At 46.6% G+C, this 55750-nt stretch carries 55 protein-coding genes; 26 read left to right on the plus strand and 29 right to left on the minus strand.

Annotated features, from left to right (window positions below):
- The 5 genes from QUB30_RS04375 to QUB30_RS04395 form a co-directional block, all read left to right on the plus strand.
- A partial coding sequence (locus QUB30_RS04375) for a GUN4 domain-containing protein (protein ID WP_333329606.1) occupies positions 1 to 406 on the plus strand: 406 nt, incomplete at its 5' end.
- A 195-nt stretch (positions 407 to 601) separates the two neighbouring features.
- Complete coding sequence (locus QUB30_RS04380; RefSeq protein ID WP_333036883.1) at positions 602 to 1285, plus strand: manganese catalase family protein; 684 nt, start codon at positions 602 to 604, stop codon at positions 1283 to 1285.
- A gap of 240 nt (positions 1286 to 1525) precedes the next feature.
- The gene (locus QUB30_RS04385; protein WP_333329609.1) at positions 1526 to 2269 is read left to right on the plus strand and encodes a sirohydrochlorin chelatase; all 744 of its coding nucleotides are present in this window, start codon (positions 1526 to 1528) and stop codon (positions 2267 to 2269) included.
- On the plus strand, positions 2266 to 3075 hold the full coding sequence (gene cobA, locus QUB30_RS04390; RefSeq protein WP_333329616.1) for a uroporphyrinogen-III C-methyltransferase: 810 nt from the start codon (positions 2266 to 2268) through the stop codon (positions 3073 to 3075). Before QUB30_RS04385 ends, cobA begins: the two co-directional genes overlap by 4 nt.
- 67 nt (positions 3076 to 3142) lie before the next feature.
- Positions 3143 to 3367: a hypothetical protein gene (locus QUB30_RS04395; RefSeq protein ID WP_333329619.1), complete on the plus strand. Its 225-nt coding sequence runs from the start codon at positions 3143 to 3145 to the stop codon at positions 3365 to 3367.
- Here the strand turns inward: QUB30_RS04395 and QUB30_RS04400 are convergent.
- Complete coding sequence (locus QUB30_RS04400) at positions 3364 to 3558, minus strand: hypothetical protein (protein ID WP_333329622.1); 195 nt, start codon at positions 3556 to 3558, stop codon at positions 3364 to 3366. The genes QUB30_RS04395 and QUB30_RS04400 overlap by 4 nt on opposite strands.
- 294 nt (positions 3559 to 3852) lie before the next feature.
- Between QUB30_RS04400 and QUB30_RS04405 the strand changes: the two genes are divergently transcribed.
- Positions 3853 to 4443 (plus strand): cytochrome b, encoded by a 591-nt coding sequence (locus tag QUB30_RS04405; RefSeq protein WP_333329625.1) that lies wholly within the window; start codon positions 3853 to 3855, stop codon positions 4441 to 4443.
- Between the two features lie 278 nt (positions 4444 to 4721).
- Here the strand turns inward: QUB30_RS04405 and QUB30_RS04410 are convergent, their stop codons facing one another.
- From QUB30_RS04410 to QUB30_RS04440, 7 genes are all read right to left on the minus strand, one after another.
- Entirely contained in the window at positions 4722 to 6974 is a 2253-nt protein-coding gene (locus tag QUB30_RS04410) for a transglycosylase domain-containing protein (RefSeq protein ID WP_333330144.1), read from the minus strand.
- Between the two features lie 334 nt (positions 6975 to 7308).
- Complete coding sequence (locus tag QUB30_RS04415; RefSeq protein WP_333329628.1) at positions 7309 to 7428, minus strand: photosystem II reaction center protein J; 120 nt, start codon at positions 7426 to 7428, stop codon at positions 7309 to 7311.
- A 69-nt stretch (positions 7429 to 7497) separates the two neighbouring features.
- A complete protein-coding gene (locus tag QUB30_RS04420) occupies positions 7498 to 7620 on the minus strand; it encodes a photosystem II reaction center protein L (protein WP_106146846.1) in 123 nt (40 codons plus the stop codon).
- 9 nt (positions 7621 to 7629) lie between these two features.
- On the minus strand, positions 7630 to 7767 hold the full coding sequence (psbF, locus tag QUB30_RS04425) for a cytochrome b559 subunit beta (RefSeq protein WP_006635504.1): 138 nt from the start codon (positions 7765 to 7767) through the stop codon (positions 7630 to 7632).
- Between the two features lie 20 nt (positions 7768 to 7787).
- Positions 7788 to 8036: a cytochrome b559 subunit alpha gene (gene psbE / locus QUB30_RS04430; protein ID WP_006635503.1), complete on the minus strand. Its 249-nt coding sequence runs from the start codon at positions 8034 to 8036 to the stop codon at positions 7788 to 7790.
- A 56-nt stretch (positions 8037 to 8092) separates the two neighbouring features.
- Positions 8093 to 9106 (minus strand): photosynthesis system II assembly factor Ycf48, encoded by a 1014-nt coding sequence (locus QUB30_RS04435; protein WP_333329631.1) that lies wholly within the window; start codon positions 9104 to 9106, stop codon positions 8093 to 8095.
- The gene (locus tag QUB30_RS04440; RefSeq protein WP_333329634.1) at positions 9093 to 9428 is read right to left on the minus strand and encodes a rubredoxin; all 336 of its coding nucleotides are present in this window, start codon (positions 9426 to 9428) and stop codon (positions 9093 to 9095) included. The genes QUB30_RS04435 and QUB30_RS04440 overlap by 14 nt, the downstream gene beginning before the upstream one ends.
- A 161-nt stretch (positions 9429 to 9589) precedes the next feature.
- Here QUB30_RS04440 and ndhC point away from each other — a divergent pair, with 161 nt between their 5' ends.
- The 6 genes from ndhC (at position 9590) to QUB30_RS04470 (ending at position 14844) form a co-directional block, all read left to right on the plus strand.
- Positions 9590 to 9952 (plus strand): photosynthetic/respiratory NAD(P)H-quinone oxidoreductase subunit C, encoded by a 363-nt coding sequence (ndhC, locus tag QUB30_RS04445; protein ID WP_006635500.1) that lies wholly within the window; start codon positions 9590 to 9592, stop codon positions 9950 to 9952.
- Positions 9943 to 10668 carry a photosynthetic/respiratory NAD(P)H-quinone oxidoreductase subunit K gene (gene ndhK / locus QUB30_RS04450; RefSeq protein ID WP_333329638.1) on the plus strand — a complete coding sequence of 242 codons (726 nt, stop codon included), beginning with the start codon at positions 9943 to 9945 and terminating at the stop codon, positions 10666 to 10668. The genes ndhC and ndhK overlap by 10 nt, the downstream gene beginning before the upstream one ends.
- Positions 10661 to 11164 (plus strand): NAD(P)H-quinone oxidoreductase subunit J, encoded by a 504-nt coding sequence (locus QUB30_RS04455; protein ID WP_333033861.1) that lies wholly within the window; start codon positions 10661 to 10663, stop codon positions 11162 to 11164. The genes ndhK and QUB30_RS04455 overlap by 8 nt, the downstream gene beginning before the upstream one ends.
- Positions 11165 to 11315: 151 nt before the next feature.
- Positions 11316 to 12686: a hypothetical protein gene (locus tag QUB30_RS04460; RefSeq protein WP_333329642.1), complete on the plus strand. Its 1371-nt coding sequence runs from the start codon at positions 11316 to 11318 to the stop codon at positions 12684 to 12686.
- 23 nt (positions 12687 to 12709) lie between these two features.
- Positions 12710 to 14173, plus strand: coding sequence for a class I SAM-dependent methyltransferase (locus tag QUB30_RS04465; RefSeq protein WP_333329647.1), 1464 nt, complete (start codon positions 12710 to 12712; stop codon positions 14171 to 14173).
- A 50-nt stretch (positions 14174 to 14223) separates the two neighbouring features.
- Positions 14224 to 14844: a Uma2 family endonuclease gene (locus QUB30_RS04470; protein WP_333329650.1), complete on the plus strand. Its 621-nt coding sequence runs from the start codon at positions 14224 to 14226 to the stop codon at positions 14842 to 14844.
- A gap of 100 nt (positions 14845 to 14944) precedes the next feature.
- On the opposite strand, the gene QUB30_RS04475 is transcribed toward QUB30_RS04470, so the two are convergent.
- The 3 genes from QUB30_RS04475 to QUB30_RS04485 all read right to left on the minus strand — a co-directional run bounded on the left by QUB30_RS04475 (position 14945) and on the right by QUB30_RS04485 (position 19283).
- Positions 14945 to 15772, minus strand: coding sequence for a methyltransferase domain-containing protein (locus QUB30_RS04475; RefSeq protein WP_333329653.1), 828 nt, complete (start codon positions 15770 to 15772; stop codon positions 14945 to 14947).
- A gap of 78 nt (positions 15773 to 15850) precedes the next feature.
- Positions 15851 to 17116, minus strand: a complete 1266-nt coding sequence (locus QUB30_RS04480; RefSeq protein ID WP_333329656.1) for an ABC transporter permease — start codon at positions 17114 to 17116, stop codon at positions 15851 to 15853.
- A 349-nt stretch (positions 17117 to 17465) separates the two neighbouring features.
- Positions 17466 to 19283: an efflux RND transporter periplasmic adaptor subunit gene (locus QUB30_RS04485; RefSeq protein WP_333329660.1), complete on the minus strand. Its 1818-nt coding sequence runs from the start codon at positions 19281 to 19283 to the stop codon at positions 17466 to 17468.
- A gap of 306 nt (positions 19284 to 19589) precedes the next feature.
- Between QUB30_RS04485 and QUB30_RS04490 the strand changes: the two genes are divergently transcribed.
- Positions 19590 to 19967: a DUF6632 domain-containing protein gene (locus QUB30_RS04490; RefSeq protein WP_333329663.1), complete on the plus strand. Its 378-nt coding sequence runs from the start codon at positions 19590 to 19592 to the stop codon at positions 19965 to 19967.
- A 494-nt stretch (positions 19968 to 20461) separates the two neighbouring features.
- Complete coding sequence (locus QUB30_RS04495; RefSeq protein WP_333329665.1) at positions 20462 to 20788, plus strand: DUF1330 domain-containing protein; 327 nt, start codon at positions 20462 to 20464, stop codon at positions 20786 to 20788.
- Between the two features lie 157 nt (positions 20789 to 20945).
- Here the strand turns inward: QUB30_RS04495 and QUB30_RS04500 are convergent, their stop codons facing one another.
- Positions 20946 to 22214 carry a pitrilysin family protein gene (locus tag QUB30_RS04500; RefSeq protein WP_333330147.1) on the minus strand — a complete coding sequence of 423 codons (1269 nt, stop codon included), beginning with the start codon at positions 22212 to 22214 and terminating at the stop codon, positions 20946 to 20948.
- A 262-nt stretch (positions 22215 to 22476) separates the two neighbouring features.
- Complete coding sequence (locus tag QUB30_RS04505) at positions 22477 to 23742, minus strand: pitrilysin family protein (protein WP_333329668.1); 1266 nt, start codon at positions 23740 to 23742, stop codon at positions 22477 to 22479.
- 444 nt (positions 23743 to 24186) lie between these two features.
- Here QUB30_RS04505 and QUB30_RS04510 point away from each other — a divergent pair, with 444 nt between their 5' ends.
- On the plus strand, positions 24187 to 25215 hold the full coding sequence (locus QUB30_RS04510) for a hemerythrin domain-containing protein (protein WP_333329671.1): 1029 nt from the start codon (positions 24187 to 24189) through the stop codon (positions 25213 to 25215).
- Between the two features lie 624 nt (positions 25216 to 25839).
- Here the strand turns inward: QUB30_RS04510 and QUB30_RS04515 are convergent.
- The 4 genes from QUB30_RS04515 to QUB30_RS04530 form a co-directional block, all read right to left on the minus strand.
- Positions 25840 to 26700: an SDR family oxidoreductase gene (locus tag QUB30_RS04515; RefSeq protein ID WP_333329674.1), complete on the minus strand. Its 861-nt coding sequence runs from the start codon at positions 26698 to 26700 to the stop codon at positions 25840 to 25842.
- A gap of 209 nt (positions 26701 to 26909) precedes the next feature.
- A complete protein-coding gene (locus QUB30_RS04520) occupies positions 26910 to 29438 on the minus strand; it encodes an SdrD B-like domain-containing protein (RefSeq protein ID WP_333329676.1) in 2529 nt (842 codons plus the stop codon).
- A gap of 276 nt (positions 29439 to 29714) precedes the next feature.
- Complete coding sequence (locus QUB30_RS04525) at positions 29715 to 29915, minus strand: hypothetical protein (RefSeq protein ID WP_333329679.1); 201 nt, start codon at positions 29913 to 29915, stop codon at positions 29715 to 29717.
- A gap of 181 nt (positions 29916 to 30096) precedes the next feature.
- The gene (locus tag QUB30_RS04530) at positions 30097 to 32100 is read right to left on the minus strand and encodes an SdrD B-like domain-containing protein (RefSeq protein WP_333329682.1); all 2004 of its coding nucleotides are present in this window, start codon (positions 32098 to 32100) and stop codon (positions 30097 to 30099) included.
- 197 nt (positions 32101 to 32297) lie between these two features.
- Here QUB30_RS04530 and QUB30_RS04535 point away from each other — a divergent pair, with 197 nt between their 5' ends.
- On the plus strand, positions 32298 to 32978 hold the full coding sequence (locus QUB30_RS04535; protein ID WP_333329685.1) for a peptidoglycan-binding protein: 681 nt from the start codon (positions 32298 to 32300) through the stop codon (positions 32976 to 32978).
- An 833-nt stretch (positions 32979 to 33811) separates the two neighbouring features.
- Here QUB30_RS04535 and QUB30_RS04540 read toward each other — a convergent pair.
- On the minus strand, positions 33812 to 35689 hold the full coding sequence (locus QUB30_RS04540) for a DUF1565 domain-containing protein (protein WP_333329688.1): 1878 nt from the start codon (positions 35687 to 35689) through the stop codon (positions 33812 to 33814).
- 222 nt (positions 35690 to 35911) lie between these two features.
- On the opposite strand from QUB30_RS04540, the gene QUB30_RS04545 reads away from it, so the two are divergent.
- Both QUB30_RS04545 and thiS read left to right on the plus strand, forming a co-directional pair.
- Entirely contained in the window at positions 35912 to 36994 is a 1083-nt protein-coding gene (locus tag QUB30_RS04545; RefSeq protein WP_333329691.1) for a thiamine phosphate synthase, read from the plus strand.
- Positions 36995 to 37091: 97 nt separating this feature from the next.
- Positions 37092 to 37304 (plus strand): sulfur carrier protein ThiS, encoded by a 213-nt coding sequence (thiS, locus tag QUB30_RS04550; RefSeq protein WP_015176890.1) that lies wholly within the window; start codon positions 37092 to 37094, stop codon positions 37302 to 37304.
- A gap of 301 nt (positions 37305 to 37605) precedes the next feature.
- On the opposite strand, the gene rpmA is transcribed toward thiS, so the two are convergent.
- Together rpmA and rplU are read right to left on the minus strand one after the other, a co-directional pair.
- Entirely contained in the window at positions 37606 to 37905 is a 300-nt protein-coding gene (gene rpmA / locus QUB30_RS04555; protein ID WP_333076164.1) for a 50S ribosomal protein L27, read from the minus strand.
- 27 nt (positions 37906 to 37932) lie between these two features.
- Positions 37933 to 38325 carry a 50S ribosomal protein L21 gene (gene rplU / locus QUB30_RS04560; RefSeq protein WP_333036112.1) on the minus strand — a complete coding sequence of 131 codons (393 nt, stop codon included), beginning with the start codon at positions 38323 to 38325 and terminating at the stop codon, positions 37933 to 37935.
- A 297-nt stretch (positions 38326 to 38622) separates the two neighbouring features.
- Between rplU and QUB30_RS04565 the strand changes: the two genes are divergently transcribed.
- Positions 38623 to 41676: a pentapeptide repeat-containing protein gene (locus tag QUB30_RS04565; protein WP_333329694.1), complete on the plus strand. Its 3054-nt coding sequence runs from the start codon at positions 38623 to 38625 to the stop codon at positions 41674 to 41676.
- A gap of 169 nt (positions 41677 to 41845) precedes the next feature.
- Here the strand turns inward: QUB30_RS04565 and QUB30_RS04570 are convergent, their stop codons facing one another.
- From QUB30_RS04570 to QUB30_RS04580, 3 genes are all read right to left on the minus strand, one after another.
- Positions 41846 to 42061 (minus strand): hypothetical protein, encoded by a 216-nt coding sequence (locus tag QUB30_RS04570; protein ID WP_333329697.1) that lies wholly within the window; start codon positions 42059 to 42061, stop codon positions 41846 to 41848.
- 324 nt (positions 42062 to 42385) lie between these two features.
- The gene (locus QUB30_RS04575) at positions 42386 to 42895 is read right to left on the minus strand and encodes a DUF3122 domain-containing protein (protein ID WP_333329700.1); all 510 of its coding nucleotides are present in this window, start codon (positions 42893 to 42895) and stop codon (positions 42386 to 42388) included.
- A 110-nt stretch (positions 42896 to 43005) separates the two neighbouring features.
- Positions 43006 to 44007, minus strand: coding sequence for a hypothetical protein (locus QUB30_RS04580; protein WP_333329703.1), 1002 nt, complete (start codon positions 44005 to 44007; stop codon positions 43006 to 43008).
- 521 nt (positions 44008 to 44528) lie between these two features.
- On the opposite strand from QUB30_RS04580, the gene QUB30_RS04585 reads away from it, so the two are divergent.
- Positions 44529 to 46055 (plus strand): NB-ARC domain-containing protein, encoded by a 1527-nt coding sequence (locus tag QUB30_RS04585; protein WP_333329706.1) that lies wholly within the window; start codon positions 44529 to 44531, stop codon positions 46053 to 46055.
- Between the two features lie 16 nt (positions 46056 to 46071).
- Here QUB30_RS04585 and QUB30_RS04590 read toward each other — a convergent pair whose 3' ends face one another.
- Both QUB30_RS04590 and glpK read right to left on the minus strand, forming a co-directional pair.
- Positions 46072 to 46443 carry a c-type cytochrome gene (locus tag QUB30_RS04590; RefSeq protein ID WP_333329709.1) on the minus strand — a complete coding sequence of 124 codons (372 nt, stop codon included), beginning with the start codon at positions 46441 to 46443 and terminating at the stop codon, positions 46072 to 46074.
- 74 nt (positions 46444 to 46517) lie between these two features.
- A complete protein-coding gene (gene glpK, locus QUB30_RS04595; protein WP_333329713.1) occupies positions 46518 to 48005 on the minus strand; it encodes a glycerol kinase GlpK in 1488 nt (495 codons plus the stop codon).
- Positions 48006 to 48103: 98 nt separating this feature from the next.
- Here glpK and QUB30_RS04600 point away from each other — a divergent pair, with 98 nt between their 5' ends.
- Positions 48104 to 48688 (plus strand): endonuclease dU, encoded by a 585-nt coding sequence (locus tag QUB30_RS04600; RefSeq protein WP_333329715.1) that lies wholly within the window; start codon positions 48104 to 48106, stop codon positions 48686 to 48688.
- Between the two features lie 193 nt (positions 48689 to 48881).
- Here the strand turns inward: QUB30_RS04600 and QUB30_RS04605 are convergent, their stop codons facing one another.
- Positions 48882 to 50084: a hypothetical protein gene (locus tag QUB30_RS04605; RefSeq protein WP_333329718.1), complete on the minus strand. Its 1203-nt coding sequence runs from the start codon at positions 50082 to 50084 to the stop codon at positions 48882 to 48884.
- Between the two features lie 830 nt (positions 50085 to 50914).
- Between QUB30_RS04605 and apcA the strand changes: the two genes are divergently transcribed.
- The 3 genes from apcA to QUB30_RS04620 all read left to right on the plus strand — a co-directional run bounded on the left by apcA (position 50915) and on the right by QUB30_RS04620 (position 52531).
- Entirely contained in the window at positions 50915 to 51400 is a 486-nt protein-coding gene (gene apcA, locus QUB30_RS04610) for an allophycocyanin subunit alpha (protein WP_015176901.1), read from the plus strand.
- Between the two features lie 176 nt (positions 51401 to 51576).
- Positions 51577 to 52062: an allophycocyanin subunit beta gene (gene apcB / locus QUB30_RS04615; RefSeq protein ID WP_006634930.1), complete on the plus strand. Its 486-nt coding sequence runs from the start codon at positions 51577 to 51579 to the stop codon at positions 52060 to 52062.
- Between the two features lie 265 nt (positions 52063 to 52327).
- Positions 52328 to 52531 carry a phycobilisome linker polypeptide gene (locus tag QUB30_RS04620; protein WP_006634929.1) on the plus strand — a complete coding sequence of 68 codons (204 nt, stop codon included), beginning with the start codon at positions 52328 to 52330 and terminating at the stop codon, positions 52529 to 52531.
- Between the two features lie 110 nt (positions 52532 to 52641).
- Here QUB30_RS04620 and QUB30_RS04625 read toward each other — a convergent pair whose 3' ends face one another.
- Entirely contained in the window at positions 52642 to 52911 is a 270-nt protein-coding gene (locus QUB30_RS04625) for an EamA family transporter (protein WP_333330150.1), read from the minus strand.
- Between the two features lie 193 nt (positions 52912 to 53104).
- Here QUB30_RS04625 and QUB30_RS04630 point away from each other — a divergent pair, with 193 nt between their 5' ends.
- Complete coding sequence (locus QUB30_RS04630) at positions 53105 to 54325, plus strand: FtsW/RodA/SpoVE family cell cycle protein (protein WP_333329721.1); 1221 nt, start codon at positions 53105 to 53107, stop codon at positions 54323 to 54325.
- A gap of 174 nt (positions 54326 to 54499) precedes the next feature.
- Here the strand turns inward: QUB30_RS04630 and QUB30_RS04635 are convergent, their stop codons facing one another.
- Together QUB30_RS04635 and QUB30_RS04640 are read right to left on the minus strand one after the other, a co-directional pair.
- Positions 54500 to 54649 (minus strand): hypothetical protein, encoded by a 150-nt coding sequence (locus QUB30_RS04635; RefSeq protein WP_333329724.1) that lies wholly within the window; start codon positions 54647 to 54649, stop codon positions 54500 to 54502.
- 130 nt (positions 54650 to 54779) lie between these two features.
- Positions 54780 to 54950 carry a hypothetical protein gene (locus tag QUB30_RS04640; RefSeq protein WP_333330152.1) on the minus strand — a complete coding sequence of 57 codons (171 nt, stop codon included), beginning with the start codon at positions 54948 to 54950 and terminating at the stop codon, positions 54780 to 54782.
- Positions 54951 to 55017: 67 nt separating this feature from the next.
- On the opposite strand from QUB30_RS04640, the gene QUB30_RS04645 reads away from it, so the two are divergent.
- Positions 55018 to 55750: tetratricopeptide repeat protein (locus QUB30_RS04645; RefSeq protein WP_333329726.1), on the plus strand; the 733-nt coding region annotated here is incomplete at its 3' end.

Genomic DNA, 55750 nt, shown 5'->3' on the forward strand with positions numbered 1-55750 from the left:
GGATTTAACAAGCTCCTCAATTTACCTATCATGCTCGCCCACTTTTGTCAAACCCCTCTACTGTACCGACGCCCTAGAAATTAGCCAAATTTACCAGCTCCCCTGCGAAGATTTGCAAACACTCGATCGCCTTTGGTTGCGATACAGTCAAGGTCGGTTTGGCTTCAGCGTCCAAAAGCAGATTTATGAAAGCGTTAAGGGAGACTATATCAGATTTTGCGATCGGGTCAACTGGCAAACCTACAATTCTGCTACTACTTTAAGGCAGATTAAATTTAGTCAGCAAGCACCAATCGGACACCTCCCCTCTCGCAGTTGGGTTGGCGGCATTCAGTGGCTGCGGCATCTCGATGCCCTGTCAGCAAAATTAACCGAGTGCGACAATAATGCAGCTTCTAAATTGTAATTTGGTCTACCGACTCACTAAGTAAAATTTCATATTTAAACTCTACCTGAAAGCAGAGAAATTTGTCTCGTTAGATGTAACTAGCGACCGAGGTTCGGTGCGATCGCTTGTCGCACAATGGATGCTGAAGGTGAACACAGCTACAAGTCTGCAATCCAGAGACTGTAACAACAGAATTAAAAGAGGTATCGATCCATGTTTTTTCACAAAAAACAATTAATGGCTGCGGTGACAGTAGACGAAGCCAACCCCCGTTTTGCCCAATTGCTGCTAGAACAATTTGGCGGAGCAACCGGAGAACTCACAGCAGCTCTGCAATACTGGGTGCAGTCCTTTCACTGTGAAGATGCAGGGATTAAGGATATGCTCCAAGATATTGCAATAGAAGAATTCAGCCACTTAGAAATGGTGGGCAAACTCATCGAAATGCACACCAAAAACGTTGACCAAACAGAAGCTTATAAAAGCACTTTGTTTGCGGTGCGCGGTGTAGGTCCGCACTTGCTGGATAGCCAAGGTCAAGCTTGGACGGGTGCTTATGTCAACGAAGGTGGCGATGTAGTGCGCGATTTACGCGCTAATATCGGTGCGGAAGCAGGAGCTCGCCAAACCTACGAAGAGTTGATTAAACTAGCACCGGATATGGGAACGAAAAAGACGCTGCACTTTCTGCTGACTCGCGAAATTTCTCACACTGAAATGTTCATGAAAGCTCTCGAAGCGTTGGGTAAACTCACCGATCCGCTGTTCGGCAATATTCCGCCAGATTCCACTGTGGATCTCTACTTTAACTTGTCCACAAATGGCAAGGATGAACGCGGCCCTTGGAACTCGGAACCTACTTTCCAATACATTGCCGATCCCGCTCCTAAAGGTTAATTAGAGAGTTGTGTAACCTGGGTGGCGAGTGAAGATTTAAGCCCAGTGTTAAGTAATTTTTAAGCCGCGCACCTTTTTTTGTAAGGTGTGCGGCTTAGAAGATTTAAGCGCAGTGTTGAGTAATTTTCAAGCCGCGCACCCTACGATATCAAACTTTTATGTTGAGTAATTTTTAAGTCACGCGCCCTACGGTGTTACAATTATTTGAAATCCCGATCGAACATTAACATCAAATCCATATTGAAATTGCGAGCATCGACCTATTTATTAGTTTCTCACGGCAGCCGCGACCCCAGACCCCAACTAGCTTTGGAAAACCTAGGTCAACTGCTGGCTCAAAATTTGGCTGACTCGTTCCCCGCAGTAGCAACCGCCACCTTAGAACTCGGGCCCGCACCGCTGCACGAACAAATTTGCAGTTTTGGCGAACGTACCCTGTCGCTGGGACTGAGAGAATTGCAAATACTGCCTGTATTTTTATTGCCGGGAGTTCACGTCGCCGAAGACATACCGGCAGAGGTGGAAATTGCCCAAAAAACTTTTGGTGACAAGCTAAAAATTGAATTGCGCCCGCATTTAGGTTCCCAGGAAGCAGGCTTAACACAATTGGTAAAAAGTCAGATGCAAGAGGTGACTTTTCTTCCCAATCTGCTATTGCCAAAATGGATTTTATTATCTCACGGCAGCCGTCGCCCCGGAGGTAACTCGACAGTTGAGGAAATCGCCAGCCAACTCGGTGCACAGACAGCTTATTGGTCGGTAAAGCCGAGTTTGGAAGAGCAAATTGAGAGTTTGGTTCGTGGTGGACAGCAGCAAATTGGAATTGTGCCATACTTCTTATTTAATGGAGGAATTACAGATGCGATCGCCAAAAATGTCGCACAGCTAAAGCAGCAATTTCCTGCGGCGGAACTTCATCTCGCAAATCCTCTAGGCGCAAGTGTACAATTAGCAGACTTAATTGGGAATTTAATTCAAAAATGAACCGCAGAGGCAAAGAAGAGGTAAAGGAACCAAGAAAAATGTCTTTAGGAAAAGTGTATTTAGTAGGTGCGGGGCCCGGAGATCCGGGTTTAATGACCTTGAAGGGAAAAGCTCTGTTAGAGTGTGCGGATGTGGTGATTTACGACGCTTTAGTCAGCCCTCAAATTTTGGCATCAATCAACCCCCAAGCAGAACGAATTGATGCCGGAAAACGCAAAGGCCGCCACTCGTTAATGCAAGATGAAACCACTCAGTTAATGATAGAAAAAGCTGGAGATAATGCGATCGTAGTTCGTCTCAAAGGCGGCGATCCGTTTATCTTCGGTCGCGGCGGCGAAGAAATGGAAGAGTTGGTAAAAGCAGGAGTGTCGGTAGAAGTAGTGCCCGGTGTCACTTCTGGAATTGCGGCCCCTGCTTATGCGGGAATTCCTTTAACACACCGATCGTACAGTTCCTCTGTCACCTTTGTCACCGGTCACGAATCAGCGGGAAAATATCGACCGGAGGTAAATTGGCAGGCGATCGCCCGCGGCTCGGAAACTATTGTAGTATACATGGGAATCCACAATTTGTCTTACATTATCGGTCAGTTGACCGCAGCAGAATTGAGTGCAGAAACGCCCGTAGCATTAGTGCGCTGGGGAACGCGGCCGGAACAAGAAGAATTGATCGGGACTTTGGGTACAATTGTAGAGCAAGTTGAGGCGGTCGGGTTTGCAGCACCTGCGATCGCGGTAATCGGAAATGTCGTCAATTTGCACTCGATCTTGTCTGGCTGTCGCCCCGTTTCTCAGACTGTAGAATAAGCGGGAGGATGGGGTCAGAAGCGCTATAATTTCGATCGCTTTGATTTCGGTGTTGCATAATTGCGGGATGATTTTGATTGTTTTGCGGGATGGGATCTCATACCCCGTCCGCTGTATTGTCACAGCAGACGGAACACCCGACAAGCATCATCCTCAAATTGTGCAACGCTTTGATTTCGCTCCCCTGATTTGGTTCGCCAGCGGGGACGATCGCGCGCTCGATGTCATTGCGATGTCAGTCCGCGATAGCATCAATGACAGATTTATGTCATTGCTCAGTCTTGAGCGTTAGCTTTCGCGCTCTGTTATGAAAGCAATCGCAGCATCTGCTGTTCCTGGGTTTTGCGTCCAGCACTGGATGTCACTTCCAGCGCGCGGAAAATCTCGCCGTTTGTTGGCAATCATCGCTTGTTGTTGGGCTATAATTTGATAATATTTTTTTAGGTCGTTTTTTGAGGCTTTTTTTCTAGAGTTCCGTTGCATAACTGTTTGTTTCGATTCCTGTACTGTATTGCAAAATAAACTATTTTCTCCTTTGCCTTTGTCGCCAGAAACATAAAAAAGTTTTAATCAACGGTTTATCTGTGATTTATAGAACTTGCATATATTGAATTGAATGATTCCGCCCAAAAACGGATACAAGATCCCGACTTAAATCGTGGAAATATAAAAATTTTAGACCATAGTTCAAGCTTCCAGATTCATCTTTGGAGTCAATCTAAAATCTAAAATCGACTGACACATAGCAAACACGATTCAATGTTTAGGAGGCATTAGATGAGTTCCCAATTAGTTCCGCAAGAAACAAAGCCCCAGCCTAGAGCAAATTCAGCCTTCAAGGAATTATGGTTAATGCACGCGGTGATGGCAACCTGTTATTTGCTGCTGTTTGTTGGGGGATTTGGGATGGTAAAAATGCCAGACAATACACCATTACAAGGCAACGCTTATACTTTGCATAAATCCATTGGAGCCTTGACAATGGCATTGCTAACTTGGCGGATTTTCATTTTGCAGCGGGTTTGGTGGCGTAAGTATACGCGCCGCCTTCCCAAGTTTACAGGTGAGTGGATTCGCAAGTTTTTACTGCACGCGGCAATTTATCTGTTCATGGTAGCGCTTCCTCTGAGCGGATTTTTCCTCTCTAATTCCTATAAAAGCGGGAATGTCCCTTTCTTCTGGGTTGCAACGCTGCCAGACATCTTTCCTCAAAATGCAGCGGTTGTAGATTTTGCAGGAGATTTACATTTCTGGATTGCTTATACTTTCCTGGCCTTTATTGTACTGCACGCGATCGACCAACGAAAATATGTGCGATCGCTTTGGAGACGAACAACTCAAGCGCTGAAAAAATCATCGCTCAGTTAACTTTAATCAGCCTGGAAATCAATAACGTATTGATGTCATTGCTCGCGGGGAGCGTTAGCTTTCGCTTAGTTTCTCAGACAGTAGAATAAATTTAAATATTGCATCTGTAGTCATCAGTCATTGGTAAAATGACTAAGCTAATCCGCATTTAAATTGCATGGTAAAATAAACTTTTACTCTTGTGGGGTGGGCAGGAAAGCCCGCCCTCAACATACAATTTAAATGCAGTACAGCTTACTAACTACTAACTAATGACTAATGACTAATGACTGATGATTTCAACGCGCCACCTGCCGCATATACTCCCCCCACAACTGAGCGGCATTTGCACTGCCTCCCCCAGTGGCAGAATTATCATCATTTCCCAACCAAACTCCTGTCACCATTTGCTGACTCGGAATATAACCGACAAACCACAAATCTTTATTATCATTAGTCGTGCCTGTTTTTCCAGCTTCTCCTAACCCCAAAGCAGCACTGCTGCCCGTACCTCCCCGCACAACACCTTGCAGCATATCTGTCATCGTATCCGCTACGGCTTCAGAAACTAACTGCCGATTGGCAATGCCATCTTTTTGATAGTCATAAATCACCCGACAACTGTTAAAATTATTTCGATCTTTGCAATCGCTGCTGTCAATAATTCGCTTGATTACGTGGGGGCGATTCCCCAAACCCCGGTTCGCCAAAACCCCGAATGCACCAGTTAATTGCAATACGTTAACTTCACTTTCACCTAATACTAAACCTGGGTTAGAACGCAGTTCAGATGTAATCCCTAAACGTCTGGCCATTTGCACTACATTGTCTAAACCGACATCCTGTGCTACTCTCAAAGCAATTGCATTTTCCGACTGTGCTAAACCCCGATACATATCCGCACTGCCGCTGGTTCTTTCGCAGCCGCTGTAACTTTGTCCCCCCCAAGAAAGGGGGGCACAAGAATAAGTTTTGCTGGTCGGTATTCCGCCTTCTAAGGCGGCTGCATAGCTGAAAATCTTAAATGTAGAACCGGGCTGTCTAAAAGCTTGGGTAGCCCGATTAAACTGACTTTTCAAATAATCTACACCCCCAACTAAAGCTAATACTTCCCCGGTTGCAGTATTGAGAGTTACCACTGCTCCTTGAGAAAAACCTGCATTGGCTCCCGCATTTTCTACAGCATTTCTGAGGGAAGCTTCAGCCACCTTTTGCAGGCCGGGATTCAAACCTGTTTCTACAATAAAATTGCCTTCTCTGGCTAACTGCTCCCCCAGCAAAAACTCCAATTCGTCAAATACATAATTATAGAAATAAGGAGCGATCGTACTTTGCAGAAATTCGCGAGCTTTGGGATTAATTTCAATTCGCGATCGCCTCGCGCGATCGGCTTCTTCCTGAGAAACCGTCCCCAGTGCCCGCATCCGTTCGATTACCCGATCGCGGTACTGTACCGCCAACTGATAATTTTGAATCGGATTAAAACTGTTTGGCGCTGGCAAAATGCCCGCCAAAGTTGCCGCCTCTGACAAAGTTAAATCCTTCGCCGACTTCCCAAAATAAAACCGAGCCGCATCCTCAAAACCGTAAAGGTCAATTCCCAAAAACACGCGATTTAAATAAGTCAGCAACAGCTCGTCTTTGCTGTAATAATTCTCAAGTTTCAAAGCAACTACAGCTTCCCGCAACTTGCGTCCCGCCGAATCTTGAGTTCCCACATAATCTCGAAACAAACTCCTCGCTAACTGCTGCGTCACAGTGCTGCCGCCTTCGCGAATTCCTCCCCCGCGAACATTGGTCAAAAGCGCCCGCAAAACCCCCAGCGGATCTACCCCCAAATGCCAATTGTAGCGGCTGTCTTCCGAAGCAAGTACCGCCTTGGATAAATAAGGCGAAAAATCCTGCAATTGTTTTAGTTCTAAGTGAGCGTTATTCTGAGGAGGACGCAGCGGAGTTTGCCCGTCGCGGGCGTAAACAATCACGGGGCCATTGATACTTCTCGGCAGAGGCCGCACTCGAAACTTGGTCGATTCCATACCTACCAACACCGCAATCAAAGCGGTGATTCCGCTGATGCCGTAAAAGCTGTAACGCAAAAGTTCCAAATACCAAGGCGGCGGATCTACATACTGAATTCTGACAGCGGCGGCTAGTTCCGGCGGGCCTAAAGTGAATACGTCTCCGTGACGCAGGGACATATTTTTAACTCGCCTTTTGCCGCTGTAAATACCGTTGGTGGAGTCTTCATCTTTGATGACAAAAGGAGTCCGCCGCCGAGTATCCCGCGACAGGGATAAGTGCACGTGACTGACAACAGGATTGCGAACCACAATATCAGAAGATTTGGACGATCGACCTAACAAATATCGATCGCCCAACAGCGGATAAACCTCAGCTTTAGCTGCACCCGCATCCTGCACCCACAGTTCGGGTACTTTGGCATTAGGTTTCAGCGCTAGCTGGTTAAAATTAACCTTAGCAATAGTCTGGACTGCTTGGGTAATCGCACCCAAGACGGTTTGAGGTTTGCGGGGCGGCTGCGGTGGGGTCATATTTCGCTGTGCACTACGATCGAGCGATCGGCTCTTGCACCATTCTACTCGCAACTTTTGGCTAATTTCAGGATCTGCCCACACTCTCTTAGCGATCGTCGGCCAGTGGCGATCGATTTTCTGGTTATTGGTCAACCCGCCCCGGAACAGTTTATCGAGCAAATCTCCACCCAACCACAAAAAATCTCGCTATCACCAGACTGTTAAAATATCATAAACTTGGCATAAAATCAACACTTTCGATCTAATTTATCCCTGATTTACCAACAATTCGCATAATTAAAACCCCCCTTTTTCAAGGGGGGTTAAAAGCCGAAAATCAGCTTGATTCTCCTTACATCGAAGAACCCAAACCGGCATAAGCACCGTAGAAGAAAAGAGCCACAATGCTCAGAACACCGAGGCCTGCAACAGTAGCTACCAGCCACAAAGGAATTCTTCCACCACTAGACATAGCCATCACCTCATTAATTCACAGCTAAACAAATTCGATCGAACTATCGAAAGCAAACTCAGCTACCAGTTAATTAAAGAAATAACTGGAAAACAAAATACCCAGAGTAAAAATCATCAACAGACCCAAATAAAGAGAAGTCCGATTTAACTCAACAGGCTGCTCGTTGGGATTAGGAACGCGCTCAGGCATTGTAAACTCCTATCGTTGAATAAATTGCATTGCTGCGATCGCGCCCAAAAAGAAAATTGTTGGGACACCTAAAGTATGAACTGCCAACCACCGCACCGTAAAAATCGGATACGAAATTGGCTCATTGTTTGGGGTTCTGCTCGTCATTTTTCCAAATCCTTGTTAAATTACTTGGCAATGAACTGATCTACTTGTTTTTTAGCTTCAAAGCGATCCGAGATAATCGGCACTTCTTCCCGCTGCGGTGTGAAATACTGGTTAGGGCGAGGAGTTCCGAAAGCATCGTAAGCCAAACCCGTTTGCACAAACAGCCATCCAGCAATAAACAAAGCCGGAATGGTGATGCTGTGAATTACCCAATAACGGATACTTGTAATAATGTCCCCAAACGGACGTTCTCCAGTTGTACCAGCCATTTAGAATCCTCCTTTCAACAACAAATCGACAGACAATCTCTATTACTATTCTACTATCAAGCAGCTTGCGCTGAACCTTGATATTTAAGTAGAGTACCGCTCGCGCCGAGCACAAATCCGCGATCGGGGCCCATAAAGACAATCCTGTAAAAATTAGCGGGAACATCTTCAACTTCGCGGTCTTTTTGCCAAGTTTTCCCGCCGTCGAAACTGCACACCAAATTGCCGCCGCCGCCGGCTACCCAAACTTCATTGTCAGTCCGGTAAGCCATGTCCAGCAAACCCCAACTCGCCTTGCGATCGGGAAAAAACGGTTTTCCCCAACCTTCAGCACTTTCCGGGTCGCTAAACTGAATCTGACCGCCGCGGGCGAGCATCCACAAACGCCCGTCCTTGGTAAAACCCATATTTTGCAGGCGGCGAGAACTGTTGCGGTTGTGAGGTTCCCAAGCTTCTTGTCCGGGTTTCCACACCGAATAGAAATTGCCCTTCGAGGAAACCGCAACATACTGCCCGTCTTCAGAACGGTTGATATTGCGAACTACCCCAAAAGAATCCTGCACGACAGCTTTCCAATTTTTGCCGCCGTCAGAAGTCCGGTAAATTGCCCCGACATCGGTGGTCATCTCGGCGGAATTCGGGCCCAAAGCCGCGATCGTACTCGGAGAACCGGGCAACTGAGAGCTCAAAGCAATCCGCGTCCAAGACTTGCCCTCATCGTTCGTGTGGAGTAAAACAGAAGGCTGGCCGACAATCCAGCCTTCTGAACCAGAAAAACTCACCGACGCAAAACGCGACCTCGGCTCGTCGATATCGAGTGCTATGGACTTCCAGCTAGTACCGCCGTCAAGCGTTTCGAGCAGAGTCGCCTCAGAACCCACAACCCAGCCGTGCTGAGGATTGCCCGTAAAGGCAATATCCTGCAAATTAGCTTCCGTCGGCAGGGAAATCACTTGCCAGGGGTTGTAACTCACAGAACCGATCGTGCTGCAACTCGTACAGATGAGCGCAGCGACCAATAACATTACAATTCGTTGCCAAAATCTCACAATCGTCTTACTGCAAACCATACATACTAAGTAACAACAAGAAACCAACGACCAAGCCGCCAAAAATCAGCAAACTTTTTTGACCTTCGGTCATGCCGTTGACACCGACACCGTAACGCTGATTTGCCTTAAATCCCGATACCCCTTCCATCTGACCGAGATTTTGAAACATGGATTTGCGCGCCCCGCAAACGGGACAGACCCAAGTTTGGGGCAAATCTTCAAAAGCCGTGCCCGGGGCAATGTCAATTTTAGGATCGCCCTTTTTCGGATCGTAGACGTAGCCGCAGGCGCGGCACTCGTGCCGATCGAGGGTTTTAGTTTCAGTGGCTCGATCGCTCATAGCTCCAAAAGAGTAGGTAAGCTAATCTTAAAATATACATTAAAAATTATTGCAGAAGATGGACGATTAATCTCAACCAACTCGTAATTTTAGCTACCCAAAATCTATATAATGTAAAGACAAGTTACAGAACCCTTTCACCTAGGCAGTAATTATTCACCGTGTTTGCACTCAGCGGCTACGAGTATTTCTTAGGCTTCCTGTTAATTTCCAGCCTAGTCCCTATCCTCGCCCTCACGGCGTCTAAGGTACTGCGCCCGAAAAGTCGTCCCTACGACCGACGCACTACCTACGAATCCGGCGTCGAGCCGATCGGCGGAGCCTGGATTCAGTTCAACATCCGATATTATATGTTCGCCCTAGTCTTCGTCATCTTCGACGTAGAGACCGTCTTCCTCTATCCTTGGGCGGTTGCATTCAACCAGCTAGGACTGTTGGCTTTCATCGAAGCCTTGTTTTTTATCACGATCCTCGTTATTGCTCTTGTCTATGCATGGCGCAAAGGAGCCTTGGAATGGTCTTAAGTTCTGACAAATCACAAAAACCTCTAATTGTCAACCCCGCTATTCGCCCTGAAGTCACATCCGAATTATCAGAGAACGTCATCCTGACCACAGTGGATGACCTCTATAATTGGGCGAGACTTTCGAGCCTGTGGCCGCTGCTTTACGGCACAGCTTGCTGCTTCATCGAATTTGCAGCTTTGATCGGGTCGCGCTTTGACTTCGACAGATTCGGCTTAGTACCCCGATCGAGTCCCCGACAAGCCGACCTGATCATCACCGCCGGCACAATTACCATGAAGTACGCCCCCATCTTGGTGCGGCTGTACGAACAAATGCCCGAACCAAAATACGTGATCGCGATGGGTGCTTGCACCATCACCGGCGGAATGTTCAGCGTAGACTCCACCACAGCAGTCAGAGGCGTTGACAAACTGATTCCCGTAGATGTGTACATCCCCGGCTGTCCTCCCCGTCCAGAAGCGATTATTGACGCAATTATCAAACTGCGGAAAAAAATCGCCAACGATTCTATGCAAGAACGGGCCAATTTGCTGCCAACCCACCGCTACTACACCAGACCCCACAAAATGAAAGTAGTAGACGACATTTTGGACGGCAAATACTTGTCAGTTCCAGGCCGGATGTCGCCACCGAAAGAATTGACTGAAGCAATGGGAATGCCAGTACCACCGGCTTTGCTTGCAGGACAAAAACAGGAGGTAAACCGTGGCTGAGCAAGAATCGGCAATTGTTGAAGCCGGGAAGGTTTCCCAGTGGCTGACTCAGAATGGCTTTGAACACGAAGCTTTAGCGGCGGATAATTTGGGCGTGGAGATATTAAAGGTCGATCGAGACTTCTTAATTCCGATGTCAACAGCACTGTATGCCTACGGGTTTAATTATATGCAGTGCCAGTGCGCCTACGACCAAGGGCCGGGAGAAGATTTAGTCAGCGTCTACCACTTGGCTAAGCTGACAGATAATGCTTCCCACCCCGAAGAAGTGCGAGTCAAAGTATTCATCCCCCGCGAAGATCCCAGAGTGCCATCAGTCTACTGGATTTGGAAAGCGGCCGACTTTCAAGAGCGGGAATCCTACGATATGTACGGCATTGTCTATGAAGGACATCCGAATCTGAAACGGATTTTGATGAACGAAGATTGGGTAGGCTGGCCACTGCGGAAAGATTACATTTCCCCTGATTTTTACGAATTGCAAGACGCTTATTAAGGGAGTTTTGCGAGGGCGGGTTTAGTGCATAAAATTGGACTTTTGCGGTTAAGTTTTATGTGAAACTCGCCCTCTGTTTTTTTATTCACTGCTTCCTAGCCTCTGCCTGGGAACCGATGTCCAAAAACGCAATTTTCAAAAAATTATTCGTATGGTTTACGAAACTGCGGGTTTAATAGCATTACTAAGTATCGTAATAATTTACCTGCAACTTCGCAGGGGTAAGAACAAACCGGATGATAACAGGCTCGAAGCACAGACAGTTGAGCTTAGGCAAATAAACCAGCAGTTACAACAAGGAAATAACCTATTTACCGCTTTTATAGTTCAAATCCTTGCAAGATTTAAGCAAACAGAGGCAGAACTCAAGGCAGCTAATACTGAGAACAATTCTTTGAAGCAGACGGTTCAAAGGCTACAACAACAGTTAGCAAGCGTTGAAAGCGAAAGAGATGCAGTAAGGAAAATTTCAACAAATCTTCGTATTGAAAATGTTTACTTTGAACAAAAAATTGAAGAACTAGAAGCTCATAAAAAAGTTCTTATTCAAGAATTGGGTGGTTCTCTCAGTAGTCAAGATCTAGAGTTTATAACGTGGGAATTTTTAATCGAGAAAGTTAAAGAGGTTACTAGACAGCTTAATGAAGTCATAGCCCAAAATCAATCACTCATTAAAACAAATACGGATTTACAGCAAGAAAGAGACGTTCTGAGAAGAGAGTTAAATCAAGTTAAAGATAATAATACTAGATTGACGCAAGATAATCTACAACTCCGAGCTAGCAAAAATTCTTTAGACTCAGAACTAAGACGATCACTAGACCGAATTCAACCTTTAGAGATAGATAATAACCAGCTAGAGCAAGAAAAAAACCAATTAGAAATAAAACTTTATGAGTTAAATTCATTAAACTCCAATTCACGTCAATTAGAAACAAAAGTTAAGCAACTAGAAGAGAATGCCAGAGAGCTAGAAAAAACCAAAATAAGTTTCGAGCTACAGCTTAAGGACGAGAAAAATAGAGTTGCACTTCTTCAGCAAGAAATTGAGAGTAGGAAAATTACAACTCCGGATGAGGAAATTAATCGGCTGCTTGCAAAAATAGCTCAACAAAAGGAGTTCATAAAAGAGCTACGAGAAGAAATTGAGAGTTTGAGGATTATAAATCCGGATGATGAGGGAATAATCTTCTTAGAAGATTATAATGATTTAAGTTTATTAGAATATTATAATGATTTAGTTTATTTCGTTCAAACATCTTTAGGGACTTCAGGTATAGAGGAACTAGATGATTGGGGAAAAACAGAAGAGTTTTACATAGAACTTATCAGTAGACTTTGTTTTATCGATACTATACTCATAACTAAAATAAAATCCTTGGAATATAAATTCCATCCCGTTGATAAGGAATATATTGCTGCGAGTTTAGATATTAGCTTTAGCTATCCCGGTGATTTTTTGTTTTGGAGTAATGGCGAAATGTGGTGGGAACTAAGTTATTTCTTCAATAATAAGTTGTAATTAAGAGTTTATCAATCTAACCGATGAGTTACACCCATCGCAAAACAAAACTAGAATACGGGGATTTTCAGACACCGCTGGCATTAGCTGAGATGGTGTGTCGGAAATTGATAGAACTTGATGTTAACCCCAAAGTCATCATTGAGCCAACTTGCGGGATAGGTAATTTCATTAAAGCTGCTGCAAATTCGTTTCCATCCGCCAGCAAGATTATCGGGGTTGAAATAAATCAAAGTTATTTAAGAGAATTAAGAGCTAAGCATGAATTGTTACAGGATGAAAGATGTGAGGTTAAGCACGGAGATTTTTTTGAGTTTGACTGGACATCATTAATCAACCAGTTTAATCATAGGGTACTGGTACTTGGCAACTTTCCTTGGGTAACAAACTCACAACAAGGAACTCTGGGCAGTGAAAACTTGCCGAAAAAAAGTAATTTTCAAAAGCACACTGGCTTAGATGCTCTCACAGGTAAGAGTAACTTCGATATCTCAGAATGGATGCTAATTCAGGTGGTGCAATGGCTGCAAAATCGCGATGCGGATCTGGCAATGCTTTGCAAAACTTCCACTGCTAGAAAGTTATTGAGTTACATTTATTCAAAAAAACTTAATCTCGCTAGCTGTGCAACTTACACAATAGATGCTAAAAAGTATTTTGGTGCAAATGTTGATGCCTGTCTGTTATACTGCAAGTTTGACTCAAGCTCACAAAACTACTTCTGCGATGTATTTAGCAGTTTACACAGTTCAGAATGCCACAGAATCGGATATCAAAAAAATCTCCTGATTAAGGATATAGACTCTTTCAATAAATTGAGTAATTTATATGCTGTCAATTCAGGAACGAAATGGCGATCGGGTGTAAAGCACGACTGTTCTGGCGTTATGGAGTTTCGGAAAATTGATAATTTGTTTGTCAATGGATTTGGGGAAGCTGTCGAGCTTGAGGAAACTTATCTATTTCCGCTATTTAAAGGATCTGATGTTGCTCAAAATCGCATTAATGCTACCGATCGATATATCCTAGTTACTCAAAGATTCATCGGTGAATCAACCGAAAATATCAAAAGTCTAGCTCCTAAAACCGGACGTTATCTAGAGAAGTGCGGGCAATATCTAGATAATCGCAAAAGCAAAATTTATCAAAATAACCCTCGATTTTCGATTTTTGGAGTAGGCGATTATAGCTTCCAACCTTGGAAAATTGCGATTTGCGGGCTTTATAAAAAATTGGATTTTAGGTTAATCGGTGAAATAGCTAATAAACCTGCAATCTTCGATGATACTGTTTACTTTCTCAGCTTTGACAGCGAGAGAGTTGCACGTCAAACTTTTGAGCTTTTGAATTCAGCGGCGGCAATTAACTTTTATTCAGCGATCGTATTTTGGGATGAAAAGCGCCCGATTAAATCCAGCATTTTAAATTGTCTGAATCTAGCAAGGCTGGCAGATTCGGAATTTGTAACCGCAGATGCACGCAGATAAACGCAGATAGATAGAGATATAATTGATATTATCGGTATTTCTGAAAACCTATGACTCAAGCTTTACCCAAACTCGTAAACTTCGAGGAATTTGTGGAGTGGCTGCCTGAAAATTCCGCGGTACGCTACGAACTGCATAATGGAGATATTGTTGAGATGGCACAACCACTAGGCGAACACGAGGAAGTTATAAGCTTTCTTGCAGTCGAAATTCCTGTTGAAATCAAACGTCTGGGATTGCCCTACGGTATCCCCCGCCAAGTGATAGTTAGACCTCCTGAAAAAGATTCTGGTTATTTCCCTGATGTGTTGGTGCTGAATCGGGGAAATCTGGTGAACGAAACATTGTGGCAAAAACAATCTGTCCTCAGTTTGGGTGCGTCGATACCTTTGGTAATTGAGGTTGTGTCAACCAATTGGCGCGATGATTACTATTTGAAATATGCTGATTATGAGGAGATGGGTATCCCTGAATATTGGATTGTGGATTATGCTGCTTTGGGTGGACGTAATTTTATTGGCAATCCTAAAAAACCGACAATTTCTGTCTGTAACTTGGTTGATGGTGAATATCAAGTCCTCAAGTTTCGAGAGAACGATCGGATTGTGTCGCAAACTTTTTCTGATTTGAACCTGACTGCAAATCAGATTTTTCAAGCTGGTTTAGTGTAAGGTGATATCTGGTAGATTTGGATTTTTTAACCGCAGATGCACGCAGATAAACGCAGATGAGTACAGTTAGATGTTAACTTTGCAGGGAGATTGTAGGCTGCTATTTTTGACCGAATACGTAAAAAGTGGTGATATCGTTCCAAATACCTTGTTCGGTTTGCAATGCTTCTAATTCAGCCTCAAATTCAGCCTTGGCTTGTGCTAATTGCTCGTTTGAAAGTGTTGATAACGGGGGTGGATATTGTCCGGGGGCGGGATGGGAATTTCCGGCCCACATTGCTTTTGCTTTTTCCAAACTTATATAGCTGCCGTCTTGCTCAATTTTAATTTCTATTTCCTCAAATCCTGCTTGTTCGAGCAATCTGTGGCACTTTTCAACGGTGCCTGTGGGTTTGCTCATATTGAATGAAATGCCGTATTTTTCGGCTACTTTCTGCGTGACAACTCCGCCTACAAAAGCGGTGTCGGCGAAGGCATGAATGCCGATGATTCCCCCTGGTTTGAGAAATGTGTGCCAGTGAGTGAGTGCTGCGTGCAGATCCGACATCCAAATGAAGGCCGAAGAGCAAAAAATGCGATCGCAACTATTACCTGGAAAGTCGAGATTTTCGGCATCCGCCAGCAAAAATTCTGTATTGTTGAGATTTAATTCTAGAGCTTTGTTTCTGGCTACATCGAGCATTCCAGCCGAAATATCTATGCCAATAACCCGACCCTCAGAACCCACAATTTGAGCGGCTGCGATCGCCACATGACCCGTTCCCGTTGCAATGTCTAAAACCTGCTGACCGGAACTAACTTGCCCGTATTCTACCAGACGGCGAGCAATTTGTAAATGCCAATCGCTATTGTCATAGGTTTGACTTCTGCGGGTGTACAAATCTGCGATTTCTTGCTTGTATTTGTCTAACCTAGGTTGGTTGTTCATCAATGTTTTATCCGTAAAAATTCACAGGCGAGACGCCTGTACTACCTCTAGGGTGCTTGTGGCGCACAGAGAGGCTTTTCAATCATTCCGCAAGGCTGCGATCGGATCTAAGCGAGCGGCATTACGAGCCGGCAATACTCCAGCTAACAACCCGACGGTAAAAGACAGCCCAAAACCTGCTGCGATCGACCATACAGAAACCACAAACGGAAATTTGAACGCTGTCGAGGCCCCAAAGGCGATCGCAATTCCCAACCCAATACCCGCCGTTCCCCCCACCGTGGAAACTAAAATAGATTCCGCCATAAATTGAATGAGTATTGCTGCATTAGTAGCGCCTACCGCTTTGCGAATTCCTATTTCCTTAGTCCGTTCCACAACAGACACCAACATAATATTAGCAATACCGATGCCGCCAACCACCAAAGAAATTCCGGCGATCGCTCCCACCATAACCGTAAACAAACCGATCACATTGCTGAAAGTATTAACTATCTCAGCTTGATTGACAACTCGAAAATCATCCGGTTGTGGCGGATAAATATTGTGGCGCAAGCGCATGATATTTTCTACTTGAAATTGAGCATCCGCTAAATCCGCTTCGCCCGCAGTTTCCAACCAAAAACCCGAGATCGCAATCCCCGCTAAAGAATTTCTCCCCACAATCCGCGAAGACATATTTTTGAGGGGAATATACACTCGATCGTCCTGATCTGTTCCCCCTACAGACCCCTTGGTTTCCATCACTCCAATAACCTTGTAGCGGTTTCCCTGAATGCGAATATCGGAGGATAGCGCATTAGCTCCGGCTCCAAAAAGTTCGTCCCGCACCTTAGAACCGAGGACAACTACTGGCTCAGCAGCATTCAATTCATCCTCGTTAAAAAACCGTCCTTCTTGGGGTTGAATGTTCTTAACATCTGGATAGTTTAAATCCGTTCCCAAAATCGAAGTAAATGAATTTTGTCCGCCGTAAACGACTTGCACTTGGCGCTGCAAATAAGCCGAAATAGCCTTAACTGCAGGAGCTTGTTTGCCGATCGCCCTAGCGTCATCCCAAGTAAGGGTAGTAGCAGAACCGCTTCCCTGACTGACACCGCCCGATCGCGAAGCGCCGGATAAAACCAACAGCACATTTGTACCCAAAGCCTTTAACTGTTCTTCAGTTGATTTTTGTACTCCCTGTCCCACTGAAGTAATGGCAATTACCGAAGATATCCCAATAATTACGCCCAGCATAGTTAAACTGGTACGCAACTTATTATTCCACAGCGCCTCTGTCGCCATGAACGCGATTTGAACGTTAGAGATTTTCTTAATAACTGGGCGAGTCTTTAATTTCATTTGGGAATAGGTAATAGGTAATTGGTAATTGGTAATTGTCAAGCACTAATACCAGGCACGATCCGGCGGGTTGAAACCCCCGTCTCATAGCTAAAGTCGGTTGAAACCGACTGAAAATTCGTCTGATGATGTAGCCGGAAACGATATGATTTGTGGCACGATCCGCCGGGAGTTGAAACCCCCGTCTCATAGCTAAAGTCGGTTGAAACCGCCTGAAAATTCGTCTGAAACTGATGTAGATCAACTAACTCTTCAGTCCTCTTTCAGAGGACTTTCGCTATGAGACAGGGATTTCAATCCCTGTCGGACTGTCGGACTCACTCGCGGACTAACTAAGAACTACTGACTACTAACGCAAGCGCGTTCCCCCACCCGGTTGCAAACCCGGAATTCCACCCGATGGATTTTGGGATCTAGGCCGCAATCCCGGGGGGAAACTCATCAGCACTTTTTCATTTCCTTTCAAACCCGATCGCACTTCCGTCTTGTCATCCACCGTCACACCAGTCTTAATCGGCATAAAAGCAGGTTTACCATCTTCTCCACCGGGAACATAAACCCCCGATTCCCTTTGTTGGCGGACAATTGCCGCAGTCGGGACTACCAAAACATTTTTGAGTTCACCGGCCTTAAACTCAACATTCACATTCATTCCCGATCGCAGCATTTGTTTATCATCATTAATAATTGCCGCTTTTACCTCAAAACTTGTCACATTTTGGAGGACGATCGACTGAGGCGAAATTTGAGTGATTTTACCTGCAAAAGTCTTTCCCGCAAAAGCATCGGCTTGAATAGACGCAGCCTGGCCGATCTTAATCTGAGAAATATTAGTTTCTGCTACGTTTGCTACTAATTGATTTTTTGAAGCTAAGGACAAAATAGAAGAAGAAGTCGCCGAAGAAACCGCACTACCTGCCGTCGTGGGAGTCACAAAAGCGCCCGGATCGGCGTACTTGCGGGTGACAGTGCCGGTGAAAGGAGCCCGCAGCACAGTGTCGTCGATCTGCGCTTGAACGCTTTGCAGGCTGCCTCTAGCGGCGAGAACTTGAGCGCGGGCTTGGGCGATGTCTTCGGGGCGAGAACCAGCTTCTAGCAGCGCCAAAGCTTGCTGTTTTTGCTCGACGGCGGCCTGGGCTGCTGCGATGTCTTCGGGGCGTGCGCCCGATCGCGCCAGGGCCAAAGCTTGCCGTTTTTGCTCGACTGCGGCCCGCCCTGCTGCGATGTCTTCCGGGCGTGCCCCCGATCGCGCCAGGGTCAAAGCTTGCCGTTTTTGCTCCACAGCAGCCCGCGCCGAAGCGATTTCTTCGGGGCGAGTACCCGCTTGCAGCAAAGCTACAGCTTGTTCGGCTTGCCTGACTTGCGTTTGAGATCGATCGCGCGCGGTGCGGGAGTTGTTGACAACTTGCAAAGCAATGGCTCCGGCATTATAGAGTTCCTGATTTCTCTGAAAGTCTTCCTCAGCTTGGTTTTTGGCGTATTCGGCATCTCTGAGTTTGGCGATCGCTTGGGCGATGTCTTCAGGGCGATTGCCCTTGAGCAATTTTTGTAAATTTGCCTGTTGTTCAGCTAGTTGTGCCTCAGCGACAGCAATATCCTGGCTTCGATTGCCGTTGAGCAATTTTTGTAAATTTGCCTGTTGTTCAGCTACTTGTGCCTCAGCGACAGCAATGTCTTGGCTTCGATTGCCGTTGAGCAATTTTTCCAGACTTGCCTGTTGTTCTGCTAACACTGCCTTAGCCACAGCAATATCCTGGGTTCGAGTGCCGTTGACCAATTTTTCCAGGTTTGCTTCTGCGGCTGCGAGTTGTCCGCGAGTTTGGGTAAGTTGCCCTTGGAGGTTGGAGTCGTCCATGTAGGCGAGAATTTGCCCTTTTTCAACCTTATCTCCTTCCTTGACAAGCAAACTTTTGAGCATTCCTGAAGTTTTGGGGCTGACGTTAACGGAACGTTCAGGCACAATTGTGCCGTTTGCCGAAATTGTAATCGGCAGGTTCACCCTTTCGACAGCAACGGTTTTTTCCTTGCGTCTGGTTTCGCGGCTGGATTTGACTGTGAGTTGGCTGTAAGCTGTGTAGCCGACTCCTGCAAGCAGGGAAGCGGCGAGGAGTCCGCTAACCCACGGAGTCAGCTCTTTTTTAATCTGAAAGTGCTTTACTAAGTACATATAAATTAGACATATCGGGCGTCTGTTCAATTTAGACCGATCGGGAACAGAAAACGTTCAATTATGATATTTTTAGTTAGGAGCGATCGTTTCCCTCTCAAATCAACTGTTATGCCACAAGTCCTCTCTGGGGGTGTGGCGGCAAGCTTATCTTTATAAGCACCTTCTTTCTGGTTGATTCAGAAGCGTTTAGGACTGCACCACAATCGTGGGAGGTATGATTTTGATCGAGCTCAAGATATTTACTGCGCAAATACGAATCTAGTTGGTAGAGACTATACTGGAAAATAATAGGAGGTTAGAGCAATGGATCAGCATCATCGATACTTGCGAATCGCCCTTGTTGTTGTCGGAATTGCCTTTCTGCTTGTCTATCCACTGATGAAGATTTGGTCATCTGGCTGGTCATGGCAACCAGCCCAATACGAATACGAACAGATGATCGTCGGCATTTATGCGACGCTTGGTGTCTTTTTGCTGTGGGCTTCTCGAAAACCAGAAACGCATCTCAGCTTAATCTGGTTCACCGTCTGGTCGAGTGTTGTCCACGGCCTGATCATGGCGGTACACGCAGTGATTGATCCTGCGGAACGCGGACACCTCCTCGGCGATGTTCCAGCATTGATTTTGGTGGCAATTGTCCTTGGTTTCCTAGCGTCACGCGAAGTGGTGCCAAGTGAATGAATGGGCGCGGCAGAACACATCAAATGCCGGAGAAAAACGAAAGCCCGGGGTGCTGAGTTAAGGACTCTACTGCCGCTGATTTGAGCCGTTCGATCGCTCTGGGGTGCATTTTCTCGATTCGTACTAATCGCTGCTAAGTCAGCAAGATGTATCTCACCCCACTCGTAATATCAATTCCGGTTGCACCGGAATTATGGTTGACTGTTGACTGTTGACTGTTAACGGGCGGGTCGGAAAACTGAATGATAGTTGAGTATTGACTGTTGATTCGATTTTACGCCCGACTCCGGAAGCGCGGATTTGATATAAAGCGTGGCGATCGGCTCAAGAAAATTTTAGCTAATGATGTTAGTGAATATAGCAATTCTTGCAGGAGTCGTAAATTTTTTACCCCCCCCCCAACCCTCCCCGAACCCGCGGTCCGGGAGTAAGAGATTCACAAATGATTTAGGATTGCTATAGTCAACTAACCAATTAGCTACAGGAGAAACCTCATGGCTGTATATTTAATCGCAGACGTTAAAGTTACCGATGATGCCTGGATTCCAGACTACGCAGCAAATGTTCACGATATCGTACACAATCATGGGGGGAAATACCTTTCCCGCAGTGGCAATATTACGACTATTGAAGGCGAGGAACTAGAAACAACGCTGGTTGCCTTGGTGGAATTTCCTTCTAGGGAGGCAGTGCAAGCGTTTGTTAACGATCCAGCCTATGCAAAATATCGTCAAGCTCGGCAGGCTGGTACTATCAGCCGGCTCCATGTAATCGATGATACTGATGTCGCAGGAACCATACCCTATTTACCAAAAGGTTAATATCGTCAATTCTATGGTGTATTGCGAAGACCCATTTGGCAATATTGTCGAGATTTATAGCCACAGCTACGAATTGACATATTCTGCTGGAGCTTATATGATGTTCGGGCGATCGCATCGATCGAACTTTTCAAAAGTTCGATCGCCAATTTCCTACTCAACAAACAGCCGCCACTCCCAACTCTGTAATCGCCGCCTCCGGGCCCACCAAAGAAATATACGGTTCTACAAAATATTTCTTAGCAGCATCCCGCGCTTCTGAAGCTGTCACCTGTGCAATTTCTTCTTGAAATTGCTGGTCAAATTGAATTCCCAACCCCAAAATTTCATACCAGCCTAAAACTTGGGCAATTTGCGAATTAGTTTGTTTTCCTAAAGCATATTGACCGAGCATTTTATTCTTGCAAGCTTGCAATTCTTCCTCGCTTAGTTGGATGCTGGTGAGTCGATCGACTTCTGCGCGCAATCCTTCAAAAGCAGTCGCCGTATTTTCCGGCGCCGTACCCATGTACACGACAAACTGAGCCGTGTCCAAGCGCGTCGCGTAGACCGCAGAAACGTCGTAAGCCAAGCCCCGCTTTTCCCGCAATTCCACAAACAATCGGCTCGACAAACCGTTACCCAAATAAGTATTCAGCAACTTAATCGCTGCATAGTCGGGATTTTTGACAGAGGGTGCGAGGTAGCCCAGCATAATCACTGATTGCTGCGTATCTTGCGCCGTAACGACCGATTGAGGGGAGGGGTAGAGAGGGGGGACGTTTAAAGTTGGCAGGGGTGTTAAAGGCGCTTTCCAGTCCCCAAAAGTTCGCTCGATCAGCGCGATCGCATCTTCGGTGGATATTCTGCCGGCGACAGAAATAACTACATTATCGGGACGGAAATAGGTTTTGTGGAACTCTTCGAGCTCGTTTCTGGTGAGCTTGGACATAGTAGCTTCCGTGCCCAAGGGAGAGAAAGCATAGGGGTGTTCCTGGTACATCGAGTGCCGCAATTGCTCGAAGGCGATCGCAAATGGCTGTTCTTGTTGCGATCGAATTGCCGATATGGCAATTCGGCGTTCAAGTTCGACTTCAGCTTCCGGGAAATTGGGCGATCGGGTCAATTGCGCCGCCAACTCCAAAATCTCCTCAAAATCTGCAGAAACCGTCTTCAAACTCACTAAAAAATAGTCTGTAGTAGAGTCGGCACTCAACCTCGCTCCCACCGATTCTACACGCTCGGCAATTTCCAGCGAAGACAGCCGATCGGTTCCCTTAGTCATTACCGCCGACAGCAAGTGACACAATCCTGCTTGTTCCGGCTGCACGTAGCGACTGCCGGCCCGCAGGAATATCCTAGCTGCAATAATATCTGCTGCTGGATTTTCTGCTGCTAAGACAACAATACCGTTGTCTAAAACCGTGCGCTGAATTTCATTTTTCATTGAATTCTTTGTTAACTGTTGACTGTTGACTGTTGGCTGTTCGCTATTGGCTGTTGACTGTTCGCTGTTGATTGTTGACCACAGTAACAGATACATTTAACCCGGTAAATCTAGGAATCCACCTAAATCTACTTTGTATGACATATGCTTAATATGCTTAAAACAATGATGACTTAATGTAACCATCGCTCTTGCTATTTTAGCTGCAAGTCTTCTCTTACCTTTTTTCAATTAACCGTCAACCGTCAACCGTCAACCGTTATTAGATTGGTTTGAGTACCACGGCCGTATAGCGTCGAGGAGAGAGATATTGTTGAGCTAGGCGCTGGATGTCTAATGGCCCAAATGCTTTAATCCTGGTGGGATAGCTAAGCGCTAATTCCGCAGTGGCGATCGTATTGTAATATCCGTAAAGACCGGCTAGCTGTCCCGGCGTTTCGAGCGAGAAAGCAAAATCGTTGCACAGCAAACGCTTACAGCGGAGCAATTCTACCTCGGAAACTGGCTCAGACTGCAATTCCCAAAGTCGATCGCAAATCCGAGATTCCACCTCTTCGACATCCTTCGCCTCCAAGACTGCACTGATAGTAAATAAACTCGATTCCCGTTGCAGCGAGAAAGTGCTGTCGATCGCCTCTACCAATTGTAATTCTTCCCGCAGTTCCCTGACTAAACGCGAAGTCCGCCCGTCTGCAAGCAACACCGACAGCAAATCTAAGCCGCAAGCACTTTGCAAGTGTTCAACTCCCGGGCCCGTCCAGGCCATCATCAGCCGCGCTTGTTCCAATCGGGGGAGACAGAGTTCCTGACGGCGAATTTCTATCAGTGGCGGTTCCGCCTCTGCGGTTAATTTGGGACAATCCCACCGATCCGAAAACTGCTCGAATGCTTTCCCCGTAATATCTCTGGCCTGTTGTTCATCAATTCCCCCGACTACCACCACAGTCATATTTTCCGGCTGATAGTGCGATCGATGGAAACAGCGCATTTCGTGGGGAGTTCGCGACATCAGCAGTTCTTCCGTGCCGAGTACCGATCGCCTGTAGGGATGTCGCTGGTAAACTGTTTCCATCATGGCTTGGAAACCCAGCCAATCGGGATTGTCTTGAGCTTGACGGATTTCTTCGAGCACCACATCTCGCTCGCGATCGAATTCCCGATCCGGAATCGAAGCGCGCAGCAGCAATTCTGCCAGGGGCTGCGCTGTTTCTGCTAAATAATCGGCTGCAGCGTTGACGAAAAAATGGGCGTAGTCGTGACTTGTAGCTGCATTAGCGACACCGCCGCGATTTTCGATTACTTGGTCAAATTCTCCAGGGGCGATCGAATCCGTCCCTTTAAATATCATGTGTTCTAAAAAATGAGCCATTCCCGACCAAGAATCCGGCTCCAGCGTAGCGCCAGCCCTTACCCACACGTCTAGGGCGACCACCGGTGTGGCCGAAATCCGCTGGTGAATGACCGTTAACCCGTTGTTGAGCTTCCAGACATTGGCTGGGAACTCTAAAGCAGTGAGCAGTTGAGACAAGCTAGTTATTCTTAAACTTTAGTTAACTTCGGCTGCAACTATGGTAGCGCTTTACAGCTCTGCGATCGGGATTAATTGATACAGAAATCGTCACTCAGTCGATTTTAGATTTTAGATTTTAAATTTTAGATTTACTGCACAGATGTATCTGGGGGCTTGAACAAGAGTCTAAAATTTTGAGCCGATCGCGACAGGAGTACGTGGCACGGTATCCGTTTTTGGGCGGAGTCCTCTGCCATTAAGCCCTTAATCCTTACTCATCAGTTATTTTTTGCTTTTTGCTTTTTTTGAAGCAGTCTCAAATACTTACCATTTTTTTGGTCAAAAGTCAATAGGTTTCGCGGGATATTAATTAATCAGTCGGGAGAAAGAGGATGTTATCAGAATATATCAATAAATTAAAAGATGTAAGAACACTAAAGACCTTGAGAGGAGAAACGACAGATGGTAGCTACCTTAGAAGATACCAAGCGCCAAGCGATCGCAACTAAATTAGCAGACATGAAAGCGCTGCAAAACCTGCTGATCGCCAACGAGCAATTGTTCATCAATTCCTGCAACGACTCCGAACTGTGCGATCGTTTCCGGGATATGCTTGAGGACGATCGCAAAAACTTGGGCGTATTAGAAACCGTAATCGTTCAATACGGAATTCAAACCGAACCCAAAGAAACATTCACAAAAATGATCGAAGAAGTTCAGAAACTAATGAAAGGTTCTGAACTAACATTGTTTGAAAAAGTCGCTCAGCACGAACTGCTCAAACACAAACAAACAATGGCCGGTCTGTTAGTACACAAAGCCGCTCAAATAGTCGGCGCAGACATCGAAGCCGCCATTACTCCCCTCAACACAGTTAACTTTGAAAACCGCGCTCACCAAGAGCAACTCAAAGGAGTTATGGAAATCTTGGGCGTGCGCGAACTAACCGGCAAAGACCCCGACCAAGGCGTTTGGGCCCGCGTGCAAGATGCAATGGCAGCCATGACCGGCATCATCGGCGGTGCAGTTACCCGCAGCAAAGATGAGATGAACATCACCGAAATCATCACCATGGATCACCGCAAAGCCGATACCCTATTCATGGAGATCGAAAAAACCGACGATCCGAAAAAACTGCAAGAATTCTTCGGTCAGTTGTACAAAGATTTAAGCGTCCACGCAGAAGCAGAAGAACAAATTGTTTACCCAGCAATTCGCAGCTACTACAGCAACACTCAAGAACTGTACGACGAGCAAGCAGAAATGAAGCAAATGCTCGCCAAAATTAAGGCAATGAACCCTAGTTCTTCTGATTTCAAAGCCCAAATCAAACTGCTCAAAACAGCGGTTCAGGATCACGTAAAAGAAGAAGAAAACGATATGTTCCCTCAAATTCGCCGCAACTTGAGCGAAGCACAAATGGAACAAATGGCTACTCAATTCAAAGCAGCCAAAAGCACCATCCAGCAAGAAATGGCTAACATGAGCTAATTCAGCAGCGAGCTAATTGTAGCTCTAGGTGAGCTCAAGACTAGCTAAACTGCAACCTATCAATCCCGCTACCTACGTAGCGGGATTACTGTTTTGTGTAAACGTCACCAATGTTCACAAACTAATATCAAATCTGTTATAGCAATCCTTGCAGGAGTCGTAAATTTTTTACCCCACCCCAACCCTCCCCTTGCCAAGGGGAGGGAGTAAGAAATTCACAAATGATTTAGGACTGCTATAGCATCGGAATTATTTATCTATCTATTCTCGACCTCTGCGTGAATCAGCGTCAATCCCTTGTCATCTGCGGTTCAGCAATTCTTTTTTTTTTCCGCAGATGAGGGGAGATAAACACAGATTAACGCAGATTAATTGTATCAATTTCGTTTGTTGCATCGTCCGTGATTGTTGACCCTTCGGCGAAGCTAAGTGGGCATCACTGTTGACTGTATTTTACACCCGATGATGCTAGCAGATTGAAGATAACTAAAAAAATGAATAAACCCGCCCTAGGTAACGTGGTTGTGTGGGCGGGTTTATTTAGATTGTGAGTTATAGTCAGAGATTGTGGGTGAAAGTCGCCCCCACAAAATGCGGTTATTTATATATTAACTCGCGCCAAATCTACCCGTTAATCACAGAGCCTCCGTTGGGATGCAAAATTTGACCCGTCATGTAAGACGAATCTTTTGAAGCTAAAAACACGTAACTGGGGGCAACTTCATCGGGTTGACCGGCGCGTCCCAAGGGCGTGTCTGCACCAAATTTCTCCACTTTGTCTTCAGGGAAAGTTGCAGGAATTAGAGGCGTCCAAATCGGCCCGGGGGCGACTCCGTTGACGCGAATTCCTTTCTCAGCTAAACTTTGAGACAAAGAGCGAGTAAAGGCAACAATTGCTCCTTTTGTGGAGGAGTAATCTAGCAATTGTTGGTTGCCTTTGTAAGCGGTGACTGAGGTAGTGTTGATAATTGCACTTCCCTGTTTGAGGTGTTTGAGAGCGGCTTTTGTGAGGTAAAACATTGAGAAAATGTTGGTGCGGAAGGTGCGCTCTAATTGTTCGGCGGTGATGTTTTCGATGCTTTCTTGGGGATGCTGTTCGGCGGCGTTGTTGACGAGGATGTCGAGATGCCCAAATTCTTTAACTGTTTGTTCTACAAGGTTTTGACACACGCTTTCGTCGCCGATGTCGCCGGCGATCGCAATACAGCGCCGGCCTTGTTGTTCGATCGCCTCTTTGGTCTTTTTGGCATCATCATCTTCGTTAAGATAGCTGATGACCACGTTAGCGCCTTCCTTGGCAAAGGCGATCGCCACTGCACGCCCGATACCGCTGTCTCCGCCGGTAATTAAGGCTACTTTGTCCCGCAATTTGTCGCTACCGCGATATCCCTCCGCGAAGGATTGGGGTTGCGGGGTCATTTGGGATTCAATACCGGGTTGCTGTTCTTGATGTTGAGCCGGATTAATCTTCTGTTCGGTTGGCATAAAAAATTCCTCTAAGTTCTACCTCTATAAATAAAGGTTTTCTGTAACTAGGGAATCGGTCTTTTTGCCGATCGCGCTCTACGACTAAAGACAGTTGGACATCACATACATAAACCCGCCCTCCTAACCTATGGTTGTGGAGGACGGGTTTATTTAAAAACAACCTAACTGCTAATTGCTAAGTCTCAAACTAGAGGCTCCACTTAACATTAGAACAGTTGGTTTGTAGTAGGAACAGCAGCCGACAGTAAGGGATCGACGAGAGAAGTATCTGGCGTTGCAGTCAGGGAACTCGCGATTCTCTGGGGATCAGGAGCGTAAAAATTGCTAACAACATTATTACTCGGTAATAAAAAGTTGGTAACTATGCTGGTCTCTGAAGTGCCTAAGCTACCACCCTCAGTCAGCTCATCAGGGATGCTATCAGGGATGCTAGAAGCAGTTCTGGCTGCTGTCGGTACTGGCGTCGGTGCCACCACCGTAGGCGTAGTATTAGGGCCCGGCACGTCAAAGCTAACCGGGTTGGGCCCAGTTGGGATAGGGAACGGGTTATTAACGCTCGCATCGAAGACTTCCAAAACCGAGTAAGTGGCTGGAGACAAATTATTAAACCGAGCAATACCAGCAGCATCAGTTCTCACCAGCGGTTCTGTTGCAGCATCATAGCGGCCGTTGCCGTTCAAATCCAAGGTGAATGGTATATTGGAAAGGGGCTCTTCATTGGGGTCCCGTACACCGTTGCGGTTATCGTCCCGGAATTTAGGAACCAAGAGGTCATAGCGGCGAGAGTTACCGACCAAAGCGCAAGTAAAGGTTTGATTTGCACCGAGAACAACATCTACTGGTTGAGTCGTTTGGAAGTAACCAGGAGGCGTTACTTCTCGAATGCTGTAATTGCCGGGGCGCAAATTGTTGAATGCAAAAGTACCAAACTGATTGGTAGTAGTAGTGGGTTCATTTGCTTGCAACTGACCGTCACGATTGCTATCGATAAAAATGGTGACACCAGGAATAGCTGGCTCATTTCCATCTCGATAACCGTTCAGGTTGAAGTCCTCAAACTTACACCCGGTGATGTTGCTATTAGGTGTGTTGGCAAAGGTAACGTTGGCATCCTGAGTGCTGAGGGTCACATCGACGCGATCTGCCGTAGAAGGGGAGAAATTGGGCTGTGCAACTTCCCTGACGACATAGTTGCCTGTTGCCAAGTTGGTAAAGGCACCTCTCCCCTGGTCATTTGTGCTGATTTGCTGTTCTCCAGCGTCGGGAGTGCCATTGTTATTGGTGTCGAGGAAGACAGTGACACCGCTAATTGGCGCTTCACCCTGAGTTGGTTCAAAGCGACCATTGGCATTCAGGTCATTGTATTTAAAGACAGTGATGTTCGGTCGAGTGTTGCCCACACCGGCATTGTTGCCAATACCCTGAGTTGCTCCCACAGGAGTAAAGGTAAGTGATGGCGATGGGTTGGGCGCTGGTAAAGTTGTAACTGGCGCTGCAAAAATCGGCCGCTCACCAGTGGTGGCGATCGATCTTTCACCTGTTTGTTGAACGCCGTCGCGGTTGGTGTCTACGAATTTAGGGTCGTTGGGTTTCAGCGTGTAGGTTGAGTCTGCTACTAGCAGCGGTTGCTCTCTGCTGATCGTACCCTGGAATCGCGCCTGAGGCCCTGGTGCCGAAACCAGAGCGGGGTTTGGAGTTGTTGCTACTGGAGCATTGAGGTTTCCTGGCGCACCGCCACCTACTTCAGCAGGCAGTACACCTGGAAAAATTTCCAACACTCTGTAATCGCCAGCTCGCAAATCCTTAAAGGTAACTACTCCGTTGGCATCTGTGATGGCTATGGGTTCCGAGCCTGCTCCATCCCAGCGACCGTTCGCGTTCACATCTAAAATAAACGGTACTCGGGCAATGGGGGGTTCCAAGACTCCACTAACAACATTTCGGGTGCCGCTGCGGTCTATGTCTCGAAATTTGTTAACTTCAATTTGATAGAGCGGAGTATCGCCAACTTGAGCGCAGGCAAAGGTTTGACCTGCTGCTACTGTCACGTCCAGTACGGGAACGTTGCCGGGGGGTGTGCTTTGGGGAAAATCTTGTGTTTCTAATGGTTCTGCGTTCGTAGCATTAACTTCTAGTCCGGTAACAGAACTAATCTGTCGTCTGATCCGTTCTTCCCGAATCTTGTAGGTTCCGGGTGCTACGTTGAACGACCATGCACCATTTTTGTCTGTTAAAGTGTTTTGTTCCCCTGCATCGCGTTGACCGTTGCCATTTGAATCAATATAGATCCTGACATTTTTAATGCCCGGTTCATTTCCATCTCGGAAGCCGTCGGCATCTATGTCTAGGTATTTGCATCCAACGATTCGGCTGCCTGTAACTGGGCCGTTGCCAAAGAAAACGTTAGCATTTGTGTTTCCAAGAGTGACAGCGAGGGGGTTGGGAGTAGTAGGGGTTAAACCAGGAGGTATTGCCGTTTCCGTGAGTACGTAATTGCCGGGGACAAGATTTATGAATGAGAACCCGCCGTTAGCGTCCGTCGTGGTTGATATTGTGCTACTTGCTGACTCGAGGCGGATAGTGACATTCGGCAGACCTGGTTCATTTGCCTGTCTGACGCCATCCCGGTTCTGGTCAAAGAACTTGATTCCTAGAATGGCCGGGCCAGCATTCCCAACCACAACTGGCTGTAATTGCTTGGCATTGAGCTCTTGCTCTTCGTTAATTGAAGCCATGATTTCTCTCCTTCACACCTAAATCCACGTAAATTACAGACTACTGTATGGGTTGTAACTTGCTGAGTAGTTTTTACTAATAGCTGACAACCGCTACTCGATTTTACATACGTCTGCACTTGAGGTAATGTTCCCATCTCACACAACAATGCCTCAAGCTTTGTCGCTGGCAAGTATATCAGGTTTTGAAGAACCCTGGCAATTTGAGGGCAACTTCTTCAGGATTTGCACGCCTTCTCTGTCCGTACATACTTGCGGTTTTGAGCTTTAAAAAGCCTAAGACTGACTTCTTCCCCCTGATATCAAGTCCGGCGGCCTGGTTCTTGTTTGTCCTAGTTCGCTGTGCTTGGCGATCGCCTCCTCTGGGATTGCCAAGGACAGCGAACAAGCATCGATCGAGCTACCGGACTTGATATGACTTGCTTTGCCTGCAAATACGCAGATCGGGGTTGGGGGAATTGCCTGATAGTTTTTCACTCACAGATATGCTACTGCCTCTGAATATTGCAACCAATATACAAGCCAGCTTCGGAGTTGCCGGAACTTAGGCTTGAGTGTTGGAGGTTGCCAACAATAGGGTATCACGCGATCGCCCTTTAACCTCTTCCTGATTTTTATCTGCTGTTTGGGATTCCGGGCGATCTAGCCTTGTCTCACCCTACATAACCGGGAAATTTCTCACACTCATCGGCCCAAACGAGTGAGCGATCGCCCCCTTAATTAATTCCTTTTTATTGACAAATTCCTCAATTTGTGAATTATGCTCTAGACCTAAATTCTGTGGCCCAAAGTTAGGGAGATTGCCTAAATTCGCCAAAGATCCATCACTCAAAAATTTACTAATTCGATTACTATCATGACCCTGGCTCGAAAGCAAGCTATCTGCCCCAATATTATTGGCTGCAGGTTTGTCCGCATAGTTGCTGGCATCCGTTAGCGGGTCGCCTTTCAAGGATTTAGCCGAGGTACCCTCAGCCTCTCCCGCCACCAAATCTCCCGTCACAAAATCGATTTTGCTAGCCCGAATCTCTGCCGAGACAACAACCACCGCAGGCGGAGTCGTTTGAATGAAACCGGGCGGCTGGACTTCGCGGACAACATAACTACCTACCGGAACGTTGCGGAAACTGTAATTGCCCTGAACGTCGCTTAAGGTACTCGCTTCACCCGGATCTAAACTGCTGTTGTTGTTGAGGTCGATGTAAATTTGAGTATTGGCGATCGGCGGTTCGCCGGGATCTAGGCGGCCGTTGGCGTTAAAATCGTTGAATTTCACACCGCTGATGGTGCCCGTTACCAACACGTTGCCAAAGCTGAGATTAGTGGCATTTGTGCCGTTGCCCACGGCGATCGGAGTCGGATTTGGCGTGGTTTGTCGAAAACCGGGCTGCGGGACTTCCCTCACGAAATAAGTGCCTTGGGGCAAGTTGATAAAAGAGAAATTACCTTGGGGGTTTGTTAAAGTCGAAGGTTCATTGGCGTCTCGGCCGCCGTTGTTGTTGAAATCAAGGTAAATCGGCCAGTTGGCAACTCTCGGTTCCGTCGGTTCGTTGATACCGTTAGCGTTGAGGTCGTTGAACTTGAAGCCGCTGATGCTGCCGGTGGGAAAATTGTTGCCGAAATTGACGCCGACTGCGTTGGTATTGCCGGTGATGTCGATCGGGCCTGGATTTGGCGTAGTCTGTACCCATCCCGGTTGCTGGGCTTCCCTCACCAAATATCGGCCGGGAGAAACATTGGCAAAAGTGTAGTTGCCTTGCGGGTTTGTGATGGTGTTGGGTTCGCCCGGATCGAAGCTGCCGTTGCCGTTGAGGTCGATGTAAATTGGCCAGTTGGTCAGAGGCGGGTCTGTCGCATCTCGGACGCTGTTGGCATTGAGGTCGTTGTATTTGAGACCGCTGATGCTGCCGACAAAAAAGACATTGCCAAAATTGATGTTGTTGACAGTGGCATTGGAAGTAACGTTAACCGGGCCGGGGTCAGGCGTAGTTTGGCGAAAACCCGGTTGCTGGACTTCTCTCACCAAATATGTATCCGCGGGAATATTGACAAAAGCGTAATTGCCTTGAGCGTTTGTCAAAGTAACAGGTTCGCCGCCGTCGAGCCTGTTGTTGCGGTTGAGGTCGAGGTAAATTTGCCAGTTAGCTAGCCCTTGTTCCCCGGGATCTCGGAGGGTGTTGCTGTTGATGTCGTTGAATTTTGTGCCTGCGATCGTCCCTGCGTTAAAGTTGTTGCCAAAATTGATATTGCCAGCGTTTGTGCCGCTGGTAATTGTGATGGGTGCGGGATTTGGGGTAGTTTGGCGAAAGTTCGGCTGCTGGACTTCCCTAACTTGGTAAGTTCCCGGTGGCAGGTTGGCGAAGATGTAGTTGCCTTGCGGGTTTGTGAGGGTGGAAGGTTCGTTAAATTCTGGCTGGCCGTTGTTGTTGAGGTCGAGGTAGATTTGCCAGTTGGGAATGGGGACTTCTCCGGGATCTGGGCGGCCGTTGGCGTTAAAATCGTTGTATTTGGTGCCGCTGATGCTGCCGACTTGGAAGTTCCCGATGTTGACGTTGCCGATGTCTATTTGGCTGGCGGTTCTGAATTCGGACATGGTGTTGCTGGGGCCCAATGAACGCGGTTCAATGTTTTCTGTAGGGCAATCTAGCAGTTTTTTTGCCAATTGCAGCTATTTGAGAGGGATAAATTTTTTTTAGCAAAGGCAAGGAAGGAAAAGTTGCGAGTTTTGATTTAATGTGGGAATCTGGCTTTGCCTCGGAACCAGTAAATACCCGATGCCCAATTCCCAATGCCCAAATTCGCAATTTTTTCCTGATTTGATGTACGATCGCTACCAGTTTTGCAGAGGTCGAATTCCCAATGTCCCAAAACTTGACAGCAAGCTGGAAAGAAGCCCGCGAGGTTCCAAGTTTGCTCTTCGGCTGGAGTTTGTGCGGTTTATTGGTAATGGGATCGATCGCCCCTACTCCTGCTGCGGCACAGCTACCTACCTCCGAACAGAGTAACAGCAACAGCCCGATCGCTCAAACAGGTGCTCGCGCCCGCCCCACGATCAAATTGGGCAGTCGCGGATCGGAAGTGATCGAACTCCAAGCTGCTCTTAAATTATTGGGCTTTTACGCTGACACTGTAGACGGGATTTTCTCACAAAGCACCGCTAGAGCTGTGTCTCAGTTCCAGGAAACAGCAGGCCTGGCTCCCGACGCAATAGTCGGTCAAGATACTTGGAACAGGCTGTTTCCCGAGGCTCCGAGCGCCATCGTCGAAAACCCCATAGACAACGCTCCTGTAACTGCCGACAACTCAGAGATTAACCCCCAAGCGCAGCCAACCAATTTTCCGGTTTTGAGAAGACGAATGCGGGGGGCGGCAGTCAGAGATTTGCAAGAGCGGCTGCGGGCCAAGGGATTTTTGCGGGTGAGTGCTGACGGCGTGTTTGGGCCGGAAACTCAAGCTGCTGTCAAGGCGGCTCAGCGACAATATCAACTGCCAGCAGACGGCATTGTCGGCCGCGCAACTTGGGAAGCTCTGCTGCGTTGACAGCCAACGAATAGTGCCGGCTATGCACGTTGCGCGATCGAGCGATCGTACAAATTGTTAATAATCGCTTTTGGAAGTATTTCATCACATCAAAAAGTGTCAAGTTTGGTAAACAAAGTGTTTTTATGCGCGCAGTTGGTGTTAACTTAAAAACATGAGGGGCAAAACCAAGAAGCACAAAAAACTTGGATAAAAAATTTGGAATTAGAGTATTTGTCCCGATCGGCTCTAGTCCGCAGGCAACGCCTGAACAGTGTAGCTTATTAGCAAAGAAAGGTTGACATTGCGATAGGTATTTGTGAGATAGCTTGAGGCTATTGCATGAATCAAAATTTGCGATCGCACAGTCAAACACAGAAGTCTGAATAGACTCCGCTGATAGCTAGCTCGTCCGCAGAGTAGTTGCAAAAAAGTCCACCTTAGTTGTAGTTTGCTGAAACTCAGCAGAGCTAAAAACCCACTTGAATCAACTGAATTTACAAACTTTTTAGGGTCTGGCATCCGATATGCTAGGCCCTAAAATTTGGATTTTTTTGTTGAAGTAGTCAGCAGTCTTTGGCTGTTATATCAAATCCGGTAGCATCAGAATTAATATTACCCACAGCTTTCGAGACGGCGCTGTGGCGTTTATATCACGTCGCTCGTGCAACCGGCAACGATATCATATCAGTTCCGGTTGCATCCGAATAATTGAACCGCAGAGAACGCAGATGGAGATGAGAGAGAGATGAATAATTCCGATGCTAACGGAATTAATATCAGTAGTTTTTGACTGTTAACAATCAACAGTCAACAGTCAAGAGTTAACTAATGACGAATGACTAATGACGATTTCATTTAATTTCTTCAATTCGGGCATTCAAACCGTTAGCGCTGAGCATTTGTACCAATTCCTCAGCTTTTTCGCGTTCCCGAAAAGCACCGGCTTGCATCACCGGTCGTCCGCTGGCAAAACTGCGAAAAGCACCGGGAACGAGGGATTGCATTTTTTGTCGATCGCCCGGTCTGTCGGTATCAACCACAACTCGATAGCGCAAACCCAAAGCAGACGGTAGATCGAATGACGGCGAATTATCCGCAGCATCTGGCAAAGAATTCCCCCCTAAAGGTGCAGGTACATAACCGCCCCTTCCGATAGGAATGTTGCGACCCGGAACCGGCAATCTACCCTCGGAAGAAACCGAACTCGAACTATCAAAATTGGGAGGAATCATTGGTTGCTGTACCGAAATTTCCGAAACCGATCGATAATTCGGATCGGGCACGGGAATTGCGATCGCCCCTTGGGCTACCGATGAAGCAGCGGCATTCCTCGGAGAAAGTTCTTGCCGCAACTCAGCGCTTCGCAGTGCGGGTCGATTTTGCACCGGTCGCCTTGAAACGGGCGCAGGCGGGGGAAGTGGCGCTCTTTCAGTTCTGGGACTTAGCCGCCCGGGAGTGTAAGCCGGGAGAGAAGTGTCTGGGCCACCGATGCTGGGAGGTCGATCGGCCCTTAGCTGCAAAGCACTTCCCCCCATTGGCGGCGGCGTAAAAGTTCCCGCCACATCAACCGAACCCGTCGTCCGGCTGCTCAACAATTGATTGCCGTAAGCTGGGATTACTTGACCTTTTGCCGCATTGTTGACATCGTACTGACCGTTGTTGCGAATGACATTGCCCCCCGGTTCGGCAGCAGTTCCCAAATCCGGCAGAGAGCTCGCGATCGCCACAATTCCGTCCCGCCGGTTACTCTCGATATAATTGTTACGCAGCACAGGTCTAGCATTAGCTTGCACCACCACGCCATCTTTATTGCGAGTAATTTTGTTACCGATTAGCAGAGGCGAAGCGTTCTGCGCTACATTCACCCCAAATCCCGTGTTTTCAAACACATTATCTCGAACTTCCGGCTGGGAACTGCCAAAAATAGTAATGCCGTTAGCTCCATTTTTCGAGAAAACATTCCCGCCAATCGTCGGCCTGGAAGTACCCACTACCGAAATGCCGTCGTGAGTGCTGCCAGAAAAAGTATTGTTGACAACCGTTGGAGAACTCGATTCGATCCACAAAGCGTAACCGCGATCGTTGGTATTCGTCACCGTCACCCCGCTGAGTCCCGCCCCGTCTGCGCCTAAAATCGCGATATTTTGACCCGCCGAAGTCGGACTGATAAAGTATCCTCCGCCTTTGATGACAATATTCTGACCGCGAGTGTTGGGATTTCCCTGAACTGTCACGCTGGGCCTGAGCATTAATGGAAATTTTTCGCCGGTTTGCTCGCTGTAAGTACCGGGCGCTAGCAAAATCGCTGTTTTGGGCGGGGCCACGCTTAAGGCGTAGGTAAGGGTTTTGAACGGAGCTCGATCGCTGCCGTTGCCTCCTGTGTCGCTGCCGCCGGTCGAGCTGACGTACAGTATGTTGATGTCGCTCTGCAGCGTCTGAGAAAGTAGCTGCACTCCAGGCATCCCGGCAGCGATAACTGACGGTTGGAGGTTGCAAAGGGCGGTGGTGGCAAAAACGAGCAAAAGGCAAGAACTCAAACAAGATTTTTGCGATCGCTTTTCTTTGCACTCGCTATATTGAGAATTTAGGAGCATAAATAAACCCCACTGATTTGCGATCCGAGTTCCGCTTCCCGAGTTCGGTGTCGGGTTTTCGCGATCGCACTTTGATTTCACCCGCCTGCTGGGGTTTTCTTCTGTTAATCTTTTGTGTTGTTCTGCTAACCTCACGGCTCTCCTCCGAAGTGTGGTATGCAGTTTAACGATTCCACTCTTATCAAGTTTGATCTATTATGCTTTGTTTTCATCAAATTCCATAAAACTTAAAAAATTATTGTCGAATTTACATCGGTTTATGCCAAAATTAAGCCGCCTGCTTTGCCACAATCTTGACGGCGTGGGAGAACATAGCGGGTTGATTGGTAAGATTAATTATAATTAGGGTGGTTCTGAATGACCGACAAACAAAACAGAACTTTACCGGCACAGCCAGCCCTCTGCCGGATCTTAGATGCAAATTTAGATCGATCGCGCGAAGGGTTGAGAATTATTGAAGAATGGTGCAGGTTTGGTCTCAACAACGCCGATTTAGCTGGCGAGTGCAAGCAACTGCGTCAAGAATTGGCTGCTTGGCACGTCGCAGAACTTCGCAGTGCTAGGGATACGCCTGCAGATCCGGGTACGGAGTTGACTCACCCGCAGGAAGAGCAGCGTTCGAGCATTCAGCAGCTATTGGAGGCAAATTTCTGTAGGGTGGAAGAAGCTCTGCGGGTACTGGAAGAGTATGGCAAAATTTACGATCGGAATATGGGCGCGGCTTTTAAGCAGATGCGCTATCGGGTTTATACTCTCGAAAGCAATTTGCTGGCTTACCGGCGCTACCAGCAGTTACTTCGATCGCAGTTATACCTTGTAACTTCGCCGAGAGACAACTTGATGGGAGTGGTGGAAGCTGCTTTGCAAGGCGGACTGAGTTTGGTGCAGTACCGCGACAAAAGCTCAGACGACGGGTTAAAGCTGGCTAATGCGCGCCAGTTGTGCGAACTTTGTCACCGCTATGATGCTTTGCTGATTGTGAACGATCGCGTGGATTTGGCGATTGCAGCGGATGCCGACGGCGTACACTTAGGGCAGGGAGATTGGCCTGTGGCGGAAGCGCGCAAGTTGCTCGGCCCCGGACGCATCATCGGTCGTTCTACTACCAATGGCGAGGAAATGCAGCGAGCTATTGAAGAGGGAGCCGACTACATTGGAGTTGGGCCGGTTTACCACACTCCTACTAAACCTGATAAACAGGCGGCGGGTTTGGACTATGTGCGGTATGCTGCTGATAAGTCGCCGATTCCGTGGTTTGCGATCGGCGGAATTGATATCAACAACCTCGATGAAGTATTGAATGCCGGAGCTCAAAGGGTTGCCATAGTACGCGCAATTATGGAAGCAGAACAGCCTACTTTAGTCACGCAGTTTTTCATCTCGCAGTTGATTCGGATGGAGAATCTGAAAGCTCAGAAAGCTTTGCACGGGAAAAGCTAGGTTTATTTGCGATTCGTAGGGCGGGTTTAACACAGGAAATCTGTGCATCAAATATAATTTTGTTACAAAACCCGCCCTGAAAACAGATATTTTACTGATGATAAATCAAATTGCGCTGCAAGTTAACGGAGAAACCCGCAATTGTGCGATCGACACACCGTTACCAAAATTACTAGAACAATTGGGATTAAACCCGCGCTTGGTGGCTGTGGAGTACAACGGGGAAATTCTGCACAAACAATTTTGGGAAACTACACAGATGCAAGAGGGCGACATATTAGAAGTTGTCACCATTGTCGGAGGAGGCTAGCCACAAATGGGTGATAAATTAAGCCTTAAATTGTCACCAATTGGCAGAACCTAGGAATGTCGCTTGCCGTCAAGTCTAGATCCCCCTAAATCCCCCTTAAGAAGGGGGACTTTGAGAAGAATCTTGTCTCCCTAAATCCACGTTAATTAACAGGGACTTTGAGAAAAATCTTGCCCTAAATCCCGTTAATTAACAGGGACTTTGAGAAAAATCTTGTCCCCCCCTTATTAAGGGGGGTTAGGGGGGATCTAGACTTTGAGACAAACAAAAGAAACTTAAGCAACGCCGCCAAATATCGCAATTAAACTGCGACAGCTTCAGCCACAGGTTCAGCCACAGGTGCTGCTACAACAGGATAAATGCTGACTTTCTTGCGAGTTTTGCCTTTTCTTTCAAAAGTCACCACGCCATCAACCAAAGCAAACAAAGTGTCATCTCTGCCGATACCAACATTATTACCGGGGTGAACTTTAGTGCCGCGTTGGCGGATCAAAATGTTGCCAGCTTTGACAACTTGACCGCCGTACTTTTTGACACCCAGACGCTGAGAATTAGAGTCGCGTCCGTTACGTGTACTGCCTGTACCTTTCTTGTGGGCCATAATATCCTCAACTGTATTTACTATGTTTTATTCTGAATCAGTTTCGGCGGTTTGGGGAGTTTCCACAACTGCTTGAGTTAAGTCTCTGGCGGCTAAGACTGTACCGTTGACGCTAATCGAGTCAATCATAAAGCGAGTTGTTTCTTGACGGTGCCCTTTTTTCTTCCGAGTTTTCTTTTTCGGCTTCATCTTGTAGACGAGGACTTTGCGGCCCCGGAAATGCCGTAGAACCGTTCCTTCTACAGTGGCATTTTCTAGTAGAGGCTGGCCGATATGAACCTCGCCTTCGTGCTGGATCAGAAATACTTTGTCTATGGTGACTTTGGATTCAGCTTCAACGTGAAGCAGTTCGATGTCGTAGAAGCGGCCTGGTTCTACTCGAAATTGTTTGCCGCCGGTTTCAATGATTGCGTAAGTCATGGGATGGTTGTTGAGATTGCCGTACAGGTAGCTGATGAGTCTTTGGTCATTGGTCGTTGTGGACTTTTGACTGCTGACTGCTCTCCAGCTTTTGGAATGTCTTAACCTGATCCGAGCCGGATTTAGACAGACAATCTACTATTATTGCGGATTGTTGTAGTTTTGTCAAGGTAAAAGAAACTTAATCTTTTCTAATTGTTAGTTTGAGAACAGATTTGGGGCGACGAACTACGGAATGCTTACAGAGTTAAATGTAGATTTTCTCAGATTCTCTCTTCTGAAACAGGGCAGGTAAAAATGGCAAATCGCATGGTGGAATTCTTAAAGACTGATATCAAAGAACTGTTTTCCGCCGACGCAGCGGAGGCAATCGGAGAAGCTGGGAAAACAGCCGCAGAAGTGGCAAAAATGTTCAAAGAACAAGGGCTGGACAATAATAGCAACTTGCTGCTAGAGGTTTTGAACTCTCCCTTAGCTCAAGTTGTGGGAACTGGATTGCCATTTATCGGGATGGCGGCGAAAATGCTGGCGTTTTTTATCGAAAAAACTCAACAGCAGCCGACTTTAGCTGAGTGCATTTTCCTCGTCAGTCAGGCGGCTTATCTGGAAAGTTTTAAGGAGTTTGTTGAACAAGATGAGAGTCTGTTAAATCGCATCGGGCAAGCTCCGGTTTCCGATGGAGTTAAGCAGTTGCTTAAAAAATTGGCGGATTTGGAATTGAGCGATACAGCAGCTACAGAAACTGTTATTTGCTTCCGGGATTCGATCTTAGCCGAGGAATTCAACCTAGTGCTGTCACAGCGGCTGCTACAAGCGGGACTAAATGCCGATGAAGCTCAAATTTTGACAAAGAGAGTTGTTGCTAATACTCACCGTTATTTAATCAAAGCTTGGGCAGTTTCCAGCGATGCCATGAAACATCTCGGACAGCCTTCTATCAGAGAATGGCGGAAGGAACAAGAGAAATATTACAGCATTGACAAATACCTGCAAGAACAGATTGCCTCTCTACCCCTAGAACCTGTATTTGCAGAAAATTTCTCATTCAAGGATATCTACGTGCCTCTGAAGGCAAAGCCAATTGATAAAAAGGGCAATCGTGTTAAAAATACAGAACATTTCGATTTAGCAACTTGGGCAAAAAAATTGCTTGAGGATGGCAAAAAAGAAAATAAAGTAATGTTTGTCGAAGCTGGACCCGGACGCGGCAAGAGCGTTTTTTGTCGGATGTTTGCTGACTGGGTGCGGCAACATTTGCATCCAGTTTGGACTCCCGTGTTAATTCGACTGCGAGATATTCCCATATTGCAAAAGAGTTTTCGAGAAACACTCAAAGAAGCAGTTAATGCTGGTTTTGCTAGCGATGACGGCTGGTTGACAGATAGAAACACGCGATATTTGTTTTTCTTGGATGGCTTTGACGAGTTGCTGATGGAGGGGAGAAGCAGCGGCGGTTTAGAGCAATTTCTCAAGCAAGTAGGACAATTTCAGCGAGACTGCGATCAGAATTCGGAAATGGGACACCTGGTTTTGATTACTGGCAGAACTTTAGCTTTGCAAGGGATTGAAAGGCAAATGCCAGATAACTTAGATCGAGTCGAAATTCAGATAATGGATGACGGACTACAGCAACAGTGGTTGAGCAAGTGGGAAGCCCAACTAGGGGCCGAAAAAACCTCAGCTTTTCAGAATTTTTTGCAAGATAAATGCTGTCCACAGAATGTAAAATCAGAACTCTCGCGAGAACCGCTCTTGCTTTATCTGTTAGCGGCAATGCACCGGGACAAAATCTTGAAAGTTGAGGATTTTCAAGGAACTAACAGCACTCAAGCAAAAATTTTGATTTACAACCAAGCTGTGAATTGGGTACTCACTGAACAGCGGTCTAAATTGCTCAATCGCAATTTGACCGAACTGGAGACAGAAGATTTGCGGCGCATCCTTACAGAAGCAGGATTGTGCGTGGTGCAGTCGGGAGGGGAATGCGCTCCTGTAGCGATGATTGAGAAACGATTGAGAGAAGACAACTCGGTTAAAGCCTTACTTGAAAAAGCCCAAATACCGATTGGCGATAATCCTCTGAGAAATGCTTTGGCGGTTTTTTATCTTCAGCAAGGCAGTAAAGAAGGTTCTGTGGAATTTGTACACAAGAGTTTTGGTGAATTTCTGTGTGCGGAACGATTGAAACAAAGTCTGGAAGACTGGACGGAACCGGGAAAGAAACGTATTAAATTTAATACTCAAGACTCTCAGATGGATTGGGAAATTTATGATTTGTTGGGTTATGGGGCGCTGACGGAAGAAATTGTGGAATATTTGATGGGGTTGTTAACAACTCCGGCTGCTCCTGGCGAGGAAAATCTGTTTCGGCCTGTAGAGCTATTCGAGCGTTTGGAAAATTTTTATCTGCGGTGGTGCGAGGGGGAATTTATTGATGCGCCGCCGGAAAATTTGCCTCAGAAGAAGATGCGCCTACTGCGAGCTCAATTGAAAACCCAAGAGTTGGGACAGCGACAAATAGATGTTTATGCTGGTTTGAATGTGATGATTTTGCTGTTGGAGTTGCACCGTTACGGTCAAGAGACACCTGAATTTAAAGATAAAATGGTGTTTTATCCTTGTGGGAAACCTAATGCTGAAGGTGAACTTGACGATGCAATTCGGTTGTTGCGTCTCATCGGTTATAGCCGTTGTGTTGGGTATTTTGACTTTCTCCAAACAGTTGGGACATTCCTCAGTGGCGCAAACCTCAGTGGCGCAAACCTTGGCGGCGTAGAACTCTGTGGCGCAGACCTCGGCGGCGCAAAACTCTGTGGCGCAAACCTCAACGGCGCAGAACTCAGCGACGCATACCTCTGGGACGCAGACCTCAGCGGCGCACACCTCAGCCGCGCACACCTCAGCAGCGCAGAACTCAGCGACGCAAACCTCAGCGGCGCAGACCTCAGCCGCGCAAACCTCAGCGACGCAGAGCTCAGCGGTGCAAACCTCAGCGACGCACACCTCAGCCGCGCAGACCTCAGTGGCGCAGAGCTCAGCGGTGCAAACCTCAGCGGCGCAGACCTCAGCCGCGCAAACCTCAGCGGCGCATACCTCTGGGACGCAAACCTCAGTGGCGCAGACCTCAGCAGCGCAGACCTCAGCGACGCAGACCTCAGCGGCGCCGACCTCAGTGGCGCAGACCTCAGTGGCGCAGACCTCAGCAGCGCAGACCTCAGCGACCCAGACCTCAGCCATCGCACTTTTGGCGATGTCAAATGGGATGAAAACACAAAGTGGGAGAATGTTCGAGGTTTGGATACAGTCGTTAAAGTTCCAGAAGCGTTAAGGCGACAGCTAGGAATAGGGTAGAAAAATTTTTCCACGCTTGGCGTATCATTTGTATTAACAGGCTTTGCGGCCTGTTCCACAAAGACAGAATTTTCTTGTGGGGTGGGCCCGAGAGTCCGCGCCCGAAAGGCTAATTGACATACGAAGGTCGATCGACCTTATTTTATCCAAAAGGTCGATCGGACTGGATTTAAGCCGTTGCAGAACATTTGCGCGATCGTAACAATTCCAAAGCTTGCTGTTTCACCCTACCTTCCATCACCTCTTTTTGCAAATTAATAAAAGCGTCAAAATCTTCTAAGCCGTACTTAGTCATCTGCAACTGCTGTCGCAACAGTTCTTCGGCCTCAACCGTTAAATAACCGGTTGCCAAAGCTTTTCGGACAATTTTACTGATTAAAGTCATATTAGATTCACCCTGAAGATGCACACGTTAAAACACTGGAGTTCTGTCACCAGACTAACTCAGCTTTTAGTTTGTTTCATAATTACCCTTCACCTACGTTAAATCTACCTTAAGGTCTATGTAAATAAAGTTATTTTTGATACATCGATAAAACTGTAGCGAGTTTAAATGTAGAGTGCGATTCAATTGGTATATTTAGTTTTGGTCAGACAACATTATCCTTCCAATACGTTAAATCTACCTTAAGGCATATTTAAGCATAGCGATTTGTGACATTGGAAATTGTATCGATTTTAAATGTAGAGTGCGATTAAATTGGTATATTTAGTTTCTGTCTAACAACAGCCGCCATTCTCTCACAGCAAAAGGAGGAACCAGCAATTCTGTTTCTTTTTGATTTTTCACGGGGAAATTCAACCGCAAAGGTCGATTACTTTCCACTTGTGTAATTATTGATTTGAAATCGTATTCTCCGACATTAATTGGCAAACCCGACTCGTTCCAAATATCATTAGCATTGCCAATTTCGCGTTTGCCCGCAGCAACTTTCAGCGGAACCGGGTGCTGCAATTCTGTTCCGGGAAATCCTACTAATCTCAGATTTAAAGACTTTACTACTCCCGACTTGACTCGCTTGTACAAAACAACTTGCCATGCTTTATCGTCTGTATCGCGCAGGCTTTGTACGGAGCGAAACATTACTGTTTCGGCAGTTTCTGGATATTTGTGAATCGAGGCGAAAGCGGGCGGGTTGACAGCTAAGATTAGATACAAACACAAGCTAATTACAGTTAAAGCCTTGAATAGGGAAGGTTTTGTACTGAGATTGTTCATAGGATGACCAAAATATCGCTTGTTACCCAAAAGTTTAATAGATAAAAAAGTAGGGTGCGTCGCACGCACCCTACTACTCATTTTAAACCTAGATGAATCCAACTGCCTGCTTAGACGGGAAGAGCATAAAAAGCAACCCCCTCATCCCGGAAATCAGACCTCCCCTGTACCAGTCGCCGCTGGTTTGGGTCTGCGGTGAAAAAGTGTGTAATATTTTGCGAATTTTCCCGTTCCCTCGCCAGGTTGGTAAAACGAAAGACGGGTATCGCACCCGAAACAGCCGTGTTATATGAATTGAAAGCGTCTCCGTCAGCACGGAACTGTGGTAAATTGTCGCGAACAAACTGTATTTCAGTAGGTTTATTCGTATAGAAAAAGGTTCCTGATGCTGTATTGAAGAAGCGTTGAACCTTGGCGTTACCGGCGGCTGGAGCGATAAATTCATCGCCTTCACTCTGGTAACGAGCAGGGTTGTTTAGTCGGTCATTTTTCTCTGTCGGGTCTGTGGTATAAAAATGCCCTCCTGCCTGCTTGTCAAAGAAACGCCGGACGGGAAGATTGCCTGCTAGAGGGTCGCCCCTATCGCCTCCGATGATGTTGCCTTGTGCATCTAAAGTCGCACCTGTTACGGGGTCTTTCAAGGCGACATTGCCAGTGGGAGTTGAAACCTGTAATGTGAAAGGCTGAGGAAGTTGTGTTAACGTATTATAGCTAGTCACGCGGACTACATAGTCCACACCAGGCACACTTGTAAGCGGAGAAGAAGCACCATTGGAGTATTGGTTAGTTCTAAAAGCACCGCTAACATTTGGTATTTTTGAGTTTCCTGCGAAGACGCCGGCGCCATCATCATCCTCAACAATAAGGAGACCCCTCGTATCAGCTACATTCGCACCCCTGCTGCCTTTGGGTACCTGAAAAACTTGCACGAAAGGGTCGAAGCTAGTGCTCAGATCTTTAAAAAGATCGATTGATATTTGCTGATTAACTAACTCTACTTCTAAGAGGTAATCTTTAGCGCGAGTTGTTGTACCAAAAGCATCGCCAGAGTTGGGAGTTGGGATAGTCTTGTCAGTTGCAGTTAGCCGATTTGTCAGTTGAATTGATGCCATTTTAAGGTGTCCTCTTAACTTTTCTGATAGCAGGTGTTATAAAATCCTGTTCTCTACATTTATAAAACACTCAAGACCGATAAGTTACCTAAGAGCTCTTAGTATTTTTATTAGGTATTTTTGTGAGTACACTAGGTGAAAAATTATCTTTTTAATATAGGACTTACGCATGGGGGCTCGGAAACCGGGTTTTTTAAGAAAATACTTCAAGCGGGCCCAGAGATTCGGTAAAAAATGCGGATTCCAGGAGTCGGAGGGCTTCATTCAGTTGACAGTTGACAGTTGACCTGGGACAGCGACCTCTACCTGGAAGGAAGAGGATTGGAGTAATGAATAGTCTTCTTTTAATTTCTCCCGATCGGGGTTCCGGCTTTAAACCAATTCTTTCTGGGAAGTCCTGTAATATTTAAAATGTTGTAGCTAAAATTTCCTCACAACCCTGTAAAAATACGCAGAAAGTTAGATCCTTAAGCTGGTAAAATCATCAATAATTATGAGTGTGCTTCTGCTTGTGAGTATACATGACATACCCAAATAAACCTTTACAAATACCAGCACAAAAGTTTATAGAGGCTGCCGCTTGCTGGAATCTCGAACAGTTATATGCAGACTTGACAGCGGCCAAGCAAGATTACACTTGCAGTAGAAAGCAGCGACTCACTCCTTTAGAAAAAACTTACCTGCGAGGATTGCTTTGCAATTATAGTCCGGTGGAAATCGCCGCCGCACTCCACCGCGAATGTGCCGGTATTAGAGTAGACTTATCGAGAGGGCTGTATCGCTACATTCAAGTTTTGACGCTGCAACAACCGAAAGACTGGAAAGAAATCCCAAGTATGCTAGAAATACGTGGTTATCAACAAAAGGGTAGTGGAGAAACATTGCTTCCTACATTGAGAAATTATACTCAAACTCCCCAAACTCCCATCGAAAATCGAACTGAATGGGGGCTGACGGTGGATACGTCTATTTTCTACGGGCGCACAACAGAACTTGCTAACTTAGAACAATGGATTTTACAAGAAGACTGCCGCTTAGTTGCTGTATTGGGTATGGGTGGCATTGGCAAAACTGCTTTAGCATCTAAGCTAACAAATCTGATTAAACACCAGTTTGAGTGCTTAATTTGGGTCAACCTCAGTCATGCACCTATGTTGGCAGATATTCTAATAAATTTAATCGAATTTTTATCTGATAAACCGCAAAGCGATTTAGATAAATTGCAGTTAATTACTCAGGATAAAAAATTTTTTCAAGCTGCGAGCTCGCAGCTTGAGTTTTCCCTGGAGAACCTAATCGCTTCCACAAATGCAATAGAACCGACAATCATCGCTGATGGTATCCAGCGCCTGATTCAGTGTTTACAAAAGCGTCGGTGTTTGATAATCTTAGATGAGTGGGAAGCTGTTTTCTGCACTGAGCAGTTAACAGGAAATTATCGAGAAGGATATCAAGTGTATGGGGAATTTCTGAAACAAGTAGGAAAATCGCAGCATCAAAGTTGCTTGCTGTTGACTAGCTGCGAAAAACCTAAAGAAATTGCGGCGTTAGAAGGTCAAAATCAATCTGTACGGTCATTGAAATTGGGTAGTTTGGGAGAGGCGGCTGTGGAAATCCTTAAAAACAAGGGTTTGTCTGAAGAAGGTGAATACTCACAATTGATAGAGGCATACAGCGGCAATCCTTTAGCGTTAAAAATAGTAACGACAACTATTCATGATATGTTTGGGGACAGCATTGCTAAATTTTTAAGAAATGGGCTGTTTCTGGGAGATTATAGCGATACGTTATCTCGGCAGTTTAATCGCTTATCAGCATTAGAAATCCAGCTATTACACTGCATGGCGAAAGAAGTCAAGCCTGTTGGTTGTGAAAATTTGTACTCAAATATTCAGCAAGATCGGGATTCAGAATTGCTGAAGGCGCTGGAATCGCTTTTAAGGCGATCGCTAATTGAAACAGTCCAAGCTGAAAGTGAAACTCTGTTCGCGCTTCAACCTGCGGTAAAGAAATATCTGATGTCTGTGGCAAGATTGCCTAAGCTATAAATAATCTACCGAGGTTCTATTTCCAATCGGTTTCAGCTTGGGATAGCACGTAAGCTGAAACATCGATAATTTGTTGTTCCGACAAACGATCTTTGTAAGCGGGCATAATACCTTTGCCGTTGGTTACTAAGTTGGAAATATTGGCGATGGAATCCATGCCGTATTTTTTTAAGGCTTTTTGTTTCAAGTTTTTGCCGCGCCTGATAATGTTGCTGCCGTTGATGTGACAACCTGCACAGTGGACGCTAAAAATTTCGGCTGCGGGTGTGGGACTTGTAGCTGTATCTGCGATCGCCATTTGGGAATTAGTGGCGATTTCTACAAATGCCAGTGTCAGTATCAATAGAAAGGCGCTGAGGATTTTTTTAAAGTTCTTTAGGGAAATCATCTATTTGCAAGTTGAAAAATAGTGCGGGATTTAATGATATCACTAAATACCGATTTTGGAATTAACTCAGCGCTTCATTCTTCCCAATCGAAGGTGCGGGAAACTGCTTTTTTCCAAAAGCGATATTTTTGCTCGCGAAGTGCGATCGGCATTTTCGGTTCCCAAGTACAATCCACCGCCCAATTCTCCCGCAATTCGGCTAGCTGACTCCAAAAACCCACCGCCAAACCGGCCGCATAAGCCGCGCCGAGTGCAGTAGTTTCTGCTACCACAGGCCGCACCACAGGCACTCCCAAAACATCGCTCTGAAACTGCATCAGCGTGTGATTTCCCACCATACCACCGTCTACTTTTAAAGACAAAAGCTGCACTGCTGAATCCTGATTCATCGCATCCAATATTTCCCGCGTTTGCCACGCTGTCGCTTCCAATACTGCGCGGGCAATGTGTGCCTTAGTCACGTAGCGAGTTAAACCTGCAATTACTCCCCGGGCGCTGTCTTTCCAATAGGGCGCGTAGAGTCCAGAAAATGCCGGGACAACGTAAACTCCGCCGCTATCTTCAACTGTATTTGCTAATGTTTCTACTTCCGCAGATGTGTTGATAATGCCCAAATTGTCTCGCAGCCACTGCACTAGAGCTCCGGCGATCGCAATACTGCCTTCCAAAGCATACACAGCGGGCGATTCCCCCATCTTGTAGGCGACTGTTGTTAGTAATCCTTGCTTTGAAGGGACGATCGTCTCACCGGTATTCAGCAGCATAAAACAGCCCGTACCGTAAGTATTTTTCGCCTCCCCCAGACTGAAACAAGTTTGCCCGACGAGTGCGGCCTGCTGATCGCCCAAAGCAGCAGCAATCGGAACACCTGCCAGCAATCCTTTTGCAATTCCAAAAACTTGACTCGAAGGGCGAATTTCTGGCAGCATCGGGCGGGGAATTGCCATTATTTCCAAAGTTTCGGCATCCCAATCGAGAGTTTGCAAATCCATCAGCATCGTGCGGCTGGCGTTGGTAACATCGGTAATGTGCGCGCCGCCAGTCAGGTGCCAAATTAGGAAAGTATCGACATTGCCAAAAATCGCATCCCCTCGATTTGCAGCTTCTCGCAATCCTGCAATATTGTCCAGCATCCACTTAATTTTCGGCCCGCTGAAATAAGTTGCCAGCGGCAAACCGCATCGTTTTTGAAATCGCTCTTTGCCCTCAACTTCAGCTAATTTTTCGCAAATTTGGTGAGTGCGGGTATCTTGCCAAACAATCGCATTGCCGTAAGGTTTGCCAGTTTTTCGGTTCCAAACAATTGTAGTTTCGCGCTGGTTTGCAATACCGAGGGCAGCAATATCTTTCGGGTCGATATTGCCGATTTCGAGGGCATTTTTAATCACGCTTTGGGTGCGCTGCCAAATTTCCTCGGGATTGTGTTCCACCCATCCCGGTTGCGGATAGATTTGCTGGTGTTCTTGTTGGTTGCTGCAAATTATCTGTCCCCGGCGATCGAATACGATAAATCTGGTGCTGGTGGTTCCTTGGTCGATCGCTGCTACGTATTTTTTTGCCAATTGTCTAAAACCTTTTTAGTAATGAGCTATTTAACGTATATGATACTATGTAAAACACAAGCTAATCTCAAAAACTTTAGTTTAGGGAACTCCACAAGTTGAAACTGGCAGATTTGCTCAGGCTCGATCGCACAATTAAGGTTATTGGCTTTGACGACGCTCCGTTTTCTCGTACAAGCGGCAGTCTGGTGTCGCTCGCGGGCATAGTCTGCGGGGGAACTCGATTTGAAGGAATGGTGTGGGGACAAGTTTTCCCCGACGGATTAGATGCCACGGATGCTATTTCTGGGCTACTCATCGGAGGCAAATTTTTGCCGCAATTGCATCTCGTTTTGCTAGACGGAATTGCTTTCGGCGGCTTCAATATTATTAACCTTCCCGAGTTAGCATCGCGGCTGCAAATTCCTTGCGTTGCTGTCATGCGCAGGCAACCAGATTTAGCTGCTGTTGAAAAAGCCCTCCGCCATTTACCCGACTCGGAATACCGTTTAGAATTGTTGCGTCGCGCTGGTAAAATTCACGCTTTTGAACCTTTCTTTTTTCAAGTTTGTGGCGAACAACCCGAAGTAATTGGACTGGTGCTCCAGCGTTTGACAGACACTGGGAAAGTTCCTGAAGCTTTGCGTTTAGCTCATTTGATTGGTGCGGCGGTAATTAATGGAGTTAGCAGCAGTTCTGCTTGAATAATTGTTAAGAACGGGCAAGATGCCCGTTCCACAAAGACTAAATTTTCTTGTGGGGTGGGGCGGAAAACCCGTTAAGAACGGGCAAGATGCCCGTTCCACAAAGAGTAATTTTTTTTGTGGGGTGGGCATCCTGCCCGCCCATGAAAGACTTATTGACAATGGTGCAATATCTCAGTTTCTACTCTCTTACTTACACAATTTCGCCGTCAATTTCACCGAATTCGATTTGAGTTCCCAACGCCAAAGTCAGGGTACTTTCAGGTTCTACCATTTTTATATCGCCTTGAATGTCTGTAGCCCACCAAGCGCGATCGCACAAATTGGTCAATCCTAACGAAAGCTCGTTTCTCGATCGAGAAGTGACTATAGCTACAAGACCGTTAGATGCTGCGGCTGTTAAACTCGGTATGTCAGAGGTGAATAGTTGAGTTCCCGCACTCAGAGGAATAACTCGACTGCCTAATTTCAGAGAAAATTGCCTGCTGGTAAAAGAATTTACTGCGGGCCGATCTGATATAAAGGTAGGCGGAACAGTTGCCGGTGTTGGGGCTGGCAAGTCAGAGTTTCCGACTGTAATTGTACAGTTGCCGATTCTCTTTTGGTCGCCCGATCGCAAATAACTCACCGCCCCGCTATCAACATTCTCGCAAACAATTTGACCGGCTTCCAATTGAAACCGCATGGCCAAGGGCGAAACATTAGGAATGCAGATAATAGACAAATTTTCATCACTGCCAAAAGTCACTGGTTCCGAACCCAGAGTGAGAGTGCGATTTGCTCCGGTATCGTAACTAATTACCAGCCAAGCTTTGTTGAACAAAGTTTCAGCTACAACCAACATAATTCCAATCCAAAAACCGATCGCAGCACAGCCAGCTAAACGGCCTGCAGTACCGGATAAATTGTAAGCAAACAGAATAAACAAACAGCCGCCCAAAACACCCCCAACACCGCCGCCTCCCGTGCCGCGAAGCGCTCCCAAGTTGGGAATACGCTGTGCAAGTCCCAGTCCTAACAAACTGCCAGCTATTCCCCAGCAAATTACTCGCAATAATTCGTTGTTGCCATCGCCAATCCCGCTATAAATGCCTTCGGCGATCGCCCCAGAAATGGCTCCTGCTATTAAACCAAACAATCCGCCATTTTTTAAAGCCTGTTTAATTTGAGGCTTGCCTTTTATATAGTAAAAATAGCCGAACATGATAGCAGTAGCAATCCCACCGCCTACCAATCCAAACCAGCGACCTGTAGACAATACACTGTCAGGAAAAGATGCCGAACCAGTGAGTCGCTGCATGAAAGGTTCGGTGATGAGATTGCCGGCGAAACCGCCGACAGCACCGCTAATTCCAAACTGCAAAGCTTTTTTAAGGGCTGATAGATTTCTTTTCACGGCACACCAGATTAAAAGTGAGTGTCAAATCTAGCTACAAGCTCGAAAGTTAAGATTTCCGATGCTTCTGATATCTTGCACCACGATCGAGAACAGGCTTTCGGGCCTGTTCGACAAACACAAAGAGTGAGTGTTCTTGTGGGGAGTAGGGGTTAGGCTGTTCTAGCCCGCCCGTCCAAGACTTATTGAGAAGGGTACAAGATGTGAGACGATCGCACATCTCTCCCCTGTCTCCCGCCTGTCTCCCTTCCCTCTCAAGGAAAAGTCTTTGAGCGTTGCGCCGTCGCCCGCCACAAATCCCCCTTAACAATCTATCGCCTGTAACCCTTGCTGTGAAAGAATTATAGCTAATTTTAAATCGGTGAAATTTTAACGCAGAACACCCTAGCGAGGGCCCAAATATGAAAAGGAATGTTACAAACTATTACAGTAACACTCAGAATGTGAACACAATGCCTCAAAATACTTGCGAGAGGTAGTTGTGTCAGAGAAGCAATATCCTTACTAACTGCCCGAGAGTCACTCGATCGCCACTTAGTGGTCTGCTGCAATCTAGATCAAAAATTAAAGATCGCATCAGTCATTTGTGGTATTCTAAGCGACAGGCTTAGTGCGGGCACTCACAAGCGCACCGGCGTGAAGAACCAGCGCCGTCAAACATCGAAGGTCGCCTCCCGCCAACAACTTTAAAAGTTGCTGGCTGTGGAAAGTCCGGCCTTCCCTGTCAAAGCTCCTGCCTGAGCATGAAAGGTACGGGATGCAAGCGCCCGCCGTCGCTCGCTCAGCGCGGAGCAGTTCGTATAGCAAAATATCCAGCGGGTACACACAAGATGAGTATCGTCACCAAATCAATCGTCAACGCAGACGCCGAAGCTCGCTACTTGAGCCCAGGTGAATTAGATCGGATCAAGAGCTTTGTCACCTCTGGTGAACGCCGCGTCCGCATCGCCCAAATTTTGAGCGAATCCCGCGAACGCATCGTCAAGGCAGCAGGCGACCAACTTTTCCAAAAGCGCCCTGATGTTGTTTCTCCCGGCGGCAACGCTTACGGCGAAGAAATGACCGCAACTTGCTTGCGCGACCTCGACTACTACCTGCGTTTGATCACCTACGGAATCGTAGCTGGCGACATTACTCCGATCGAAGAAATCGGTATTGTCGGCGTCCGCGAAATGTACAAATCTCTCGGCACCCCGATTGAAGCCGTCGCCGAAGGCGTTCGCGCTATGAAAAGTGCAGCAAGTTCGCTGCTGTCTGGAGAAGATGCTTCCGAAGCTTCCTCTTACTTCGACTACGTTATCGGTGCGATGCAGTAAGGAATTTCGATTTTAGGTTTTCGATTTTAGATTAAAAAATTGGGGGTTGCCGGCAACAAGTTAAAAGCTTTTGCAAATAACCAGCCACTTAAAAATCTCAAATCCCAAATCCCAAATTCCAAATTCTAGCTCCAAAATTGGACTGACTCAGCCACTTTCAAGGAAACAAGACAACCATGCAAGACGCAATTACCGCCGTTATCAATTCCTCTGACGTTCAAGGTAAGTACCTGGACATCAGCGCTCTAGACAAGCTCAAGAACTACTTTGCTTCTGGCGAACTGCGCGTCCGCGCCGCTACCGCCATCAGCGCCAATGCAGCCACAATCGTCAAAGAAGCAGTTGCTAAGTCTCTGTTGTACTCTGATGTAACTCGTCCCGGCGGCAATATGTACACCACTCGTCGTTATGCAGCTTGCATCCGCGACTTGGACTACTACCTGCGCTACGCCACCTATGCCATGCTAGCTGGCGACCCTTCCATCCTCGATGAGCGCGTGCTCAACGGTTTGAAAGAAACCTACAACTCCTTGGGCGTGCCCATCGGTTCTACCGTACAAGCAATCCAAGCAATGAAAGAAGTCACCGCCGGTTTGGTCGGTTCTGACGCTGGTAAAGAAATGGGCGTCTATTTCGACTACATCTGCTCTGGCTTGAGCTAAGACTCAGGAAGAAGGAAGAAGGAAAAAGGAAGAAGAAAGAAGGAATAACATTTATTTCTTGCCTCTTTTAACTTTTAACTTTGGACTTGTTACCTTGGGCTTTGAAAAGAGGTCAGGGAAGTTGAGAGTGATTGCTAGACCGTCAAAGGCTTGTCGAGAAAGCCCGACGAGTTTTAACGAGCTAGTTTTGACTCCTAACTCCCTGCCTTCAATCTTTAAAAAATCCATCTAATAATCTGTAAACCTACTCAGGAGTTAGTTTCCCATGAGAATGTTTAAGGTGACTGCTTGCGTCCCCAGTCAAACTCGCATCCGCACCCAGCGCGAATTGCAAAATACCTATTTTACTAAGCTCGTTCCTTACGACAACTGGTTCCGGGAACAGCAAAGAATTATGAAAATGGGCGGCAGAATTATTAAAGTGCAACTGGCTACCGGTAAGCCCGGAGCTAATACGGGCCTGCTTTAAAAGCCAAAGCTGGATTAGTAGAGGGGTAAGAGGTCGCTATGACCTCTTTTTTGTTGTTATAGCATCAGAAAGAATGTCCAGCGTTGTTAATTTAATCATTGACAAATATTTCAATAAGCAGAAAGTATAACAGCGATTATCGCTAACAACACAGCAAGCATTTGTGGTAATGCAATAGCCTCTTTCAATAATAAAGACGATAATAATATAGTAATCAGCGGGTAGATAGACGTAACACTCACTACATTGGCAACTTCACCTTTGGCAAGGGCTATAAAAAATACTAATGATGCCACCGTGCCACAAATGCCAACTAACATCGCAAAAAAAATTCCCCTAACATCTCCCTCAAAACTAAAATTATTAGTGTGGAAAATAATAAATAAAGTAAGTAGTTAAAATAGCGCCAATTGCTTCATAAACAAAAGCAGTTTTGTAGTCAATATATTTAGTCGCTAAATTGCCAAAAAATCCCCACAAACCATATAATAGCGAGCAGATTAATGCGTAAATTAACCAATCTGGTACTTTAGCCATCTTTGTTAGAGTTTATTGAGATCATTCTAAAATCCTATGGCTAATGACATTCGACGCTTGATTCCATTTTTTGACCCCAGCGCGTCTCAATGGGCCGCTGAGGCCCGGTGGCTGAGGTGGCTGACTTTTCTGTGGCTGTTTGTCGGGCTGACAGCATTGTTTTCGGCTTCCTATCCCATTGCAAATTATGAATTTGGAGACGGCCTTTATTATTTTAAACGACAGCTAATCGCAGTGGCGATCGGGCTGGCAGGTTTTAACTTGATGGTATACTCCCCCCTGCGGTACCTGCTTAAAACAGCTCAGTTGGGCGTTTTATTGCTGCTGGGATTGCTCTGGTTGACCTTAATTCCGGGAGTGGGAACCACCGTCAACGGGGCGACTCGCTGGATATCCCTGGGCCCGGTTCCGATTATTCAACCTTCTGAATTGATCAAGCCGTTTTTCGTTCTCCAAAGCGCCCGCATTTTCGGCAACTGGCCCCGGTTGACAAATAAAGTGCGGCTGACTTGGCTGTTAATTTTCGGTGCGATGCTGTTGGGAATTTTGTTGCAGCCGAATTTAAGTACCACGGCTTTGTGCGGGATGACTTTGTGGTTGGTGGCTTTAGCGGCGGGCTTGCCTTACTTGCAGTTGGGCGCAACGGCTATCGGGGGAATGCTGTTGGCGGTTTTAAGTATTAGTTTTAGGGAATACCAGCGCCGCCGGATTATGTCTTTCCTGAATCCTTGGGCGGATCCGATGCAAGACGGTTATCAGTTAATTCAAAGTCTGCTGGCTGTGGGTTCTGGGGGCATTTGGGGTGTAGGTTTGGGGATGTCGCAGCAAAAGTTATTTTATTTGCCGATTCAGTACAGCGATTTTATTTTTGCTGTGTTTGCTGAGGAGTTTGGTTTGGTGGGAGGTTTCTCGCTGTTGCTGATGTTGGCGGCTTACGCTACGGTCGCTTTGAGGGTGGCGACGCGGGCCCGGAATATTGAGTCTCAGTTGGTGGCGATTGGGGTGATGGTGGTGATGGTGGGACAGTCGCTGCTGAATATTGGGGTGGCGACGGGGGTTTTGCCGACTACGGGTTTGCCGCTGCCGTTTTTTAGTTACGGGGGTTCTTCGATGTTGGCGAGTTTGTTGTTGTCGGGGTTGCTGATTCGGGTGGCTAGAGAGAGTTCTGAGGCTGATGTGGTTTCTTTGGACGGACGCAGAGGGAAGCCGGAAAAGCCGAATTTGCGATCGAACAATGCCACTTCACAAACTGAATAATTTGTCAATAGTAAACACACCCGATTAACTTCCAGGATCTGCCTGGAAATACCCAGAGGCTCTGCCTCGATTCTTGCTGGGGCCAATTGGAGGCCGAGCCTCCGGATCTGCCTTACCAGGCAGAGCCTGGTAACGAGTAATAACGAGTAATAGCAAATAAAAACTAACTATCGACTATTTCCGCCCGTCACCTTTATTGGGCGGTTCTTCTTGTTGTTCTTGAGGTTTAGGTGCGATGTCAGTTAATTCTTTTTTGTCTGGTTGCGGTGTTTCTTGAGTTGAGTTAGCCATTGAGTTTTGTCCTAAATAGATGCACCGCTTCATGATATCTTTTCCGGCTACAAATGTATTGCTGTAGATAGGGAGAGGAAAATCAAGACAGACAATTCTGATGCAATTCTATGAGAGATTTAATATTAGACAGCATTATGTAGATGCAAATAGCTGTCGCTTGCTATACTGCTGGAGGGTTGCAGCCAAACAAATCGGAGGCGGACGCAAAAACACCTTTGTTAAGAATTAAATGCCGAGATCCATCTCGACTGATTAACCCTTGCTGCTGCAATTTTCCCAGCATTCGCGTTACTGTTACCAGAAAGAATTGGTTTAAAGCCCCAACCCCGATCGGGAGAAATTAAAAGAAGACTATTCATTACTCCAATCCTCTTCCTTCCAGGTAGATGTCGCCCCGCATGCGGTCAACAGTCAACAGTCAACAGTCAACAGAACTGCGTCGTGCAAATCGCATTAGCAATATCTTGATGTGTCAAGCGGATATTCAAACCAGAGGCCACTCAAAAGTTATGAAACTGCAAAAAATTGGATTGTCGGGACTGATCTCAATCTTAGCGGCGCTGACTGTAGGTGAGTTTCGGTTTATCCCTAACTCTCAATTTAAAATCATCAATTCTCAGGCCTTGGCTCAAACCCAAGCTCAGCGGAAAGCTGAAGCAGACCGAGTTTTAAAGCAAGGGATTCAGCAGCATCAGATTAGTCAATTTCAAGCTGCATTGCAGTCTTGGCAACAGGCACTAATAATTTATAGAGAAATAAAAGACCGCGAAGGTGAAGGGAAAGCTCTGGGAAATCTGGGAATTGCTTACTTTTCCCTCGGCGACTACGCCAAAGCGATCGAGTACCAACAGCAGTTGTTGGCGATCGCGCGAGAAATTAAAGACCGCCAAAGCGAGGGAGCGGCTCTGGGAAGTCTGGGACTTGCTTACCTTTACCTGGGCGACTACGCCAAAGCGATCGACTACCAACAGCAGGTGTTGGCGATCGCGCGAGAAATTAAAGACCGCCAAAGCGAGGGGAAAGCTCTGGGAAATCTGGGACTTGCTTACTTTTCCCTGGGCGACTACGCCAAAGCGATCGAGTACACTCAGCAGTGGTTGGCGATCGCGCGAGAAATTAAAGACCGCCAAA

Origin of the sequence: Microcoleus sp. BROC3 (genome assembly GCF_036702515.1) — a bacterium.
Taxonomy (GTDB): domain Bacteria; phylum Cyanobacteriota; class Cyanobacteriia; order Cyanobacteriales; family Microcoleaceae; genus Microcoleus.

Coding starts and splice junctions, on each gene's coding strand:
- QUB30_RS04380 (WP_333036883.1), top strand. CDS start 602: ATGTTTTTTCACAAAAAACAATTAATGGCTGCGGTGACAGTAGACGAA.
- cobA (WP_333329616.1), top strand. CDS start 2,266: ATGAACCGCAGAGGCAAAGAAGAGGTAAAGGAACCAAGAAAAATGTCT.
- QUB30_RS04395 (WP_333329619.1), top strand. CDS start 3,143: ATGATTTTGATTGTTTTGCGGGATGGGATCTCATACCCCGTCCGCTGT.
- QUB30_RS04400 (WP_333329622.1), bottom strand. CDS start 3,558: ATGCAACGGAACTCTAGAAAAAAAGCCTCAAAAAACGACCTAAAAAAA.
- QUB30_RS04405 (WP_333329625.1), top strand. CDS start 3,853: ATGAGTTCCCAATTAGTTCCGCAAGAAACAAAGCCCCAGCCTAGAGCA.
- QUB30_RS04410 (WP_333330144.1), bottom strand. CDS start 6,974: ATGACCCCACCGCAGCCGCCCCGCAAACCTCAAACCGTCTTGGGTGCG.
- QUB30_RS04415 (WP_333329628.1), bottom strand. CDS start 7,428: ATGTCTAGTGGTGGAAGAATTCCTTTGTGGCTGGTAGCTACTGTTGCA.
- QUB30_RS04420 (WP_106146846.1), bottom strand. CDS start 7,620: ATGCCTGAGCGCGTTCCTAATCCCAACGAGCAGCCTGTTGAGTTAAAT.
- psbF (WP_006635504.1), bottom strand. CDS start 7,767: ATGACGAGCAGAACCCCAAACAATGAGCCAATTTCGTATCCGATTTTT.
- psbE (WP_006635503.1), bottom strand. CDS start 8,036: ATGGCTGGTACAACTGGAGAACGTCCGTTTGGGGACATTATTACAAGT.
- QUB30_RS04435 (WP_333329631.1), bottom strand. CDS start 9,106: ATGGTTTGCAGTAAGACGATTGTGAGATTTTGGCAACGAATTGTAATG.
- QUB30_RS04440 (WP_333329634.1), bottom strand. CDS start 9,428: ATGAGCGATCGAGCCACTGAAACTAAAACCCTCGATCGGCACGAGTGC.
- ndhK (WP_333329638.1), top strand. CDS start 9,943: ATGGTCTTAAGTTCTGACAAATCACAAAAACCTCTAATTGTCAACCCC.
- QUB30_RS04460 (WP_333329642.1), top strand. CDS start 11,316: ATGGTTTACGAAACTGCGGGTTTAATAGCATTACTAAGTATCGTAATA.
- QUB30_RS04465 (WP_333329647.1), top strand. CDS start 12,710: ATGAGTTACACCCATCGCAAAACAAAACTAGAATACGGGGATTTTCAG.
- QUB30_RS04470 (WP_333329650.1), top strand. CDS start 14,224: ATGACTCAAGCTTTACCCAAACTCGTAAACTTCGAGGAATTTGTGGAG.
- QUB30_RS04475 (WP_333329653.1), bottom strand. CDS start 15,772: ATGAACAACCAACCTAGGTTAGACAAATACAAGCAAGAAATCGCAGAT.
- QUB30_RS04480 (WP_333329656.1), bottom strand. CDS start 17,116: ATGAAATTAAAGACTCGCCCAGTTATTAAGAAAATCTCTAACGTTCAA.
- QUB30_RS04485 (WP_333329660.1), bottom strand. CDS start 19,283: ATGTACTTAGTAAAGCACTTTCAGATTAAAAAAGAGCTGACTCCGTGG.
- QUB30_RS04490 (WP_333329663.1), top strand. CDS start 19,590: ATGGATCAGCATCATCGATACTTGCGAATCGCCCTTGTTGTTGTCGGA.
- QUB30_RS04495 (WP_333329665.1), top strand. CDS start 20,462: ATGGCTGTATATTTAATCGCAGACGTTAAAGTTACCGATGATGCCTGG.
- QUB30_RS04500 (WP_333330147.1), bottom strand. CDS start 22,214: ATGAAAAATGAAATTCAGCGCACGGTTTTAGACAACGGTATTGTTGTC.
- QUB30_RS04510 (WP_333329671.1), top strand. CDS start 24,187: ATGGTAGCTACCTTAGAAGATACCAAGCGCCAAGCGATCGCAACTAAA.
- QUB30_RS04515 (WP_333329674.1), bottom strand. CDS start 26,700: ATGCCAACCGAACAGAAGATTAATCCGGCTCAACATCAAGAACAGCAA.
- QUB30_RS04520 (WP_333329676.1), bottom strand. CDS start 29,438: ATGGCTTCAATTAACGAAGAGCAAGAGCTCAATGCCAAGCAATTACAG.
- QUB30_RS04535 (WP_333329685.1), top strand. CDS start 32,298: ATGTCCCAAAACTTGACAGCAAGCTGGAAAGAAGCCCGCGAGGTTCCA.
- QUB30_RS04545 (WP_333329691.1), top strand. CDS start 35,912: ATGACCGACAAACAAAACAGAACTTTACCGGCACAGCCAGCCCTCTGC.
- thiS (WP_015176890.1), top strand. CDS start 37,092: ATGATAAATCAAATTGCGCTGCAAGTTAACGGAGAAACCCGCAATTGT.
- rpmA (WP_333076164.1), bottom strand. CDS start 37,905: ATGGCCCACAAGAAAGGTACAGGCAGTACACGTAACGGACGCGACTCT.
- rplU (WP_333036112.1), bottom strand. CDS start 38,325: ATGACTTACGCAATCATTGAAACCGGCGGCAAACAATTTCGAGTAGAA.
- QUB30_RS04565 (WP_333329694.1), top strand. CDS start 38,623: ATGGCAAATCGCATGGTGGAATTCTTAAAGACTGATATCAAAGAACTG.
- QUB30_RS04570 (WP_333329697.1), bottom strand. CDS start 42,061: ATGACTTTAATCAGTAAAATTGTCCGAAAAGCTTTGGCAACCGGTTAT.
- QUB30_RS04575 (WP_333329700.1), bottom strand. CDS start 42,895: ATGAACAATCTCAGTACAAAACCTTCCCTATTCAAGGCTTTAACTGTA.
- QUB30_RS04580 (WP_333329703.1), bottom strand. CDS start 44,007: ATGGCATCAATTCAACTGACAAATCGGCTAACTGCAACTGACAAGACT.
- QUB30_RS04585 (WP_333329706.1), top strand. CDS start 44,529: ATGACATACCCAAATAAACCTTTACAAATACCAGCACAAAAGTTTATA.
- QUB30_RS04590 (WP_333329709.1), bottom strand. CDS start 46,443: ATGATTTCCCTAAAGAACTTTAAAAAAATCCTCAGCGCCTTTCTATTG.
- apcA (WP_015176901.1), top strand. CDS start 50,915: ATGAGTATCGTCACCAAATCAATCGTCAACGCAGACGCCGAAGCTCGC.
- apcB (WP_006634930.1), top strand. CDS start 51,577: ATGCAAGACGCAATTACCGCCGTTATCAATTCCTCTGACGTTCAAGGT.
- QUB30_RS04620 (WP_006634929.1), top strand. CDS start 52,328: ATGAGAATGTTTAAGGTGACTGCTTGCGTCCCCAGTCAAACTCGCATC.
- QUB30_RS04630 (WP_333329721.1), top strand. CDS start 53,105: ATGGCTAATGACATTCGACGCTTGATTCCATTTTTTGACCCCAGCGCG.
- QUB30_RS04635 (WP_333329724.1), bottom strand. CDS start 54,649: ATGAAGCGGTGCATCTATTTAGGACAAAACTCAATGGCTAACTCAACT.